Annotated in this window: 45 protein-coding genes and 1 tRNA gene (2 of these 46 cut by a window edge); 20 read left to right on the forward strand and 26 right to left on the reverse strand. The window is 42.8% G+C overall.

Annotated features, from left to right (window positions below):
• Positions 1-719 carry the 3' portion of a metallophosphoesterase family protein gene (locus D7322_RS20605; RefSeq protein WP_121126123.1) on the forward strand. Its footprint begins 16 nt before the window's first position, so 719 of the gene's 735 nt are visible here — the last part of the coding sequence; its start codon lies beyond the left edge, outside the window; the stop codon is at positions 717-719.
• Positions 720-746: 27 nt separating this feature from the next.
• On the opposite strand, the gene D7322_RS20610 is transcribed toward D7322_RS20605, so the two are convergent.
• Complete coding sequence (locus D7322_RS20610) at positions 747-1250, reverse strand: hypothetical protein (protein ID WP_121126124.1); 504 nt, start codon at positions 1248-1250, stop codon at positions 747-749.
• A gap of 319 nt (positions 1251-1569) precedes the next feature.
• Between D7322_RS20610 and D7322_RS20620 the strand changes: the two genes are divergently transcribed.
• Both D7322_RS20620 and D7322_RS20625 read left to right on the forward strand, forming a co-directional pair.
• Positions 1570-2109, forward strand: coding sequence for a type 1 glutamine amidotransferase domain-containing protein (locus D7322_RS20620; protein WP_121126210.1), 540 nt, complete (start codon positions 1570-1572; stop codon positions 2107-2109).
• 104 nt (positions 2110-2213) lie between these two features.
• Positions 2214-2462: a Rho termination factor N-terminal domain-containing protein gene (locus tag D7322_RS20625; protein ID WP_121126126.1), complete on the forward strand. Its 249-nt coding sequence runs from the start codon at positions 2214-2216 to the stop codon at positions 2460-2462.
• A 26-nt stretch (positions 2463-2488) separates the two neighbouring features.
• Here D7322_RS20625 and D7322_RS20630 read toward each other — a convergent pair whose 3' ends face one another.
• Positions 2489-2698, reverse strand: coding sequence for a hypothetical protein (locus D7322_RS20630; RefSeq protein ID WP_121126127.1), 210 nt, complete (start codon positions 2696-2698; stop codon positions 2489-2491).
• A gap of 13 nt (positions 2699-2711) precedes the next feature.
• On the reverse strand, positions 2712-3368 hold the full coding sequence (locus D7322_RS20635) for a response regulator transcription factor (protein WP_121126128.1): 657 nt from the start codon (positions 3366-3368) through the stop codon (positions 2712-2714).
• Between the two features lie 253 nt (positions 3369-3621).
• Here D7322_RS20635 and D7322_RS20640 point away from each other — a divergent pair, with 253 nt between their 5' ends.
• Positions 3622-3837, forward strand: coding sequence for a hypothetical protein (locus D7322_RS20640; RefSeq protein WP_121126129.1), 216 nt, complete (start codon positions 3622-3624; stop codon positions 3835-3837).
• A gap of 147 nt (positions 3838-3984) precedes the next feature.
• Here the strand turns inward: D7322_RS20640 and D7322_RS20645 are convergent, their stop codons facing one another.
• Positions 3985-4545 carry a DUF4230 domain-containing protein gene (locus tag D7322_RS20645; protein WP_121126130.1) on the reverse strand — a complete coding sequence of 187 codons (561 nt, stop codon included), beginning with the start codon at positions 4543-4545 and terminating at the stop codon, positions 3985-3987.
• Between the two features lie 201 nt (positions 4546-4746).
• On the opposite strand from D7322_RS20645, the gene D7322_RS20650 reads away from it, so the two are divergent.
• From D7322_RS20650 to D7322_RS20670, 5 genes are all read left to right on the forward strand, one after another.
• Positions 4747-4820: transfer RNA gene (locus D7322_RS20650), tRNA-His, on the forward strand.
• Between the two features lie 141 nt (positions 4821-4961).
• Positions 4962-5693, forward strand: coding sequence for a DUF72 domain-containing protein (locus D7322_RS20655; RefSeq protein ID WP_245971399.1), 732 nt, complete (start codon positions 4962-4964; stop codon positions 5691-5693).
• 88 nt (positions 5694-5781) lie between these two features.
• Positions 5782-6876, forward strand: a complete 1095-nt coding sequence (locus tag D7322_RS20660; RefSeq protein ID WP_121126132.1) for a sensor histidine kinase — start codon at positions 5782-5784, stop codon at positions 6874-6876.
• 147 nt (positions 6877-7023) lie between these two features.
• Complete coding sequence (locus D7322_RS20665; protein WP_121126133.1) at positions 7024-7542, forward strand: YciE/YciF ferroxidase family protein; 519 nt, start codon at positions 7024-7026, stop codon at positions 7540-7542.
• Positions 7543-7771: 229 nt separating this feature from the next.
• Positions 7772-8245: an ankyrin repeat domain-containing protein gene (locus tag D7322_RS20670; RefSeq protein ID WP_121126134.1), complete on the forward strand. Its 474-nt coding sequence runs from the start codon at positions 7772-7774 to the stop codon at positions 8243-8245.
• Between the two features lie 80 nt (positions 8246-8325).
• On the opposite strand, the gene D7322_RS20675 is transcribed toward D7322_RS20670, so the two are convergent.
• From D7322_RS20675 to treY, 5 genes are all read right to left on the reverse strand, one after another.
• Positions 8326-10515 (reverse strand): catalase, encoded by a 2190-nt coding sequence (locus tag D7322_RS20675; protein WP_121126135.1) that lies wholly within the window; start codon positions 10513-10515, stop codon positions 8326-8328.
• A gap of 13 nt (positions 10516-10528) precedes the next feature.
• On the reverse strand, positions 10529-11080 hold the full coding sequence (locus D7322_RS20680) for a YciE/YciF ferroxidase family protein (protein WP_121126136.1): 552 nt from the start codon (positions 11078-11080) through the stop codon (positions 10529-10531).
• A 292-nt stretch (positions 11081-11372) separates the two neighbouring features.
• Positions 11373-13193, reverse strand: a complete 1821-nt coding sequence (gene treZ, locus D7322_RS20685; RefSeq protein WP_121126137.1) for a malto-oligosyltrehalose trehalohydrolase — start codon at positions 13191-13193, stop codon at positions 11373-11375.
• A 31-nt stretch (positions 13194-13224) separates the two neighbouring features.
• The gene (glgX, locus tag D7322_RS20690; RefSeq protein ID WP_245971400.1) at positions 13225-15345 is read right to left on the reverse strand and encodes a glycogen debranching protein GlgX; all 2121 of its coding nucleotides are present in this window, start codon (positions 15343-15345) and stop codon (positions 13225-13227) included.
• Positions 15346-15348: 3 nt separating this feature from the next.
• On the reverse strand, positions 15349-19545 hold the full coding sequence (gene treY, locus D7322_RS20695) for a malto-oligosyltrehalose synthase (protein WP_121126138.1): 4197 nt from the start codon (positions 19543-19545) through the stop codon (positions 15349-15351).
• A 196-nt stretch (positions 19546-19741) separates the two neighbouring features.
• Here treY and D7322_RS20700 point away from each other — a divergent pair, with 196 nt between their 5' ends.
• From D7322_RS20700 to D7322_RS20720, 4 genes are all read left to right on the forward strand, one after another.
• Positions 19742-20230 carry an adenylyltransferase/cytidyltransferase family protein gene (locus tag D7322_RS20700; protein ID WP_121126139.1) on the forward strand — a complete coding sequence of 163 codons (489 nt, stop codon included), beginning with the start codon at positions 19742-19744 and terminating at the stop codon, positions 20228-20230.
• A gap of 18 nt (positions 20231-20248) precedes the next feature.
• Complete coding sequence (locus D7322_RS20705; protein ID WP_121126140.1) at positions 20249-20746, forward strand: adenylyltransferase/cytidyltransferase family protein; 498 nt, start codon at positions 20249-20251, stop codon at positions 20744-20746.
• A 575-nt stretch (positions 20747-21321) separates the two neighbouring features.
• Positions 21322-23517, forward strand: coding sequence for a hypothetical protein (locus tag D7322_RS20715; RefSeq protein WP_220700140.1), 2196 nt, complete (start codon positions 21322-21324; stop codon positions 23515-23517).
• A 272-nt stretch (positions 23518-23789) separates the two neighbouring features.
• On the forward strand, positions 23790-24674 hold the full coding sequence (locus D7322_RS20720) for an SDR family oxidoreductase (RefSeq protein ID WP_121126143.1): 885 nt from the start codon (positions 23790-23792) through the stop codon (positions 24672-24674).
• Positions 24675-24882: 208 nt separating this feature from the next.
• On the opposite strand, the gene D7322_RS20725 is transcribed toward D7322_RS20720, so the two are convergent.
• A complete protein-coding gene (locus D7322_RS20725; protein ID WP_183078791.1) occupies positions 24883-25383 on the reverse strand; it encodes an RNA polymerase sigma factor in 501 nt (166 codons plus the stop codon).
• 446 nt (positions 25384-25829) lie between these two features.
• Positions 25830-26897, reverse strand: coding sequence for an alpha/beta fold hydrolase (locus D7322_RS20730; protein WP_147430506.1), 1068 nt, complete (start codon positions 26895-26897; stop codon positions 25830-25832).
• Between the two features lie 90 nt (positions 26898-26987).
• Here D7322_RS20730 and D7322_RS20735 point away from each other — a divergent pair, with 90 nt between their 5' ends.
• Positions 26988-27239 carry a sigma factor gene (locus D7322_RS20735; protein WP_121126146.1) on the forward strand — a complete coding sequence of 84 codons (252 nt, stop codon included), beginning with the start codon at positions 26988-26990 and terminating at the stop codon, positions 27237-27239.
• Positions 27240-27352: 113 nt separating this feature from the next.
• Positions 27353-28669: a hypothetical protein gene (locus D7322_RS20740; protein WP_121126147.1), complete on the forward strand. Its 1317-nt coding sequence runs from the start codon at positions 27353-27355 to the stop codon at positions 28667-28669.
• A gap of 103 nt (positions 28670-28772) precedes the next feature.
• On the opposite strand, the gene D7322_RS20745 is transcribed toward D7322_RS20740, so the two are convergent.
• Positions 28773-29231: a GNAT family N-acetyltransferase gene (locus tag D7322_RS20745; protein ID WP_121126148.1), complete on the reverse strand. Its 459-nt coding sequence runs from the start codon at positions 29229-29231 to the stop codon at positions 28773-28775.
• Between the two features lie 282 nt (positions 29232-29513).
• Here D7322_RS20745 and D7322_RS20750 point away from each other — a divergent pair, with 282 nt between their 5' ends.
• Both D7322_RS20750 and D7322_RS20755 read left to right on the forward strand, forming a co-directional pair.
• Positions 29514-31061, forward strand: coding sequence for a PAS domain-containing sensor histidine kinase (locus D7322_RS20750; protein WP_121126149.1), 1548 nt, complete (start codon positions 29514-29516; stop codon positions 31059-31061).
• Positions 31062-31069: 8 nt separating this feature from the next.
• Positions 31070-31435, forward strand: coding sequence for a response regulator (locus D7322_RS20755; RefSeq protein WP_121126212.1), 366 nt, complete (start codon positions 31070-31072; stop codon positions 31433-31435).
• Between the two features lie 91 nt (positions 31436-31526).
• Here D7322_RS20755 and D7322_RS20760 read toward each other — a convergent pair whose 3' ends face one another.
• The 7 genes from D7322_RS20760 to D7322_RS28535 all read right to left on the reverse strand — a co-directional run bounded on the left by D7322_RS20760 (position 31527) and on the right by D7322_RS28535 (position 47375).
• Positions 31527-33971, reverse strand: a complete 2445-nt coding sequence (locus D7322_RS20760) for a glycoside hydrolase family 2 TIM barrel-domain containing protein (RefSeq protein ID WP_121126150.1) — start codon at positions 33969-33971, stop codon at positions 31527-31529.
• Between the two features lie 174 nt (positions 33972-34145).
• A complete protein-coding gene (locus D7322_RS20770; protein WP_147430507.1) occupies positions 34146-35078 on the reverse strand; it encodes a hypothetical protein in 933 nt (310 codons plus the stop codon).
• A 52-nt stretch (positions 35079-35130) separates the two neighbouring features.
• Positions 35131-36759 (reverse strand): RagB/SusD family nutrient uptake outer membrane protein, encoded by a 1629-nt coding sequence (locus D7322_RS20775; RefSeq protein WP_121126153.1) that lies wholly within the window; start codon positions 36757-36759, stop codon positions 35131-35133.
• A gap of 11 nt (positions 36760-36770) precedes the next feature.
• Positions 36771-39908: a SusC/RagA family TonB-linked outer membrane protein gene (locus D7322_RS20780; protein ID WP_220700141.1), complete on the reverse strand. Its 3138-nt coding sequence runs from the start codon at positions 39906-39908 to the stop codon at positions 36771-36773.
• 28 nt (positions 39909-39936) lie between these two features.
• Positions 39937-42801, reverse strand: coding sequence for a TIM-barrel domain-containing protein (locus D7322_RS20785; RefSeq protein ID WP_220700142.1), 2865 nt, complete (start codon positions 42799-42801; stop codon positions 39937-39939).
• Between the two features lie 180 nt (positions 42802-42981).
• The gene (locus D7322_RS20790) at positions 42982-46992 is read right to left on the reverse strand and encodes a two-component regulator propeller domain-containing protein (protein ID WP_121126156.1); all 4011 of its coding nucleotides are present in this window, start codon (positions 46990-46992) and stop codon (positions 42982-42984) included.
• A 230-nt stretch (positions 46993-47222) separates the two neighbouring features.
• Positions 47223-47375 (reverse strand): hypothetical protein, encoded by a 153-nt coding sequence (locus tag D7322_RS28535; protein WP_183078793.1) that lies wholly within the window; start codon positions 47373-47375, stop codon positions 47223-47225.
• Between the two features lie 158 nt (positions 47376-47533).
• Between D7322_RS28535 and D7322_RS20795 the strand changes: the two genes are divergently transcribed.
• Positions 47534-47899, forward strand: coding sequence for a response regulator (locus tag D7322_RS20795; RefSeq protein WP_183078794.1), 366 nt, complete (start codon positions 47534-47536; stop codon positions 47897-47899).
• A gap of 8 nt (positions 47900-47907) precedes the next feature.
• Here the strand turns inward: D7322_RS20795 and D7322_RS20800 are convergent, their stop codons facing one another.
• Both D7322_RS20800 and D7322_RS20805 read right to left on the reverse strand, forming a co-directional pair.
• The gene (locus D7322_RS20800; RefSeq protein WP_121126158.1) at positions 47908-48588 is read right to left on the reverse strand and encodes a DUF421 domain-containing protein; all 681 of its coding nucleotides are present in this window, start codon (positions 48586-48588) and stop codon (positions 47908-47910) included.
• Positions 48589-48635: 47 nt separating this feature from the next.
• Entirely contained in the window at positions 48636-50810 is a 2175-nt protein-coding gene (locus D7322_RS20805) for an ATP-binding protein (RefSeq protein ID WP_121126159.1), read from the reverse strand.
• 140 nt (positions 50811-50950) lie between these two features.
• On the opposite strand from D7322_RS20805, the gene D7322_RS20810 reads away from it, so the two are divergent.
• A complete protein-coding gene (locus tag D7322_RS20810; protein ID WP_121126160.1) occupies positions 50951-51184 on the forward strand; it encodes a hypothetical protein in 234 nt (77 codons plus the stop codon).
• Positions 51185-51268: 84 nt separating this feature from the next.
• Positions 51269-51739, forward strand: coding sequence for a hypothetical protein (locus D7322_RS20815; RefSeq protein ID WP_121126161.1), 471 nt, complete (start codon positions 51269-51271; stop codon positions 51737-51739).
• An 86-nt stretch (positions 51740-51825) separates the two neighbouring features.
• On the opposite strand, the gene D7322_RS20820 is transcribed toward D7322_RS20815, so the two are convergent.
• The 5 genes from D7322_RS20820 to D7322_RS20840 form a co-directional block, all read right to left on the reverse strand.
• Positions 51826-52164, reverse strand: coding sequence for a hypothetical protein (locus tag D7322_RS20820; protein WP_121126162.1), 339 nt, complete (start codon positions 52162-52164; stop codon positions 51826-51828).
• A gap of 16 nt (positions 52165-52180) precedes the next feature.
• Entirely contained in the window at positions 52181-52897 is a 717-nt protein-coding gene (locus D7322_RS20825) for an FAD-binding oxidoreductase (RefSeq protein WP_121126213.1), read from the reverse strand.
• A 77-nt stretch (positions 52898-52974) separates the two neighbouring features.
• Positions 52975-53829: a helix-turn-helix domain-containing protein gene (locus D7322_RS20830; RefSeq protein WP_121126163.1), complete on the reverse strand. Its 855-nt coding sequence runs from the start codon at positions 53827-53829 to the stop codon at positions 52975-52977.
• Between the two features lie 220 nt (positions 53830-54049).
• Complete coding sequence (locus D7322_RS20835; RefSeq protein ID WP_121126164.1) at positions 54050-56386, reverse strand: TonB-dependent receptor; 2337 nt, start codon at positions 56384-56386, stop codon at positions 54050-54052.
• Between the two features lie 32 nt (positions 56387-56418).
• Positions 56419-57671 carry the 3' portion of a TonB-dependent receptor gene (locus tag D7322_RS20840; protein ID WP_121126165.1) on the reverse strand. Its footprint extends 1126 nt past the window's final position, so the window shows 1253 of its 2379 coding nt (coding positions 1127-2379); the start codon falls outside the window, past its right edge; it ends in the stop codon at positions 56419-56421.

Consider the following 57671-nt stretch of genomic DNA (forward strand, 5'->3'; position numbering starts at 1 on the left):
CAATTGCAGCAATAGGTGATATCCATATGAATCAGAGCCAGCATGGAAAATGGAAAACGATATTTGAGGAGATTTCACAGAAAGCCAAGGTCCTGCTCTTATGTGGCGATCTGACAGATACAGGTGATGAAGAAGAAGCCGAAATGCTTGTTACGGAATTGCAGCATTTAAAACTTCCGGTTATCGCGGTGCTGGGCAATCATGACTATGAGAAAGGCCGTCAAAAACAGATCCGTCAGATTCTAACAGACCATAAAGTCACCGTCTTGGACGGCGAGGCAATTGTGGTCGAGGATATCGGCTTTGCAGGCGTCAAAGGGTTTGGCGGTGGCTTTGATCGCTATATGCTCTCAATGTTTGGCGAGGAAGCCATGAAAAGCTTTGTTCAGGAAGCAGTTAATGAGTCTCTCCTATTGGATCGGGCTCTGGCTAGGCTGGAGCAGGAACATACGGATATAAAAAAGGTTGCACTACTTCATTATGCCCCGATTGCGGATACCGTGGCGGGCGAGCCCAAGGAGATTTATCCTTTTTTAGGTTCAACGCATCTGATGGAACCACTTCAGCGCCGGAATGTCGATGTCGCCTTCCATGGACATGCCCATGCAGGAAAATTTAAGGCGCAGTCGCCCACAGGCATCCCCATCTATAACGTGGCTGTTCCTGTGTTGAAGGCCCATCACGGAGATGAAACCAGTTTTGCCCTTATCGACATCTAGCGTGACACATAACCTTTCTGGTCCAGCTCAATTTACATCTCCTTTTGAAGCGTCTTTTCGTTTTAAGATCTGCTTCAACTGGGCATGCAAAGTGATCATATTCCCTACAAGAAGCCGTTCTTTTAATCCTGCCCGAAAACGTTTTTTCATAATGCGCTTTACCAATTGGTGACTTACCTCGCCTTTTTCCTGCACTTTCCCAAGCCAGCGGAGCGAGAAAAATGCGAGTATGGAAGCCAGCAAAAATAGAAAGTTCCATTCATGCAAATAAATCAATTTTGCGACCGACTGCAGATTAGGGCTTTTCCAGGAGATACTGATCTGTAGTTCACGCGTGGCGAAATAGTCAACCAACAAACCGCCCAATACTGGTCCCAAGGCCGTAAAAAATGAAGCGACCATATTTTTTACGGTAATATAAATAATGGCATCAGTTTTTGGTGCAAGTTTCAGCCCGATATTGGTGAGCGCCAGATTAATGCCGCCCGTAGAAATTCCCGTCATGACGTGCAATAGCACCAAAAGGATCATATTAGGCAGTGCCCGGGAAAGGCAACAAATTTGTCCACATAATCAAAGCGCTTTATGAATGGTTCCATGTGCGGAAGACCGATAAAGTATAAGGTCGACTTCGGATAATTATACTTCATTGTGGCAATAGCTGGCATAGCACAAAGCATATCACCCAATTGAAGCGTACGGAAAACAGCTATTTTATGCATCATGATTGTTTACACAATGGACATCACCTGGGGACAAAGCGTTTGCCACGAGACGGTATAAATTACTATTTATACAAACTTTCCTACGGAAAGATCCGTTCCATGTATATACACTAACATATAATTACATGGAAAAACTAAAAGACAAGAAAATTGCCATACTCGTTGCCGATGGATTTGAAGAGATCGAGTTGAGCAGTCCAAAAGAAGCATTGGAAAATGCTGGCGCCAAGACCTATATTATATCCCCCTCAAAAGATAAAGTCAGGGCTAAACAAGGTGATGAATGGTCAGGCGATTACCCCATAGATGTTAATCTGCAAGAGGCAGAGGAAAATAAATACGATGCACTGCTCTTACCAGGCGGGGTAATCAATCCGGATAAACTACGGACTAATAAATCTGCCATTGCACTGGTGAATGCATTCTGGGAACGTGACAAACCCATCGCTGCCATCTGCCATGGGCCTCAGCTGCTGATCAACGCCGATCTCGTACGGGGTAAAAAGATGACTTCGGTAGAAGCCATAAAAATGGACCTGATCAATGCAGGGGCCGATTGGGAAGACAGTGCCGTGGTTGTAGATGAGGGACTGATAACCAGCCGTACGCCAGATGATCTTCCTGAGTTCAATAAAGCAATGATTAAAGCATTCGGAAAGGTATGATCTTTGAAAAGGCGTAGAAGTACAGCATATTTACGTAATAAATCGGTCAACGTTTGAGGTCATGAAGCTGTTCAAGTAATAAGTAATACATAAATCAACATATTATGAATACGGCAAAACATACGGCCAGCAGCACGTCCAAAGGACAGGCGCAAGGCAACACCAACAAAAGTAAAAGTATGAACTCAAGTCATGCAAAAAGTTCATCTACTCCAAAGAGTGCCGAAAATGGTAGTGCTAGTAAAACAAAGGACGAACTCTTGCAAATGGCGAAAAAATTGGAGATTATCGGCCGCCATGACATGAGCAAAGATGAACTGATCAAGGCAATTGACAAGCACAAAAAGAATTAATGCATAAAAAGGTGATCTGTTAGAGGTCACCTTTTTTTACCTTTTTCGCTGGGCTGGTCCGTGGGATCATTCGGCATATCATTAAGTTGCTCTGCCTGCGGATCCACCCCCGCCTCTGCATCACCATCGTCTTTATGATTCACCTTTTTTTGCACTTCTCCTTCTACTCCGAGTTTGACCTTTTTCTTCTTTTCCATTTCCTTTCCAATCAGCCTATTTTCATTTTTTGTTGCCATAATTGTTTAATTTTTAGTGTAAAAGCATATGATGAAAGCCAAACCGAACTAGCCCGGCTGTATTTCTTGTATGTGTTTTTTCAATTAGCCGCTGCCGGTGTCCCTCCACCGTACGCTTGCTCAAAAAGATGCGGTCAGCGATTTCGGCATTGGTATAGCCTTCAGAAATCAGTTCAAGTACAGCTAGTTCCCGTTCAGAAATATCGTACTTGGCAAGGATATAGCCCTTATCGGACGTATTTGCTATGTATTGACGATAATTTTCTACGCAAGATATGCCCAACGAGACGCTGAGGTATTTTTCCCCATTTGCGATCTGGCGGATACCAAATAGTACTTCATCGGCAGAACTATCTTTAACCAGATAGCCATCTCCACCTGCGTTCAATACGTCATAGACGGTTTGTATATCATTCAACATGGATAACGCAAGGATTTTTGTTTGTGGATACTTTTCTTTGATATGTGCGATCAGTGAAATTCCATCCATTTCTTCCATCTTAACATCTGTCAGAATCAGATCCGGCCCTTGATTTCTGGTTAAAAAATCAAGGGCCATCTCACCGCTCTCGACATCAGCCAATACAGCCATATCTTTTTGAGACTCCAGAATCAGTCGAAAACCATTTCTAACTAAATGATGGTCGTCTACAAGCATTAACTGTATCATAGCTTTTTCTTTAAATGAACTTAATGTCCTATCGAAATAGGTCCTAATAAAATAGGAACATAGCTAAACTGTAAAAAGTTTTTTACAATGCGAGATAGCCTTTTAGGTGATTTAAATCTGTATATTTTTTCATCGAACAATATGTAGGTAAAATTTTAAATGGCAAACGTTTCCTGATTTACACCTGTTCCATAAAAGAACAGCTATTTTTCAACAAATGGATATAGTGTATTGAAAACAAAACCGAAAGAAAATGAATAAAATGATCAAATCAATTTTTGCGGGTGCTATTTTACTCTCCATGTTTGCCTGTAATGGCGCGCAGACGGATGATCAAAAGTCAAGGGAATTGATGCGTGACTCCGTAGCGAATGACACCACTACGATTCAATACAGGGATACAACGTCAAGCGAATCGCGGGGAGAGATTCCACCAACGCCACAACCGGATACATCAACAAAAAAATAAAACGATTTAATCCCGAGCGTTGTTTATTAACTGATTATAGCATAATTTATATGTGCTCCCCCGTCGGGAGATGGACGGAGATCGATTTATTGTAGGAAGCTAGACACGCTTGTGTCTAGCTTTTTTAATCTCATTTTTACAGCTGATCTATTCAAAAGTCAGGCTGATTTTTGAAAAGCCCAATCCCTGCAATAAAGGTTTGAAGACCGTAGTTGCGTTTGCTTTGGTCTGCTGCAGAATATCAGATTTTTTCACATCATCTGCTACTGCTTTTTCCGCGGTTTTATAGGCTTCATCAACCAATTCGGCTTCTCTAAGAAAAGCCATTTTGGTATCATAAACTTTTGAGGCTTCATGATCTATCTTAGTATAACAGATCTCTGGAGCGGGCAATTTAATGGAAACAGAGTCCCCTATCACCTTGATATCCTCAGGCGTCAGTTTTGTCAGATTGACACAGCCCACAGCATCCGCCTTTACAATGAGCAGTACACTAGCGTCCGGTAAAAATGTGTTGATATTCTTATGTTCAACAACATCACTATAACGGTATTTGACAAGTTCCAACTTACCCATGGCCTCAATACGTTCCACCAAAAGCTGATGTTTGCTTTCGACCTTAGAGCCACTATTATATTTTTGATAGACAAACCATGCTCCTACTGCCAAAATGGCTACAACAATTAAAAATTTTAAAAATTTTCCCATAAATAGTATAATACAAATAATAGACCAAGGTCCAATAATGGACATTTGAACCGAATATGTTACACGAATATTAGCTTTTATCGCCCGATGACATGTCCGGATAAAAATATACCATTTGATAGACAATCGTTTAGTCAAAAAGTTTAAAAAACATTTGGAGGATATGGGGTATAGTACTACTTTTGTGACATCAAAATCACGGTAGGTATAGCTCAGTTGGTTAGAGCACTAGATTGTGGTTCTAGGGGTCGTCGGTTCGAGCCCGATTACTTACCCGAAAGGCGGATCAAATTTGATCCGCCTTTTCTAATTTCAAGGACTTTTTTCTGCTGTCAACCATCCTTCTGCCCTGTCTTTAAAATTTGGCCAACTTTTGATCTTGTTGTGCTGTTCCATCTGTATAGCTTTTGATGATTATGATAAAAAAAGGCAAAATTTTTATAGGGACTTCTGGTTGGTATTACAAACATTGGAAAGCTGTTTTTTACCCGCCAAAACTGAAGAATGAAGACCAATTAAATTTTTATTCCAAATATTTTTCCTCCGCGGAAGTAAACAATTCCTTTTATAGATTACCTACAACGGAAATGTATGAAAACTGGTACAGTCTGGTCCCTGCTGATTTTATATTTGCAGTGAAGGGCAGCCGCTTTATTACACATTTAAAAAAACTTCGTGTTGACGAAGATATTATCGATCAATTTATTCAACGAGCATCCCCCCTGAAGGAAAAACTGGGACCTATCCTATTTCAATTGCCACCAAAATGGAAAGTTAATCTCGAACGCCTGGATCACTTTCTAAAATTATTACCAAGTGATCATCGGTTTGCGTTTGAGTTTCGCGATCATACTTGGAATATTGAAGAAGTTTATAAGGAACTTAGACAGTACAATTGTGCTTATTGTATGTATGATCTTGCCGGATATCAAAGTCCGCAAATTGTAACGGCAGATTTTGTTTATATACGTTTACACGGCCCCGGAGACAAATACGAGGGAAGCTATAATGTCGAACAACTGGAAGGTTGGGCAGATAAATGCATGACCTATCGAAACGAAGGAAAAGATGTTTACCTCTATTTTGATAATGACCAAAAAGCTTATGCAACTCAAAATGGACAGAAATTGCGCTCGCTATTAAAGTAATAAGCTTTTAATCTTTGGCACTGGCTTGATTATTGCAAAGACACATCCGAGAACGATCATCAATTTATTTTCCTTTTTGTTAACCTATATGAAAAAATATCAACAAGATACTTTTCTATTTAATGAAGCGCTCCGCGAGTTGCCTTTAGCAACAGCTATTTATGACAATCCCAACCTCAATATTGGTTTCGCAAATCCAATGATGCTAGCGATCTGGTATTGTAATCAAGATATCATAGGCAATCCTTTTTCAGAGATATTTCCAGGATTTACGCAAGATGGTTATGCAGATTTGCTCAAAAATGTCTGGGAAAGTGGAACAACTTATAACGCATTTGAAGCACCCGTAAATATCTATAATGGAGATTTAAAAATACAGCGTTATTTTAATTTCGAATATAAACCGCTTGTTGACAAAAGAGGTCAGACGTATTCCATTTTGCATACAGCCACAGACGTTACGGAAAAAGTAAAGCTGGCTGAAGTGAAGGCACAAGAACAGCTGCTCAATAATAGTTCCAAGCTGGAGATGATTTCCCGGTCACTTTCGCACGACGTTAAAAGCCCGCTCGCACTTTCTGAGTTTGCTGTTACCTTGTTGAAGGAACGCTCGAATATGCCAGTGAGACGACGCCAGGAGCTGTTTAATTTGATTGATGAATCCCTCCACGACATCAACGATATTATTGAAAGGGTCATCGAGCTGACAGTAGGGCCAATAGCTCAACTGAAAAGACAGTTTATCCATCTGGACGATGCACTTACATTGTTGTGCCGCGAAGCGAAAGTACTATTTCGTGCCCCCCACATACAATTTATTTTTGGAAATCTTTTTCCGCTCGATAGCGATCCGGCGAGCATTTATCAGATCTTTACTCACTTGATAAATAATGCTGTGAAATATTCTGCTGCCAATAAAAAAGCGCAAGTAGAGATTTATAGTGAAAAGGCAAAAAATGGCCTAATTTACTATATTAAAGATAATGGTATTGGTATTGCGCCACATGAGCTGGAGCATATTCGCTTTGGGCGGCTCCGGCGCGACAGCGCTGGACATTCCCCACACCAAGGCGTAGGACTTGCTATTGTTCAAGAGCTTATGAAAAGACTGAATGCGCAATTTATGATTTTTAGCCGAGTAGACCGAGGGACAGAAATACGTCTGTTCTTTCCGATTAACTGATTGGGCTGTAAATTATTATAAATCGGTAACAATGTATTTATCTTTTCAATATTGATCTTTTCTGGATTTTTATAGACAATAGTCGAATTTTAAAAAGAATCAAACCATCTCTTTTTGGTCGCTGTTCTTCCCATAAAAATCAAGATTATGGCAACATCAAATCAAAACAACCAAGAGATGCCCAATGCACATTTACATGAGTTATTTGTGGATGAATTAAAGGATGTTCTTGGTGCAGAAAAACAGCTGTTAAAAGGGTTAAAGAAGATGAGTAAAGCAGCAGAAAGTGAGGAGCTGAGACAGGCTTTTGACGAACATTACAGTCAAACTGAAGGTCAGATCGAACGGCTAAAAGAAGTATTTTCATCGCTTGGAAAGGCCGCCCGCGGCAAGAAATGCAAGGCGATGGAAGGCCTTTTGGAAGAAGCAGATGAGATTATTGAAAGTTTTGAGGGTGATCCGGCACTAGATGCCGCCCTAATTTCTGCTGCACAAAAGGTTGAACATTATGAGATTGCAAGTTACGGCTGCCTGGTCACGTATGCAAAACTAATGGAACATACTGAAGTTGAGGAATTGCTCCAACAAACATTGGACGAAGAGAAACAGACAGATACTTTGCTTACAGAGATAGCGATGTCAGGCGTCAATGAGTCCGCTTCTTAATAAAAAGCAAAAGCCCAAGATTCGGGCTTTTGCTTTTTGCACTAGTTGTAAAAATATTTTCGTCACCCAGCTATTTTCGACTGTTATCACTACAGCGCGATAGTTTTTCGGTTGGTGGCATATTAAGATTTTCCAAACCCTTGTTCTTTAGCTTTTGTTCCTATAATAACCTAAATACGTAATTTTTATAAACAAGTAATTTTTAGTTATAGATAAAGACAATTCCGATATGACACAGATGACAGAAGTAATTATACATGCTGCCCGGCTAGGCAATGTCGAAGTATTACAGGAGCTCATTCGACAGCAGGTAGATTTAAATAGCCGTGACACCAAAGGCTACACGCCATTAATTATCGCCTGCTATAATAATCAGTTCGCCGCGGCTAAACTCTTGCTCGAATCTGGTGCCGATGTCAACGCGCAGGATAATGGTGGCAATACCGCTTTGATGGGGGTTGCGTTCAAAGGCTATAAAGATATTGCTGAGATTCTGATTCAACATGGCGCAAACTTAAACCTACAACATGGCAACGGCGGTACAGCGCTGATGTTTGCGGCTATGTTTGGCCGAAATGAGGTGTTAAAACTGTTGCTCGACAAGGGTGCAGACCCAACGCTTCTGGATGTTCGCGGGCTTTCTGTATGTGACCTCGCGGCCCAGCAGGGCAATGAAGCTGCGATTGCCATACTGACAAACTAAATAAAGAATCGTTCGGATAAATACCATCTTAAATAGCGAAAGCCCGGCGTATTACCGGGCTTTTTTATGGTTATCTTTTTCTAAGCCGGTACCTGTTTCGGTTTTTCACGCTCCCAAAAGCGGTGCTGTGCAATTGCTTTGACAAATTTCTCAGCCAAGGCACTGGCGTCTTTTTCGAGGATCACTCCCTCTTCAAGTACAGTTTTTTCTGAAAATTCGTCGGGAAGCTTATTGAAGAAATAGGTAGCTTCCAATACTTGAATTGCATCCGCATCCGCTGCAACGGCTTTACAATGTTTAAATGCTTCATTCAGAAAATGTACTGCATTTGCCTCTGCTTCCAGAGTCGCCACACTATTTTTTCCACCAGGCACATATACAGCATCATACAGTACGGATGCCCCGGTCAGGAAGCTCTCTTCGACCGGGATTTTCGTGTTATCAGAGGCAGTGATCTCGCCCAATTTCGGGGCAATAACATGCACCACTCCACCGGCTGCCATAATCGCGTCACTTACCTTTTGCAGGGATACAGAATCGACTCCATCCGCGGCAAGTATTGCTACTTTTCGGCTTTGAATACTATCTTTTATCGTATTTTTCATACTCAATGCAGGTGAAACTTTAACCTTTCCTTCAACTTGTATAGGTTCATAGTCTTTGGGGTCAGCATCAGCAGGTAAACTGTGATTGATCGGTTTTTCGGGTTCCTGAGGCACCTTTAATCCAAGTGCAAAAGCCACTTCAGCAGCCAGGCCTTTATCCACTAAAGACAAGATACCAATCATGCGTTGTCTCACGGCGACAGTTTTTACCTTACCCAATTCGAAACTGAACGCATCAATAATATGATTTTTCTCGGGTTCTGATTGACTGTGGAAAAATAACGCCGCCTGGCTAAAGTGGTCGCGGAAACTATCACTGCGGGCACGCACTTTTTTGGCATCAATACGTTCTTGATAGCTCGTAAAACCACCTTCTGCCTCTTTCACCTGGGCAGGATCGTTACCACCGAGCGAATTTGGCCCATAGCTGGTTTTACCACGGTCAATTCTTTGGCGCATAAACCCGTCACGCTGGTTATTGTGCGATGGGCTGATCGGTCGGTTAATCGGTATTTCATGAAAATTGGGTCCGCCCAAGCGGATGAGCTGTGTATCGGTATAGGAGAATAGCCGCCCCTGCAATAAAGGGTCATTGGTAAAATCTATTCCCGGTACGACATTGCCGATGTGAAAAGCCGCCTGTTCCGTTTCCGCAAAAAAGTTATCTGGATTACGATTGAGCGTCATTTTACCAATTCGCTGCACGGGGACAAGTTCTTCAGGTATAATTTTGGTAGAGTCCAGCAGGTCAAAATCAAATTTAAACTCATCTGCTTCGGGAACGATCTGCACGCCTAGCTCCCATTCTGGGAATGCACCGCTTTCGATAGCATCCCAAAGATCGCGCCGGTGAAAATCAGGATCCTTACCCGAAATATTCTGTGCCTCATCCCAGGCGACGGAATGTATCCCCAGAAGCGGTTTCCAATGAAATTTAACAAAAGTGGCTTCTCCCTTCTTATTAATAAATCGAAATGTATGTACGCCAAATCCTTCCATCATCCGGTAGCTGCGTGGAATGGCTCGATCACTCATTAACCACATAATCATATGGGTAGATTCGGGCATCAAGGAAATAAAATCCCAAAAGGTATCATGTGCGGAAGCTGCCTGCGGAATTTCGTTGTCCGGTTCAGGTTTGACGGCATGGACCAGATCCGGAAATTTCATCGCATCCTGAATAAAAAATACCGGCATATTGTTACCTACCAGATCGAAATTCCCTTCCTGCGTATAAAATTTGACGGCAAAGCCACGTACATCACGGGCCAGATCTGTTGAGCCACGCGACCCTGCCACTGTCGAGAAACGGACAAATACTGGAGTTTCGGTGTCCGTATCGTTTAAAAATGCGGCTTTGGTCAGCTCCGCAAGCGGTTTATAAAGTTTAAAAACCCCGTGCGCGCCAGATCCCCTGGCGTGTACTACGCGCTCAGGAATACGTTCGTGATCAAAATGGGTAATCTTCTCCCGCAGGATAAAATCTTCCAGCAATGTGGCTCCACGGTCACCTGCGCGTAATGAATTTTGATCGTCGTTAATCTTTACCCCCTGATCTGTTGTCATCAGTTGGCCGGACGCATCGCTTATATGCTGACCTAATGATTTTGTTTTTTCGTTTTCAGGCTGTTGGCCCTTTTTTATTTCTGTGTCTCGCTTTTTCATGTTATTTGATGTGTTATGATTCTTCTGCGGCCGTATAGTTAATTTTATTTTCCGCCACCTCAGTGAGCAGTGCGTCAGCTGTTTGTTCCTCGCCGAGCGTCTGCTCAAGTAATACGGCTACTTCTTGCAGTCCCAGTGTCGCAGCAAGCTGGAGCAAACCACCATAGCTGGCGATTTCATAATGCTCCACTTTTTGTGACGCTAAAATAATTCCCACATCCCGGGTTGCAGTTCCTGCGCCGGTACTTTCGATGATGCCCTCCGCTTCTTTGGTCAGTCCCTCCATTGCATCACATTTTTTAGCCAGTGCTTCTTTGCCCAATAGCTTGAATATCTGCTCCAACCGCGAAACGTGCTCTTCTGTTTCCTTGAGATGATCTTCGATAGCAGTGGCCAACGCCGGTGATGTTGCTGCTTTTATCATTTTTGGCAATGATTTGACGAGATGGTTTTCGGCCCAGTAGAGGTCCATGATTTCATCCAAAAAGAGTTCCTGCAACGCCGGCTCAGCATTAGCCGTAGCCTTAGTTTTAAATTTTGGCTTAGTTCCAGTTTCTTGTTTCATAATTCAACGTTTAGAAGAGTAAATAAACTGATGTTTACTTCATGAACGGATGCCCGAAATAAATCGTTTGCTTTTTTAGGAAAAAAGCAAATAATGGACGGAAGCGTTCAAGCTATGGAGACAAAACTAGGTACAATTAAAAAAGCTAGGTTGGAAAGGTGCCTAGCTTTAAAAAAACTTTCTTCATGACTGGGACAAGCAGTCTTTAGTATAAGGACAATATAGACCGATGTTTAGTTTGTAAAAATTTTTTAAAAATCCACAGGATTTATATGTAACAGCAAAAATCTGATCAGTCCATCGATTCAAATAGCAGCCCGCTATGTGCGGGTGCCGTCAGCTCGTGAGATGATTGTGTCAGTTCACGAGTTATCCTATCTGTTGCCCCTGACAGGCTGTCAAAGATCAATAGCCATTTCTGATCATCGTCCAACAAAATGCGTTGTGCTGCTCCGGAAAAATTCATCACAGCTAAGAGCTTTGATTTTGCTTTTCCGGCCCTTAGCAGCAATACATTTTGCTCCGACAGACAATCAACGTTGATATCTTCACGGCTTAGATTCTTTAATACTGGATGCGATTTGCGCAGGGCGATAAGTGTACTGTAGTAAAGATAATGCTGGCGAAAGGGGGACTTTTCCAGTTCATTCCAGTCCAATACTGACCGCTGAAAAGTGGCTTTATCTTGGGGATTAGGTACCTCACCGCTGGTCTGGAATTCTCTGAATTCCTCTTCCCTTCCTTGCTGCACATTTTTGACCAACTGCTGGTCACTGTGGCTGACGAAATATTGAAATGGTTTTTTCGTACCCCACTCTTCACCCATAAACAACAAGGGAATATAGGGGGATAAAAAAACGGCAAAGGCCATTAAGCGAGTCGTTTCTGCGCTATAGAGGCTGCTGCTACGCTCGCCGAACATTCGGTTACCTACCTGATCATGGTTTTGACTAAATACAATAAAACGGTCACCTTCGATTCCGTCGCTGTCCGTTCCGAAGAATCTTTTGCGATGGCTAGAATAACAACCATCAAATACATACGCTTTTTCGTATGCTTTAGCAAGATGAGCGACACCCTCAAATTCTTTGTAGTACCCTTTTCTTTCTTCACCGGCAGCAACTCTTAGCGTATGGTGAAATTCATCGAGCCATTGCCCGTCCATCGCAAAACCATTTACCTCCAGGGGATCCAAAAAACGTCGGTCATTGAGATCGCATTCGACGAATAGGTAACGCTGTTTTCCGCTTTTAGCTACTACGCCATCAGCTAGCCGCCTAATATCCTGCAGGATATGTGCTGGACCGAAATCCTTGATGGCGTGTACAGCATCCATCCTTAAGCCATCGATATGAAAATCTTCAAACCACATCCGTACATTGGCCAGTACGAAATCACGAACCCCATAATTTAATTCGTCGTCGTAATTTACAGCATCCCCCCAGGGTGTATGATACTTCGCTGTAAAATAAGGGCCAAAGGTAGGTAAATAATTTCCTTCAGGGCCGAAATGGTTATAGACCACATCCAAAATAACAGCAATATCTGCCTGATGGCATGCGTCGACCAATTGTTGTAGGCCACGGGCCCCACCATAGGAATTTTGTACTGCAAAGGCATAAACACCATCATAGCCCCAATTGCGTTCCCCCGGGAACTGTCCTACGGGCATGAGTTCCAGGGCATTTACCCCCAGGGCTTTCAGGTAAGGGATTCGATCAATAACTCCGTGAAAATCATGTTTATCACTGAATGTCCCCACATGGAGCTCATAGATTATAAGCTCACGCTGTGCAGGAGCATGATAACGATGATCTGTCCAGGGGTAGTCGAGGTCAATCATCGCTGAAGGGCCATGCACCCCTTCGGGCTGGTATAATGATGCAGGGTCAGGATACGCGGTTCCATCAATAATAATTTTATACCGCTCGCCATGCCGTGGTAACTTGCTATTCGCGTACCAATATCCATACGTCTGTTTTTCAAGTGGTATGACGATCTCCCTTTCGGTTAATAGGCAATCTACTGCGGTTGCCCAGGGTGCCCATATCCGTATATGTGCCTGATTGTCTATCCAGCGCACCCCGAGTTGGGTAACTCCTGTATGTTGCATAGTTTTAACAATTAATTTGTACGACTTTAATTTAGGCGGATATAAATACCAATACAGAGCGTGGCGGAACCACCACAATTTCGTTTGCTGCAAAGGTCTTATGTTCCGTTAGGGTATCCCTATTTGTATCCAACACTTTGGACCAGCTGGAACTATAATTATGATCCGGAAGCTTATAGTCAACATCTTCCCAATAGGCATTAAAAATAAGGTAAAAATGCTGATCCGTAATCTTTTCGCCATTGTGATCAAAAGATCGAATACCCTGACCGTTTAGAAACACGGCCAGTGACCGGGCAAAGTCATTCTGCCAGTGCGAGTCGTCCATCTCGGTTGCATCCGGAAGGAACCAGACAATGTCTTCCAGTCCCGTGCCCCGGATGGGCATTCCCTGAAACCATTTACGCCGGCACAAGGATGGGTGTTCCCGTCGGAAAGCAATCAATGACTTGGTGAAGTTGAGCAGGGAAATATCCATTTTTTCCCAATCAAGCCATGAAATAGCGTTATCCTGACAATATGCATTATTATTTCCTTGCTGCGTACGGCCGAATTCATCCCCGGCCACCAGCATAGGTACCCCCTGAGAAAGAAAAAGCGTTGTCAATAGATTTCGTCTTTGTTTTGCCCGCAGGCTATTGATTTCAGCGTCATCGGTGGGACCCTCGGCACCACAGTTCCATGAGCGGTTGTGATTGTCCCCATCGTTATTATCTTCGCCATTCGCTTCGTTGTGTTTTTCATTATAGGAAACAAGGTCATTCAGCGTGAAACCATCATGGGCAGTGATAAAATTGATACTGGCTGAGGGTGTGCGATTATCCCCTCTGTACAGGTCTGAAGAGCCGGTAAGACGATTGGCAAATTCACCGATCATGCTGTCTGCGCCGATCCAGTAATCACGTATACAGTCTCGGTATTTTCCATTCCATTCGGCCCATCCCGGCGGAAACTCCCCCACCTGATAACCGCCCTCGCCAATGTCCCAGGGTTCAGCAATCAGTTTTACCTGTGAGATAACGGGATCCTGATGGATAACGTCAAAGAAAGAACTCAGTTTGTCCACATCATGTAGTTCGCGGGCCAGAGCAGAGGCCAGGTCAAACCGAAAGCCGTCGACATGCATCTCCTGGATCCAGTACCGCAGGCTGTCCATAATCATGCGCAATACATTGGGCTGGCGTGCATGGAGTGTATTTCCCGTTCCCGTAAAATCCATGTAGAATCGTTCATCCTCCGCTAAACGATAATAAGCGGCATTGTCAATTCCGCGGAAGGAAAGCGTGGGGCCCATTTCATTCCCTTCACCTGTGTGGTTATAGACTACATCCAGTATGACCTCAATTCCGGCAGCGTGCAACGATTTTACCATATTTTTAAATTCGGTTACCTGCTCACCATGTGTCCCATTGGATGAATAGCGCACATCCGGGGCAAAAAAGCCGATGGAATTGTATCCCCAATAATTGCTGAGGCCTTTATCCTGTAAATGTCGGTCGGTCAGGAAATGGTGGACAGGCAATAGCTCAATGGCTGTTATCCCCATTTCTTTTAGATAGGCGATTGCCGCTGGATGGGCCATGCCAGCATACGTGCCTCTGATTTCTTCGGGGATATCCGGGTGAAGGGCCGTGAATCCTTTGACATGGGCTTCGTAAATAACAGTTTGATGCATGGGTATACTTGGCGGCCGATCGCCTTCCCAGTCAAAGGCAGTGTCGATGACAACTGATTTGGGTACATATGGCGCACTGTCGGTATCACTGAAACTCAGATCCGAAACTGTATCGCCGATAGCATAACCAAAGAGGGCATCGTTCCATTGTACGGTACCTGATATTGCCTTTGCATAAGGATCTATCAGTAATTTATTCGGGTTAAACCGGTGCCCCTTTTGGGGCTCATAAGGCCCATGTACGCGATAACCATAGCGCTGCCCAGGTTTAAGTCCTTCCAGGTAAATATGCCATACTTGATGAGTTTTTTCTTTTAAGCTGATTTTGGCAATTTCCACCGTTTCCTCCGTGTCACCATACAAACAGAGCTCAACGTTTTCGGCATGTTCTGAAAATAGCGCAAAATTTACGCCTTTACCATCAAATGTTGCCCCTAGCGGATATGGCGATCCTGTATAAATTTTTGGTTCCATCATGAATTATCTATTGTATAGTTGTGTATAATGACGTAGTTTTTTTTTCAATTTTTTGTGAAAGGCCTGTTTTTCCATGCGCCAGAGCCAGTTGCCAGCCGTACTGGCCGGACGGTTCATGCGCGATGAACCATCCAGACCCAGCAAATCCTGCATGGGAATAATGACCGTATCGGCGATGGAGGCATATAGCATCCGGATAAAGGATACATTTATCATTGAAGTATCCATGGACATTCCTAAATAGTTGTCTATTCTCCTGCGTGTCTGCTGATCAATTTCCTGATTATACCAGGAAAGCGTAGTATTGTTGTCATGTGTACCTGTATAGGCGAAACAATGGTTTTCGTACTGGTGTGGGATATGCGGTGAACGCGCCATATCGTCACCAAAAGCAAACTGCAGCACCTTCATTCCCGGCAGTTGGTACCGGTCACGTAGCGCGTACACTGCCGCATCTATATCACCAAGATCTTCAGCGACAAAAGGCATCAACCCTAATTCGGCCTTTAGCTGATCGAAAAAATCTGTTCCCGGTCCCGCAGACCATTTTCCCGCTTGTGCCGTCTGTTCTCCGGCTGGGACCTCCCAGTAGGCCGAAAAAGCACGAAAATGATCCAATCTAACCTGGTCAAATAGTCTACAACTATGCCGCAATCGCTCGATCCACCAGTTGTATTTCACTTTTCTAAGTGCCCCCCACCGATAGACAGGCATGCCCCACAGCTGCCCCTGATCGTTGAAATAATCTGGCGGTACACCGGCAATTGAAGATAGGTTACGTTGCTCGTCCAGCGCAAAAAAATGAGGATGTGCCCATACGTCCACTGAGTCGTAATTCATATAAAAAGGCATATCGCCCAACAGGCGGATGCCGTGGTCGGTACAGTAATGACGGAGATCGTTCCACTGCTGAGAAAAAAGATATTGCCACCATTTGACCATCCGAATCTGATCAGCATGCTCATTTTCGAACAGATCCAACGCTTCCTGATTCCGCGCGCGATATTTTTCGGGCCATTGGTACCAAGGCTGGTTATGATACTGTTGTTTTAACACCATAAACAAGGCAAAATCCGATAACCAACTGGCTTCATCGTTACAGAAATCATCAAATGCGCTACTGTAGACAGAAAACCTTGTATAAGCTTTTTCCAACAACTGATACTTTATTTCGCTGACGGTCTGAAAATTAATCATACCTGCATCTGATACCTTGGCTATACTTAACTCCTTTTTTGTCAGCCATTGCTGTTTAACCAATGCATCCAGATCAATAAAAAGCGGGTTACCGGCCCAGGCACTGAGCGTGCTATAGGGAGAATGCCCCTGCGCTTCTGCTGTTGGCCCCAAAGGTAGCATCTGCCACCAAGACTGACCACTTGCCTGCAGCCGATCGACAAAACGACGAGCTTCGGATCCCATGTCACCGATACCATAGGCTCCGGGCAGTGAACTGAGGTGCATCAAGACGCCGGCACTTCTTTTTTTCGGTTTTTCTTTATATTGCATAATTGCCAGGGGTATATTCTTCAGTATTTTTCCGACAGCGATCTCCGTTTCCTCCCCTTCTACCGCCGCCAGCCAATGCTTCCACTTCAATGGATGTGTTGTCGGCAGCTGTACGGTAGTGTCCAGCCAGTCAAAGGCGCCCGAAATAAAGTGCGATGCTTTACCGATCGCTGCCAAGTGTAACGGAACAACTATTATCAGCCAATCATCGCCATATTTACGCGCAAAGGCCAATATATTTTTTTTATACGCACCCACGACCTTCAGTTTTATATAACTGCTTTGGGCAGATAATGCTGGGCAGCTTTTACGAAGCTCGGTCAGTTTACTAATCAGGGCTAGTTTAATGGCGCCATTCTGCCGTTCGCACCAGAGTGATTCCAGCCTACGATTTTTAGGGAGTGTATCAAGGTCATTCAGTAATTTTTGGCGGCATGCATAGTCAACAGGTCTTCGGTTGTCAGGGTCGACAAAACTGTGATTCCATAATTCAGCCCCCTGATAGATATCAGGCACACCTGGGGCGGTAAATTTTAGTACCTGCAAGACAAGGGAATTTATAATTCCATAATCTATGATCTCCTGCATAAACTGACAAAAATTGGTAAAAAAAGGCCGTTCTTTGTCCAGCAGAAAACGCGCGAAATCGCTCACAAGAGCTTCATAGGATTCATTGGGTTTTTCCCAGCTTGATCGTTCTTTGCCTTCACGCAGGTATTTAACCAGATAATCCAAAAATCGTTTTTCAAATGCTTCTTCCGGTTCTGCCTGAGGTACACCAAAAGGATAGGAGCTCACTAAAGTCTGGTAAATAAAATATTCGTCATTGGGATGCGGAAGATCACGACGATATGCATTCCAGGCCATGTCCTGCCAGATCTGCACCTGCTTGGTCCACTTACTGGCCATGGCCGTGAGTACCGAAAGCCGACAGCGCGCATCCTCCCCCCTCTTTGTATCGTGTGTTGAGCTGGCATTCAATGAAAGCGGCCAGTATTTTTGGCGTTTTTCCATCGCTTTATGGAATTGGCCGATGCTGATTCCAAAGTTACCTGGGTTGTCTCCGACTTCATTGTGACCAATAAAGCGGTTGTACGTGTACATCAACGTATCTTCGATACCTTTAGCCATGACCGGACCGGTAAATTGCATGCAACGTAACAAAAATTGCGTTATCTGAGCTCTATAAGCCGGGTTATCACTCTCCTGGGCAATCTTGAAAAGGGCCCAGGTTCGGGCTAAAGTACGCGGGTCCAAATTAGAATCAGCACTCAGCCTTTTAAAAATTTTGGCGATTATCCGATAGCTCTGCCGCGATAATGGAAAACGATCATCATATATGCGATAAACTGGAAAATTAGCCAAAAATGCCTGTACGATAGCTCTTAGACGCTTTCTGTTCAGCTCAGATTTATCGTCAAGCAAATCTGCCAACAAATTCACGAGATTGGCTACATCCCCCTGCATATACTCCGAAAGGATCAACTTTTTCTTTTCCAGCCGTTGCAGTTTCAGGGGCTTTTGTTCAATAAGAAGTTGCTTATAGTAGGAATTTAGTTTCTTCTTGCCTTTCGCACAGGTCAGGAGATTATTGCATGCGGATAAAAACTCATAGCCAGTTGTCCCCTGTATGGGCCATATCTGCGGTAGAACCTCATCCCGTTCCAGTATTTTTTCGACGACAATATAACATCCAGCACCCAGCCATGCGCGTAGGTCTGTCAGATACTGGGTTGGGTTATACAATCCATCCATATGGTCAATACGTACACCGTCAATTAAACCTTCCCGAACAAGTTGCCGCACCAATTGGTGCGTCTGCTCAAACACATTCGGCTCATGTACATTCAGGCAAATCAGTCCATTGATGGTAAAAAAACGACGATAATTGATACGTTGTTGCGTGTCCCACCAAGGGCAAAGTTCATAAAATTGAGCATCTGCCAGTTCCTGTAAGCTTTCAGGTGAATTATTGATAGCTTCAAGGCATCGGTCAAGCACAGGGTTCGGAACATGCGAAAATATTATTCCGCGCAGCTCCGACCATTCTTCCTGATTTCCATTTGCCTGTGCAGTATTAACTCGAATCAGAAATCCATTGAAGTCATTATGCACTGTTTTCAGGTGATCTGCAAAAATGCTGCAATACGATTCAGGACTAAGGGGGTAGCGATCATCTCCGTACCGCAGGTATAATTTAGCATCATGCTGCACTAAAGCCAGCTCACCTTCCACAATCGCCTGCCTTAGCTCCATTGTCAAGACCGGAACCATTAATTTGCCCGGGGCAAACATATGACCATGATAACAAGTATCGAAATAGCTACTGTAGCTTGAGGCCTTACCAAATTCAAGTATATCCATTAACCAGGTATTCTCAGTATGAAAGGCCATGTGGTTGGGCACAATATCCTGGAGCCATTTGATCCCATATTGATCGAGTTTTTTGCGGATACGCTGCAGGTCTGCAAGTGTGCCTAGTTCAGGATTTAACTGGTTCATGTCCGTACCGTCGTAACCATGACCACTCCCAGGCGTAGATGTCAAGATCGGTGAGGCATAAATCATCGTTACACCCAGCTGCTGAAGATACGGAAGGATGTTCTCGAGATGGGTAAAATTAAAATTTTTATGAAATTGGATCCGATAGGTCGTATGCGGGTAAGTAGATTCTAGTCCTTTTGCATGCATGGCTTCGCTTGATTTTTAATTTACATCAGAACGCTTCCCGTTGAAATTAGTTCGATTTATCCATTAAAAAACATCTGTTAGTATCTTAACTACTGAATGTCAAATTGTTAAAAAAATAATTTAAAATTAAAACGATTCCAATTTATGCGGCGTTCTTCTCCTACAACAACATAGATTTTAAAACTTTAAGAGCAATATGATGATGAAAAAGATAGGAATTACATTTTCTGCTTTTGACCTTTTACATGCAGGTCATATTAAAATGCTAGAGGATGCCAAAGAGCAGTGTGATTTTCTGATATGTGGCCTACAAACGGATCCCACATTGGACCGCCCAGAGAAAAACAAACCGACACAGACGGTTTTTGAACGCTATATGCAACTTAAGGCCTGTAAACACGTCGATATGATTATCCCTTACGCCACCGAGCAAGATCTGGAGGACGTACTGCGTTCCTACAAAATCCATGTGCGTATACTGGGAGATGAGTATATGGACAAAGCGTTTACTGGACGCCAATACTGCGAGGAGAAAGGCATTGAATTATATTTTAATAGGCGCGAAAACCGGTTTTCAAGTTCGTCGCTCCGCAAGATTATTGCTACGAAGCAAGAGCATGTGCAAGGTGCTGTGGTCAAGCTGAATGACACAGGCAATTATCCGCTACAAAGAAGAAATGCTTAATAAATTAAATAATAGGAAATGATTATAGGAATAATATTTGGTGTATTTGACATGCTGCATGTCGGCCATATCGTCGCACTGCAAGAAGCAAAGCGTCAATGCGATTATTTAATCGTAGGACTTAAAACGGATGTTAAGAAAGAAGATACAACTGGCTATGTGGCTGCACAGACCATGGTCGAACGATTTATCAAATTGGAAGGCTGTCAATTTGTGGATGAGATCATTCCTTACGAGTCCGACGATGATATTTCAGATATGCTACAGTCTCTTCCGATCCACAGAATATTTGTCAGTGAAGATTATAAGACACGTGATTTTGAAGGTCGGGATTATTGCGTTGCGGAAGGAATCGAAATCGTTTATACGAAACGCAAAAATCGTTTTTCTAGTCAGTCCCTGCGCGAGATCGTCAGTGAAAAAGAACGGACAAAAGCTAAAAAAATTTTCTCGGTAGATCAGTATGAACCCGTCCACCCAGATTTAGTAAATAAGGTGACCGCCGCCCCCAGATGAGCCGCTTTAACAGTAATACAATCAATCAGAAAGTAAATACTTTACTGCTATGGAAAAGATCAATACTGCCCTTATTTCCAGTGTACGTAAGCTGCGATGCGCCTACCGCATACTTTTGAACATGATCCACAAAGCCCTGCAAGGATTGTACTTGAAGGGCCTTCTATTGAAACGGTTGGCAGCAGATTGTTTTATCCGCCAGATATAGCGTTATTATTTTTAGATTACCGCATTGTTTACAAAGATAGCGGCCTATTTTTTGCGTTAACCCGTACCTATTTCCCTTCTATACCGATTATTTTGCTGGTTGACAATCAGCAATTTTCACCCTCACAGCACTGCAGAGATTCTGTAAGCGCTCTTTTTTCGGTGGACTCAGATCCATCGACGTTGTTTTCATTGATTAGAGATATGGCATATTTCCCGCCCCTTATCCAAATTACTTGATGACGCTTATAATACCACCATTTCGCATAGTAAAAATTAAAAGCTTTTGCCATGCCGATAGGCATAATTACATCGCTAATTTACAGTGCGTGTTATAAAAACTGAAGTAGTGTATTAATTTATAAATTATGATACATCCAGTAACACCATGGACAGCAACCGTCCAGTCCGATATCGCCAGCAGCAAGCCTATCTTCGAACTCATGCTGCATGCATACACGCTGACACTATTCAATACCGGAGATTCACTCTGGCTGGTTGTGAGCTGGCCAAAGGGTGGGCGTATCGCTTTTAGACTCGCTTTTGGCATGAATAGTGATTTTGAAAAAATCACCGTTAGCAAAGCTATTGATGAAGTTCTGGTGACTGCAGCCACGAGATTAGGTTACTACCGGATTATTATATCTCTTCCGGAGAGCGAGGAAGCGGTGTTTCGTTATACGACCAGTTTTCAGGGTAAATTTCCCCTACTGATCCCCTTTTGGCCGCGTGATATCGTGCCCCTTACCGAAAATGGTCGAATAGAAAATACAGCCGGTACAATTCACACCCATCAGGTGGGCGCCCGATCCGGGGAGCTTTATTTCAGTATGACAAAACCAGCTGTGGGTTCGGTTTATTATTTTCAGAATCTTACAGCGATGTCGCCATACTGTCAGGCGACGGAAGTTTCACTCCGTGAAACAGTCGGCGGGAGCTGGCCCGAACTCGGGTTTCAGTTTCCTGTCAATGCGGAGAAACCGCTTCCTTCGGAGACCGAATACATCATATCAGATGCATTTGTGCTATTGACGCAGGAAACTCCGGAAAAGGAGACTGAGGTTGCCACACAATACCTCAGTTATTTATCAACCATCTACACGCTACTACCCCGGCCCGAACCGCTTACCCATGACTGGATCGCTACGTCAAAAAGAGTGCTGGACGATCTGTATACAAACAAAGGTTGCTGGACACAGACCAATGGAGTTCCTTATCTTAATGCCTATGTAGGCGATTATAAAACTCCTTCCGAGATCATGGTTCAGCTAGCCGTCTTATTGCCGCTACAGGAATACCTGACCTGGAGTGGCGATACCCATCCTCTTTTGGACGACCTTGAGTGTGGACTGGGTGTATTTTACGACGATCGGATCAAAAGCATCGTACGCTGGCACCCGGCACTTGAAGATGATCTCGATAAATCCGAAGAACAGAAGCGGGAGATGGTCATGGATTCCTGGTATCTGCATCATCCATTGTTAAATCTTTCACGATTGGCGCTGCGCGGAGACAACACCGCAAAGCGATTGTTTCTGGACTCCGTCGATTATGCTATTAAGGTGGCAAAACACTTTGACTATGATTGGCCCGTTTTTTATAAGATGACCACATTAGAGGTATTAAAAGCCGAAACTGCTCCAGGTAAAGGAGGCGAGAAAGATGTACCGGGATCCTATGCACATATCATGCTTATGGCTTGGAAGCTGACCGGAGAAAAACGCTTTATCCGTGAAGCTAAGAAGGCATTGGAAAGCTTGGATGGCTTAGTTTTTGATATTTTTTATCAAGCCAATAATACTGCTTTTGCCGCCGCGGCCTTAGTAGAGATGTACAAGGAAACCGGCGAGCCGAAGTACCTCGGATTAAGTTACCGCTGCCTCGCCGGCGTTTTCAAAAACTGCCAGATCTGGGACTGCGATTATGGCTACGGAAAAAGTTTTCCTTACTTCTTTGCCGTTTTCCCCTTAAATGATGCACCCTATACCGCTGCCTATGAGGAACTGGAGGTTTTTGCTGCATTACACCATTACCTCGAGGCCAGCAGTAGAATTGAAATTCTGCCAGCATTAAGGATACTTATTCCCGAGTTTATTAAATATGCCATTGGGCGATTGGCCTGTTATTTTCCGCCTCTATTAACTGTTGACATGATTTCCGAAAAAGTGAAAACCGGAGAAATTCAAAGAGATTTATGGATCCCGCTCGAAGATATCCACGACGGTTGGGAAAAAAGCGGCACAGTTGGTCAGGAAGTGTACGGAGCGGGCCTTGCCTTTGCACTAGTTCCGAGACAATATTTTAAAATACCGGAGCTGGATGCTATCGTGTTTGTTGATTATCCAATAACGAATTTTCGAAGAGGTAAAAATTCAGCTACCTTTCTTCTTGCGGGAAGCGAGGTGCTAAAGGCCGAGCTGCGGCTCCTTGGGCTGCCCGGGAACCGCCTTCCTTCCATTCAGATAGCACAGAAAGTTAAATCTACTTATCATCCTGCAAAAGAGAAAGCACCCGGACAATTCGAGCTCTCTGGTACCGGTATGGTACGGATAACCTGGAAATAGGCTCAAAGTTGTGGCAGTGGCGCCAATAAAGATAGCACAGAGACAGCTGACAGTATCAATGAGGCATAGGCACCAGAAAATATGGGTGACAATCAAGCAGTCGCTACGCCTGTGGCCGTAGAGGAATCAACAATTATCTGTTGAGTTTTTGTCCCATTATACCAAACCTATGGTTGACACGCCATAATTTGAGAATCTTTTATTTTATTGAACTATTCAGGTTTTCTACGGGTTCTTATAACGAAATAAATGTTACACGAAGAATCAATATTATGACACTATTTAAGAATCCACACACGAAATATCCCACTCCTCCCTTTCCAAAACAAGAACAGGAAGTACCGGGAACCGAATCAAAAATGAAACCACAAGCCGATCATGGCGAGGAAAGCTTCAGAGGTAGCGGGCGATTAAAAGATGCTAAAGCGCTTATTACCGGCGCCGACTCGGGAATTGGTCGAGCCATCGCCATTGCTTATGCGCGGGAAGGTGCCGATGTGGTTATTAATTACGGCTACGACATCGAAGATGGAGATGCAGCTGAAACTGCTAGACTCGTGGAAAAGGAAGGTCGCCGGGCTTTGCTTTCAAAAGGAGATCTGCGAAAAGAAAATTATTGTCAGGAGTTAATTGATTTATGTGTCCGTGAATTAGGGGGAATCGATATACTGGTCAACAATGCTGCGTATCAGATGGCGCATAAAACGCTGGAAGAGCTGACTGCTGAAGAATGGGATCGTACTTTTGAAACGAATATTAGGAGCATGTTCTATCTATGTAAAGCTGCTGTGCCTTTCATGAAACCGGGCAGTTCTATTATTAATACCGCATCGGTCAATTCTTATCATCCAAATGCCGTTTTATTAGATTATGCCGCTACCAAAGGGGCTATTCAAAATTTTACAGCCAACCTAGCTCAAATGCTGCTCGAACAAGATAAAGGTATCCGTGTTAACGCTGTTGCTCCCGGACCTGTCTGGACACCATTAATTCCGTCCACCATGCCCGAACCTGAGAATTTTGGCAAGGATAGTCCAATTAAAAGGCCCGCTCAACCCGCGGAAATTGCGCCCGCGTATGTGTTCTTGGCATCAGAGGACAGTAGCTATATCGCCGGAGCCACAATCGCGGTAACAGGGGGTAAAATTGCAATTTAAACTTTTCTTTTTCAATCGGAAGATTTGAGCAGATAATTTCCAGGATTGGGAATCGTATTGTATGTACCTCATGAGATCATTACTAATCATGGTGGAACGCTTTGGGTGGAAAGCGAACCCGGCGAAGCAGCAGCCATTTGCCAACGAAATAAACTGAAGCCAAACGTCAATACGTTTGGCTTCAGTTTATTAAAAAGGAGCAGTTTTTTTAATTCAATTTATAAAGCTTAAGCTGTTTCTGTAACTTCTTTCGGGACATGTGAATCCGTGTTTTTATGGTGCCTTCCGGCATATTAAAGTAACTCGCTATTTCATGGTATTTATAGCCCTCCAAAAACAGCCGGAAGATTTCATAGTTTTCCGGGGTTAGGCTGCACATTGCTTTTTCAATGTCTTCAGCCATAAATTTATTGACCCCATTGTTATGCACCACATTATTTGCTCCCTCCAAACCAATATACGTATCCTGAATCTCACTTACCCGTTTGGCCTTACGGTATTTATTGATATACGTGTGTTTCATGATCACATACAGCCAGCTCATTAATTTAGGGTGTTGTACAAAATTGTCAAGGGATTTTAGTGCCCTAATCCAGGTCTCCTGAATAAGGTCTTCCTTTTCATCTGGGTCATTTGTGAATTTGGCTGCAAAATGGTTTAATAATCCTCGCTTTTCCTTGATCAGCACATTTAAATTGAAATCGTTCATAACTTTTCCTCTCTTGTTTATAATGTCATTGTTAAAGGTTGATCCTGCCATTTCGTATCAATAAGAGTGCTAGTATCCCGACCCCTTTTTGTAAAATATACTTCTACTGTGACAAAACGTAGAAATACGTTTTACAGGTAAACTGCGGCATTTAAGTCGGTACTGATTATATTTTGAAACAATTTTCTTATATATTATCTATAAATTAACTAATTAGGATAAAAGATAATTAGGTAGTAAATCATGTCGAAATGCTAAAAGTACGTGGCAGGAAAGAAATCAGCGGAGTTCTTTTTCGTGTGTTATGTTAAAAAAAAGGACAGTGTGTCCATGAGGTTGTCGTGGATATATAATGTAACCGTTGAAATAAAGCAAACTTTTTGTCGGTATGCAGCGCGCTCTTCAGAAGGATAATTATCGAGGTATTTTGATTTTTTGGTATGCTATTAAAGCGTCGCCAGAAAAGCTTGCAGCGCTTTCAGAAAATCTCCCGGGCAGGCAAAGTGGACGTTATGATCAGCACAGTCAAACAGTCGGTGCTGTACCAGTTCGGGGTGCATGGATTTTAACTGTTGATTTTCGGCCCGTGTATCAAATGCATCACCTTTACCAACAGCGTCAATGATTAACATCGGGACACGCAACGAGCGATAGCTTTTTATTGGATCTACACGCATTATGGAAGAAGCGTATCCGCTCACTTCAAAGGGCCTCTCTAACAACTGTACATACTGAACACTGTCCTGCATATGCATATAGGCGTTGAGTCCTTTATATAGTAGGCTATTTCCATCCTGATGTTTGATAAATCCAAAGATTTGCCATTGCTGCGCTGAGCCATCCAGCTGCGCGATATTACGATAGATTTCAAAATCAGATTTATAGACATCAAATAGTAGTTTTTTGACTTCTGCCGGCGGTTCCACCGATCTGAAAAACGCTTCTTTTTGAGCGATATTCATCCTCTTGAACAACGATTTAAATGGGACTGAACCGCCATCCTCCAGCACGAGGGCCCGCACCCGATCCGGATAGCGGTCATGGAAAGCTGTTGCGATATAGCCGCCTCTGGAAAATCCGCCGATAACAGCATTTTTAATGTGCAGATCATCCATGACCGCAGCAAGGTCGTCCGCAAAATCCCAGAAATCCAAATCTTGCTCGGGTATTTTCGTCAGCCCATGACCATAATGATCAATGGACAGTACGCAATATCCCGCTTTAACCAAGTTTTCTGCAAATGGATAAAAATCATAGGCCGACAAAAGGCTTCCTGGTAACCAAATAAACACCTTGTCGGTTTGTTGTCCCCACTTCAGGTATGCAATCCGGTGGTTGGCTGTTTGAACAAACCGCCGATGACCGTTTTCAAATGTCTCGAAAGTATTTCTGTCACGTATATATTTTTTATGGAGAAAGGAATCTGACTCTTGCGCATACACGATGGAAATACAAAGCAGGTAACCGATAATGAAATGACAGACACGAATCATGGACAAATTAGGATGTATCAAAAATAAAACTTTCTGCTAAAGTTAACGAAATTATTGCGTTTTACATGATTTGCTACTGTCAGGCTAAGATATAGCCGTTTAGGACAGCGCATTGTTGAAATAAAACATAAATTGGGCGACATAGTACAGGAGATCTTTACAAATCTTTGGGACAGAATGGACCGACTGGAAATCCAGCATTCTTATCAAACTTTTCTCTTTGCCTCGGTACGCAATCTTGTCATCAGCCGTATCCTTGATGGCGAAGGGACGATTCGTTTTCGTAAGGTCGGATTTGAAGGCGAAAAATTAGTGCAGAGTTTGGATGCGATGATCGAATACCTCAAAGAGCGGGAGCGATAAATAGCATTGGCTATTAAATCCCTGTTTTCATGGATTTTTCCATGTGGATATTTGTCGTAGTTTTAGGCCATTGATCCAACATAAATAGATAGTTAATTCAAAAAGGACTTACGATGAAAGAATATACATTCAAATACCAGAATAACAGTGGACTTCTCTATCTGCTACTTGTTCTCATTGGAATACCATTCGGACTCATTTTCCTGACGGTATGGCTCATGGAGTATGTACAATGGATCTTTTGGCCCAATATTGTTCTGATGCTTAGCCTGATGGTATTCGGTGTCTGGCGTTTTGTCAAAAAATCGAAAGCGATAGATACCATTACCCTGGATAAGGAAGGATTTACATCCTTAAGTTATGGACGGGTTCTTTATAAGGACATCCACAGTATACCGCCCTATGGTCCTCTTCAAGCCCCTCCGCCCTCCATGCGGATCAAACTCAACAATGGAAAAAAGCTCGTTTGGTTATTCAATCCGGATCATCCCCAATCCGCCGTTGAGGCCATTACCTTTGCCGCATTCAGGGAAGAGCTTCTGCATCATCTGGAACAACAGGCTCTAGCTCCTCAGGGCGGAAATCCCGGAGAAAATACCGCAACAAGCCTCGTCTCCCAGATCGAAGAATCTAAAAAACGCGATTACAGATATATTGCCATTCCGATATCGGCGGTATTTGCACTCGTGATGCTTTTTCGTACTTGCGGTGCTGATTTTATTAAGCAACAGCGGGATAAAGAAACGGCGGGTTTTCGAGACGCGATCCTCGATATGGAAAAGACCTATGAAACTAATGTGTTAAAAGCCAAAGATGTTGCTGCAGTGTATGGCCTTACTTTTGGACCGGTATTTTTATGGACCAACGACCCCCGCGCTACGGTGGTGTTTAGACCCGATATTCCCCGGGATCCTTACGGTGCCGAAATCAATGTGATCGGCCTGCGCCATGCCGAAGATAATAAACTGTTGGAACAGTATATTCAACACCCCGATAGTGTAAACTATGATCTGACGATTGTCAATACTGCGGAAAAATTTTATGCCGTGATGAATAAAAGTATATTCAGCCGGGAGGATAGTTTGACCGTACCGATTTACCTCACGGTATATAACCCCAAAGAATCCCTGCCTTCTCCATTTAGCCAGAAAGTCGTGGATTCGACTTTTAGACCGATCAGGTACAGTACTTCCATTGCAATACCGCGTGCCGGAGAACCGAAATCAGAAATCCTCGATCATATGGACTTTGCCTCCGTTCGCTCAATACTTAAAAAATACCGCGGGACCTATTTTTATATGGTTGCAAAAGAACAGGATGGGATATCGGCGCAACAGTTCGAAAAAATAAAAATACTGGTATTAAAGAATTTCGAAGAACACAAAGTTGATACAGAACAATTTGAAAGCAGACGTTGTAATAGCGAATAGCGATTTATTGCTGAATACCTTATCCGGGCGGTGGATTGCATGGATCTGATCACAATCGCAATTGAAGCAACAGTGGCGGCCGCACTTCCTGCACGTGGAATCTCTAAATTTCTATTCTCATCTCCAGTAAATTGGGCTTAAACCCGACTTTACTATAGGCGATTATCGCACTGTCGTTCTGATCATAAACCTGAAGTCTCACCTCCGAGATATTTTTTCCTTTTGCCCAGCTTAACAATGCTTCCAGAATCAATTTATTGATCCCCTGTCCGCGGTGATCTGGTTTTACATACATAAATCCCAAATGCACATATCGGGCAAACTTTTGATACGGCTTGGCATCAACTATTTTCGCATAACCAGATCCGACAAGTTCACTGCCGACCACAGCGACCAATACTTCTGCTTCTGGTGATTTTATGAGTTCCAGCAGGTCGTAGTAGTGAATTTCACCTTCTTCCAATGTATCGTCAAACGGGCGTTCTGCTGCCACGATTCCCTGTTCAAATTCCAATAATACATCTATTTCATGTTCCTGTGCCTGTCTAATTTTTAATTTCATTCCTGATGTCTTTTTTCTAACGTGCAATGATATCTGCGTAAATTTGGGGTAATAGCGGATAACGCAATATACAAAAATCAGCAACCCAATGAACGGCACAAATGTCAGCTGTCTGTAAATTACCCTGAATTGTATATTCTGTTACAGAACATGTCTTGGGGATAAATACCTGTTTTGTTTATATAAAATACGGTCGATAAAAAAAGGGCATATGGTTTGCATTTAATTTCCAAATTAAAAATTGAATTGTACGACATTAATTCGTTAGGGTCTTAAACGTATATGGAAGAAAAAAACACATATATTGATAAATCGAAACATACCATTTATAATTCGAGCGATGATCTCGATCTCTATCTTAAAGCCTTGAATTCTGCCTATTCAGGCATTATTATTACAGATAATATGCAACACGATAATCCGATTATCTATTGCAACAAAGCATTTGAAACTATCAGTGGCTATTCGCACAATGAGATTATTGGGCATAATTGCCGTTTTTTGCAGGCTCAGGATCGTTCACAGCACCAACGCCAACTTTTAAAAGAAAGTATTCAGCGGGGTGAAGAATGTAAAGTCGAAATTCGTAATTACCGCAAGGACGGTACACTTTTTTGGAATGAGCTTTTTATATCTCCTGTTAAAAACGAAGCGGGACAGGTCACCCATTTTATAGGCGTACAAAATGATATTACGGCGCGCAAGAAAGCCGAGTACGACCTTAGGGAAGAGAAAGCACATGTTGAACTTAAAATACAGGAACGAACAAAAGAATTACAGGAAAAGGAAATTTTTCTCTCCAGTATCATTGAGACTGTCCGGGAGAGTTTATTGGTATTAGATGCCAATTATATCGTGTTGAGTGCGAATAAACATTTTTTAAATTCTTTTAAGGTTTCCTCCGAAGAAACGTTAGGAAAACCTCTCTTTGAACTTGGGATGCAACAGTGGAATATCAATTCTTTGAAAGAGCTCCTGACCCAGATCCTACCGACCAACAATCCTGTTATTGATTACGAGGTTGACAATGTATTTCCCCATATAGGCCGTAAAGTGATGCTATTAAATGCTTATCGCATTGAATTTGAGGGGCATTACAAAGATCGGATATTGATAGCTTTCGAAGACATTACGGAGAAAAAAGAGCAAGACCAGCGAAAAGACGATTTTTTGTCCATTGCTAGCCATGAGCTCAAGACGCCTCTCACGACGATTAAAGGTCTGGTTCAAATTTTACAACGTATGAGCCCAGATCATTCGAATGACAAGTTTGTGAGCACGCTCGATAAGATGTCGGCCTATGTCGATCGCTTGAATCTGTTGATCACTAAACTGTTGGATACCTCAAAAATACAGTCTGGTCATATCGAATTGCATATGGAGCCATTTAATATTGATCAAACAATCCGCGAGGCAATTGAAAATATTACGCTCGCTGTGCCCGGTTATGAGATCCAGCTATCGGGCACCACAGGCGCTATTGTCCAAGGGGACGAGCTTCAGATCATCCAAGTACTCAATAACCTATTATCCAATGCTATTAAATATTCACCCGATTCAAATAAGGTGGAAGTAAGCATGCACAAAGTTGCCAATTTTGTAAAAATCTCCATAAGAGATTACGGCATGGGCATCAATTATCAGGACAGACTGAAAATATTCGAACGATTCTTCAGGGCCAGCCATATACAGAAAAAATTTCCCGGATTAGGGATCGGGCTCTATGTGTCACATGAGATTATTGCCAATCATAATGGAACGCTATGGGTAGAAAGTGAACCCGGAGAAGGGGCTACATTTAATTTCACATTACCAATCACAAATAAATGACGAAAGCTATGGAGCGTAGAAAAATAATGATCTGTGATGACGACCAAGGAATAGTAGAGATGCTTGAACTATTTCTCGAATTAGAAGGATTTAATGTGATATGCGAGATCAACAGTACCAATCTGATTAAACAGCTCATGACGCACCGGCCAGATATCTTGTTATTGGACTTATGGATGCCTCTATTATCGGGTGATCAGGTCCTAAAAATTATCCGAAATACGCCCGAAGTGAAAGACTTGCCAGTGGTTATACTTTCGGCGAGTGTCGATGGAGCGGCCATTGCAGACGATTTAGGTGCCAATGGATTTATTGCCAAACCTTTTGATCTGGTTGACATTACTTCCAAAATTAATACAATATTAAGTCATTAACAGGATTATTCGAATGGACAAGTGGGGCAATGCTTTGCTTCGTAAGATAACAAGGCATTGCCAATAGCCCCACAAAATAGAGCTAATTCCCTTATTCAACTTTGATGTGAACCTCTCCTGAAATAAGCCCCTTACTTTTCGCTTTTACGACAATTTGGCCTTTATTTTTACTTGACACAATAACCAACACTTTACCATGAAATGCTCGTCGTGATGTCGACTGGAAACGCGTATGATCTGTTGTATTCCCATTATCCGTCGCCAAAATTTTTGCCCCATCTCCCTCCACCTCAAAATCAATATTATTTGCTGCATCGGGAACAAGAGTGCCAAACTCGTCCACAACATAGGCATGTACAAAAGAAAGTTCATTCATCGCGGCACTAACTGAGTCGTCTTCTGCAATCAGAGCTATGCGCTGTTCCTTTTTTGCTGTACGGATTGTTTTACTTAACACTCTTTTGTCCTGCTGATAAGAGATAACCTCAAGCGTACCAGGTTCGAATGCTATGCCCTTAAAAACGACTTCGTAACGGTCGGAATCTTTTTTCTGATCGCCTATCTTTTTGCCATTGTGATAAAGTTCTACCCGGTCTGCTTGGTTAAAGTAAACCACCACATCTATTATATCCCCTTTTTTCCAATTCCAATGAGGCAATACATGTAGGACAGGCTTCGCTGTCCATACGCTTTGGTACAAATAATATACATCCTTCGGGAAGCCTGCTAAATCCATAATTCCAAAGTACGAGCTTCTTGCCGGCCAAGTATAAGGTGTGGGTTCACCAAGGTAATCAAATCCCGTCCATACATACATGCCCGCGATATGATCGTACTTTTCCATTAACCTCAAACTCGTCTGATGGTCTGATCCCCAAGGCGTAAATACATGGTCATAAGCCGATATACTCTTATCCTTGTTGCCTCCATCGAAAGGTATATCCCATCTTTCGGGCCACATGCGAACAGAATCATAAGGAATCAAATCATACTGTCCACGACTTTCCAATGCAGAAGTACTTTCCGTTACGATGAACTTTCTGCCGGGATGATCCTTTGGAAAACTAGCCCATTTTTTATGGTTGTAGTTATAGCCTATCAGATCCACTGCTGCACTCATCAGCACTGGATTCGCTTTGGAAAGTTCATTGTTTGCAATGGTAGTCAGACGTGTTCCATCCAAGCTGTCTACGATTGAGGCCAAAGCGATTGGAATAGCTATTCCATCCGGTTTTGAATGCCACTGCTCCTGAACTTCATTACCCAGGCACCAGATAAACAGCGACGGATGATTACGGTCGCGTTTGACATGGTCTACAAAATCCCGTCTGTACCATTGATCCCAATATAAATGATAGTCATACGGGTTTTTGTGCCCTTTCCAAACATCAAATGTTTCACTCATCACCACAAAGCCCAAGCTGTCACATAGATCCAAAAATCCAGGTGCTGCAGGGTTGTGCGATGTACGGATCCCATTGACGCCCATTTCTTTCATGGATCGTAGTTGACGTAATGCTGCAGACCGGTTGAATGCCATACCCAGTGCGCCGAGATCACTGTGCAGACACACGCCTCGGATTTTAAGACGCTTCCCGTTTAGCGTAAAACCCTGTTCTGGATCAAAATTAAAATTACGTAAACCAAATTTGCTGTTTTGTTCATCCAGCACCTGGCCATCTGCAATCAACTGTACGCGCGCCATATACTGCTGCGGCGTTTCAATACTCCATAAAAGAGGATCGTCAATGGATATCTGCTGCTGGATATGATGAAGCCCTGTCTTGAATTTTGCCAAGACTGTATGTTCACTTGCAATAGGCAGGCCGTCGGGCGAAAGCAATTGCGTCAGTACCGTGATCGTTTTTGCTTCCTTAAGGGTCTGTTCAATTTCCAGTGACAGGTTTACGACGGCGTGCTTTTCATTGAGCTGGGTGGCTCTTATAAAAGTACTGTTGCTGGTTAAGCTGATTGGATTACGAATGATTAGTTTTGTATCCCGATAGATCCCCGATCCAGAATAGAAACGTGAGTTTGGCTGGTTCTTGTTATTTACTTTAACTGAAAGCAGGTTGTCTCTACCGTCCCAGTATAGATAGCGGGACATTTCATATTCGAATCCGATATAACCGTTGGGCCTTTTTCCTAAAAAATGCCCGTTGATCCACACCTCGCTGTTTTCATATATCCCTTCAAATGCAATAAATATCCTTTGTCCGCTGTCAGCTTTAGCCAGCTTAAATGATTTTTGGTACCAGCCGATTCCACCATCAAGGTAGGCTCCTCCGCTAGCTGCAGGACTGTTTGCGCTGAATGGCATTTCGATGCTCCAGTCGTGCGGTAGGTCGAGGCGGCGCCAGCCCTCTCCTCTTTGTTCATCGATATATTGCTGGCTACTGTCCAGTTTAAACCACCAGTCCGGATTAAAATTAATAACCTGTCTGGATTGCCCAATGGAAGAGCCTGTCGTTGCCAACAATAGCAACAACAGGCTCATTACCCGGCTATATCCTGTATGAAATAGTCGTTTCAACATAAATTTATCTCCAAGCGTAAGCGCTAAACTTGATCAATGATATAGCGATTTGTTTCATTCACATTTACTTGCAAGGATATATCATGATTGAAATGGATCGCATAAGTACTGTCTTTAGCTAATAATTTGCGTATATATAAATAAGTTTTGCTTAAATAGTCAGGATCAATTATCTTATTTATCGTTATTGGTTTCCGCCTCATTTTCAATCAAACTTTCCTTATAGTCTTTACTGATAAAATTGAAGGTCAGCATGGCAGCACTGTCATTCGACAGCACCGGATCCCGTAATACCGCCAGTTGCATGGTGTTTTTCGTCAGTGACATAATGCGTATATCCCCCCAGTCGACCACCATCCCATCTTGCGGCTTACCGTGCAAAGGTGAAGCCCCTGTCATGCGCATGGTTTTCTTTTCGGTATCAATATTAAAAGTCCCTTTTTGAACTTTATCCAACATCGTGTGTATCACATTGACGTTTGCCCCGCCTTTCAGGTCGAAAGTCATGCTACCGTAGTCACCTGCGGGCATTAGCCAGCTATTGCTTTTCCAATCGGGCTGCCAGCTCCAGCTGTCACTATTGAGCGGCTCACCAGTTTTGTTTATCGTTCCCCACCAGTCCCCAGTGCCGTAAAAATACACTGGGCCTTTAAAGTAGCGGGATATGCCATCTGCGTCCAGATCCAGATACCATGTTTTCTCCTCCCCTGCGCCCCCCGTCAGCAAAGTCCAGGTCTCGTCGCTGATAAATTCGGCATACATCTGATCGATTTTAAACGTTACCGGCTCTCCGTAGACAATTCCCCCACGGGTTTCGACGCCAAATTTGATCGTGTATTCCCCCGGAAATGGCATTTTCAGCGTTACCTTTTTTTCCTGGCTGCGTCCCTGTGGATGTTCCCATAAAGGCGTATATTTGGGATCCATCAAACTGGTCAAATAAACAATATTTGGATTATTGACGTCATGCTCAACGGTATAGGCCTTTCCTTCTGCCAATTCTGCCGATGTGACATCGATGTCACCCAGTGAATAGTTCTCCGGGGTGCAGCTCCCAAAGAATATCATCCCTGCAAAGAACATGATAACTGTTCGTATCTTTTTCATTTTTATCAATTTATTATAGTTAAACCAATAGTCCATTGTACGGTGTTTAGGCTTAATTCCATCCCGGATTCTGTTTCAATATACCGTTGGATAGTGTAATCTGCTTGTTTGGAATTTGCATAAAGCCTCTTGTTGTCAAAAAACGCTCTCTGTTTACAATAACTTTCTCAGGCACCGAACCACTAAGCACATCTTCTGATGTTTGGAGCGTGGTCGCTGCCATATCCAGGCCTTGTCTCAGCACGTCCCAATAGCGGATACCTTCAAATGCAAACTCAAATTTTCTTTCCTTTAGAATATTGTTTTTTGATACGGGCAGCGCTACAAAATTGGTTTTATAGGCTCTTTTACGCACCTCGTCAAAATATTTTTGTGCATTGACGGAACCCAGTTCGGCTGCCATCAACAAGACGTCGGCATAGCGGATCACAAAATAATCCTGATCCTGTGATAATTGCATATCCTTATCCCCTCCCGTATTCGTGGTGCCATCCGGCAATGCGGTTGGTGCATATTTTTTTACAGCGTATCCCGTGTATTCGCGCTGATCTTTGAGGTCAAAACCCGTTATTTTTTCGCCCTCGATATCAATGATAGAGGCCGTCTTGCGTGTGTCGTTGTTGTCAAGCTCATTGAAGAAGTTTTTACTTACTGTGCATACACCCCATCCCTGTCCATAGGGCGACCAATTTTTGCCCCGTAGGCCTAGAAATACTACCCAGCGATTACCATCGACATAACCGCTGTAGTTAGAGGTATTGTTAAATTTCTGCGCAAATACCACTTCAGAATTTCCCTTGCCGGCATATTTGGAAATATCTAGTGTATTGTTGCTGGCATTTGGGGTATAACTTGCCGCGGGCCATAGATTCTTAAAATCTGCCACCAAGGTAAACTGTCCGCTGCTGATCACGTCTTCCAACCCCGCCAGTGCTTCTGCTTTGGATACGTCGATGTCCTCGCTGCCATAGTATCCTGAATAAAAGAGATAAACACGGGCCAACAGCGCTTTTGCAGCAAATGTTGTAGCCCGACCGTCATTGGTGGCGGCAGCCGATTTCGGATAAGCTGTCTCCGGAATGTTCGCAGCCGCAAATTTGAGATCCGAAACTATCAATTGGTAAATCGCTTTAGGATCCGACTGTGGAATATTCTCGTTGGTCGGACTCGTTAACAAAGGTATTCTTTCGAAAAGGCGTACAAGATCAAAGTACATTAAGGCGCGTAGGAATCTGGTTTCACCTTCAATTCGCGCGCGTGCGGCTGTGCTTCCCGAGAAGTCGGTGCCATCCAATTTCCCCAGTAGCGTATTGCATCTAAAAATACCGGCATAGTAATCTGACCAGGTGCCGTCAAAGATGTTATTGTCCGATTGGGATTGTGCAATATCAAAACGGTCTATTGCTTGAAATCCTCGGCCGTCTGTTGTTCCTCCACCGCCAAAACAGTTGTCCGAGGCGATCTCAGATGTGATATAAAAGGCTTGGCTGCCGTTGGACGTCGTCCTTTGATAACCGTCATAGCAGCCGACCAAAGCCATTTCAGCATCAGCCACTGTTTTATAAAAATTGCTCTCCAAAACGCTTGTCATCGGTTCGACATCTAAAAAATTGGATGAACATGACCCTAATAGTAAGGATCCCAATAACATGGAATGATAGATATAGCTCGTTTTTTTCATGATTTCTTGATTTAGAATTTAACATTTAGGCCAAATAGAACTGTCCGGGGTCTTGGGTAATAGCCCAGATCAATGCCCGATACCCAGCCGTCCGTACCATAGCCAATCTCGGGATCCATACCGTCGTATTTGGTGAACGTGAACAGATTTTGTCCTTGTACATAGAAGCGGATCTGATTGCCATATTTCCACTTGATAAGTTTAGAAAGATCATAGCCTAAGGTAACATTGCTGATCCGCAGAAAATCCCCGTCCTGAACATAAAGATCTGAAAACTGCCAGTTGACGTTCGTTTCAGTGACGCGCGGGATGTTGTTGGAAGTACCTTCCCCGGTCCATCTATCTAGTATTCTCGTTGTGTAGTTTGCCTGTTTATTGGTATGATTACGGTAGGACTGTACAATCTTGTTTCCGAGGGAACCATAGGCGTTCACCGATAAATCAAAACCTTTATAATCTAGACCAATATTAAAGCCATAGGTAAAATCAGGCATGCCCACTCCCAGATTTGTTTTGTCCGAGGCATTGATAATGCCATCGTTGTTCTGGTCCACATATTTTACGTCGCCAGGCTTTACATCCGCTTGCAGGATACCTTTTCCAGCTGCTCGCCAAGCATCAATTTCGGATTGATTTTGGAATAGGCCGTCGGTCTTATACCCCCAGAAGTAACCAATGGGCAGGCCATTTGCAGCGCGGTAGAATTCCTCTGAATTATCGTACAACATGGCCGTCTGTCCGTGGATAATGCCGTCTTCGGTAGGGATCTGGCCAACTTTATTTTTGTTGTAGGCACCGTTTATCCCCACCCGGTATTTGAGTTCGTTGATCTTGTCAGCCCAATTTAGCCCAAGCTCCACACCTGTATTCTTTACATCACCCCCATTAATAAATGGTGGTAGTGTTCCTGTCGTTGCCAAGACTGGAGCTGTAACCAGCCAATTTTTGGTCTTTTTGACATAAAAGTCGGCAACCACATCCAGACGGTTGCTTGCAAACTTGGCGTCAAATCCAATATTGGTCTGTTCAGACGTTTCCCATGTCAAATTGGGATTGGACAAACGGCTCGGATAAGCGCCAGCAATATTGTTGTTGCTTGTTCCGAAGACATAATGCGCTCCGGGATTGGAAGAGGTAATACCTGTTGAGGTGCTTATCGGTGCAGCGTATTGGAAATCTGCAATGTCCTGGTTACCTACTTGTCCCCATGAAGCTCGCAGTTTGAAAAAGTTTACGCCAGCTAAATTCTCCTTAAAGAAATCTTCTGAAGAAATGACCCAGCCAGCGGACACGGAAGGGAAATATCCCCAGCGGTTGCTACGCGAAAATTTGGAAGAGCCATCTGCCCGCAGTGTCGCGTTCAGCAGATACTTTTCTTTATAATTGTAACCCAATCTTCCAAAATAAGAAACCCGTCGAGTGACATTTTCAGGTCTCCCCGAGACTGTCCTGGTCTCCACCACATTACCCTTTTCATCCAAATGTGCCTGTCCCGTTGTATTATCTAGGTAAGCGTGCGCAAAATCGTTAAACTGGGAAAGCAAGTTCCAGTTAGACCCCGAAAGAAAGGTTCCTTGGTAACGTAACGATTCCATTCCCAGCATAGCCGAAAAGCGATGATCTGTGTTGATATCAAAGTCGTAGGACGCGGTATTCGTCCAGGTTAGCGTATGTCCCTTACTCATGTTCTGGGAGGTAGTCGTATGATCCTGGTTATAGGTATAAATCGAGAAGCGGTACAAGGGTGTAAAACTTCTATATTCCGATGCATAATAGTTGAACCCCAGTAAAGAGCGCACTTTCAACCCTTTCATTGGTTCGATCTCTGCAAAGATATCGGCCAGCAATTTTTGTCCATCGTTGTTATTATTTGAATTGGTCATCATGACTCCATAAGGATTGCTATCGCCATTATACCAGGGCGAGGTGGAGGTGTCGTTGAAAGGGCTGCCGTACAGGCCATTGTCCGAATACACCGGTGACAAAGGCGACGTGGCAAATGCACCGCGTAGCGTGTTGTTGTATTGATTCCCTACACCAATACCCCGATTTTTTATATAATTAAAATTGAGATGCTGACCGATTTTTACAAAATTGTCAAAGAGTTTATGTTCCGAGTTTGTTCGGAAACCATAACGCTGGTAATTGGATACATCTTTACCACCTACTATTCCTTCTTGGCCAATGTAGTTCATCGACAAGGCGTAAGTAGATTTTTCCGAACCGCCTGTAAGTGCAACATTGTAATTGTCCATTTTTGCATTATCCTTGAACATGTAATCCAGCCAGTCTGTATTAGCTAAGCCCTCCATAGCATCAAAATTGATTGGCGAGGCACCCGAATTCAGCGATTGTTCGTTCATAATCAGCTTATATTGAGTTGCGTCCAATAATTTCGCTTTGCGCGAAACGTTTTGAATTCCTGTATAACCGTCAAAGGAAAGCACATTTTTACCTGCGGCTCCCATCTTTGTGGTGACGAGGACGACCCCATTTGCCGCCTGCGAGCCATATATGGCAGCCGAAGCAGCATCTTTTAAAACATCAATGGATTGGATATCGGCAGCATTCAAGACCGAGATGTCACCACCCGGGACACCGTCAATGACATATAGTGGCCCAGAGCTACCTATTGTTCCCAATCCGCGGACGACGACTTTCATATCTGCCCCCGGCTGTCCTGAGGTAGATGTGATCGCTACACCCGGTGCTTGTCCCTGGAGCGATTGCAGCGGGTTCAATTGATTCCGTTTTTGCAATTCTTCACCTTCAACCTTCAGATTGGCACCTGTGTTCAATTTTTTCTTTTGCACACCATAGCCTATCACAACAACTTCTTCTAAATCGGAAGATTGTGGCTGTAGCCGAATTACCATTTTGGGGCCGGTTACTGTAATTTCCTCCGTTTTATACCCCACATAAGAGACCGTTAAAATTGTTCCAGTACCGACTGTCAATGAAAATTTACCCGATTCGTCACTGCTAGTTGATATCTTCTGATTCTTTACTTTGATACTTGCTCCCCCGATTGGCAAGCCCGAATCAGCCGAAACAACCGATCCCGTAAAGGATTGTGCCCAGACCAAAGAGGTCACGCTGGTCATGACCATGACGGCCACGCTCCTGCTCAACAATTGTTTGCTTATCATACGTATTGATTTATAAGTTGGTTTTTATTTATTTTAATTTGATCTGTACAGCTTTACCTGTATAGGATACTGCTGTTGATCTTTTTGATGGTACATCCAGCCCGACTACATTCTTGTCGCTGACAAAAATGATATTAAACTCCCTTTTGGTCAGCATTCCGTCGAAATCACCTCTACGTTCGCGCAGGGACAGCGTTTTTGTCGTATTGTCATAGTTGAAATCTATGCGGCTATATTTCCCTTTTTCATAATTATAATTGTTTCCTTCGTCTTCATAAAGTGAAAAATGACCATCTGCTCCATCATAGACATAGAGGTCCAGTATATCCTGCTTTTTCTCTGTTGTGTATTGCAATACTGGTCCGATTGGTAGAATCGCTCCGGCCTTTACATATACCGGGATACGTTCGTAAGGTGCATCAACAAGCAGGTCCTGACCACCCTGCACTTTCTTGCCACTGTATAGATCATACCAGTCTATTCCTTTTGGGAAGTGCATTTTGCGCGAGGTCGCACCTTTTTCAGTAACGGGATTGACCAACAGGGACGGCCCCCACAGATACTGATCGTTGCTATCAAATCCGTTCTTATCCTTCGGAAAATCCATGGCCAATGCGCGGATCATCGAATAATCTTCAAAAAATGTCTTTGCTGCAAGGCTGTAATTGTACGCAAGTAATTTATAACGCAGATTGATAACATAAGTCATGCTTTTATATGCAGGGTGGCCGTCGGGAGCGATATTATAAGGCTCGCGATAGGGAAATTGTCCATGCGCTCTAAACAGCGGCAAGAAAGCACCATATTGGTACCAGCGGCTATTCAGTTCACGCCATTCCTCTAGGTCGGTTGCATTAGGCTTATGAAATCTGTTTTCAACCAAGAAGCCCCCGGCATCCATTGTCCAATACGGTGTACCAGACATCGAGAAGTTAACTCCCCCGGCAATCTGATCTTTCATATCATGCCACCTGGAGGCAATATCCCCACTCCAAGCGGCAGCAGCGTAACGCTGTTGGCCCGCAAAAAAGGACCGTGTCAAGATAAAAACCCGTTTGTTGGGATCAGTTGCACGCTGGCCCTCATAAATACCTTTTGCATTTTGTAGTGGAAAAGCGTTATAATAACGAACCGAAGAACCGATACTCGGTTGAAAAACCGATTTGCGTTCATCCAGGTCGATATTGGAATGGATGTCCGGCTCACTGGCATCCATCCACCAGGCATCAATTCCTATTTTAAACAAGTTTTTGTCCAACAGTTTCCAAAATCCGTCCCGGGCACCTTGATTAAATGGATCATAAAAGGTGGATGTATAACCCTTTCCGATCCAATCTTTGCGACCGTCATAAATATTGCGCGGATAGATCCATTTGTTGTTTTTAAATTCATTGTATACAGTCGACTCCTCATTAATTTTTGGCCATGCTGAAATCATGATATTCAAATGTTGATCATGTAGTTTCTGCACCATCGCTTTTGGATCCGGGAAACGTTTTAGATCAAATTTTTGGCCTCCCCAGTCGTGTTCAGACCAGTAAGACCAATCTTGAACAATATTATCAATCGGAATCTTACGCCTTCTAAATTCAGTAGCAACCTGCTCAATTTCTTCTTGTGTCTTGTAACGCTCCCTGCTCTGCCAAAACCCGAAACTCCATAGCGGCATAATGGGCGCCTTACCCGATAGTTTCCGATAACCCGCGATGACGTCATCCATGGATGATCCATGAATAAAGTAATAATCAACTGCATCTCCAGCTTCGGAATTAAATGAAAATAAGTTTTTACGGGTTTCGGGCACGGGGCTTTGCCAATTCAATGTAAAATAAGATTCACTCCCATCTGGTATCCATTCCATACGGATTTTGTGAGACTGATCTTTTCCCATTTCTTTCTCGAGTTCAAAGGTCCCTGCATTCCAGGATTGCCGCCAACGATCAGCCACCAGCTCACCGTCTATCCAGACCTTCATATAACCCGAATATTTAAAGTGCAGCACATGTTTGCCCGCATATGGCGAGGCAAGGCTTCCCTCATAGATTACTTTAGTATCCGCAAGCTTCACTTCTTTGGGAAACTTGTGCTGATCGCTTAAATAACCATAATCGATAATGGATTCAGGCCGGGATAGATAGACCTCGTTTATATTGTTCCGGTTCACATAGGTAGCTGTAAGCCAGCCTTCTTCACCTTCTTTTGAGGAGAGCTTAAGGGCATTGAGAGGCAATAAGGGCCGTACATCTCCAGCTTTGGTAATGGAGTAATTGTGCCATAGCAATCCATAGTTATTCGTAGATAATAAAAAAGGGATTCCGATTTCTGTATTGTACTGCAACAGCGATACCTGTTTGCCGCGATTATAATTCATGACCGCATTTTGATGTTGTCCTAAGCCATAAATCCCTTCTTCGGGATTGACGATAAAGTCTTGGTTGATGTGATAAAATGCATCGCCATTATAGCTATTCGCTGTAAAAGAGCTTGAATTTCGTTTCGCTTCTTTTACGATAACTTGGCCATTTGAATCAAAAAAATCAACTTTACCAGTCTTCAACGAGACGATCGCCTGTATAGCGGCTGTTTGTACATTTACGGTAGAATCAGTAGATTTTACAGCCAGCGACTTGAGCTGTCGGTGCAGTGAATCGACGACCACCAAACTCGTTTGCTTGGGAAAGGCGGCGCCGGCCGGAACAGCCGTGACACGTACGATCTTGTCCGTTACAACATCCAAATAGACATCCTGATCGATTGATGTGTCCGAATTTTTGAAGCTTACCTTGACACCAGTTGGCGTTTTTTCATAATGTGCTTTGTTGGTCTGTCCGAATCCTTGCTGTACCATTGCGAAGAGCATCAAACTACTTAAAGCATACGTTAAGTTGCGCATTTAAATAAGATTTATTGGTTACTATATTCCCTTGGTTATTATTAGTCCTTCCTATTGAAAGAACAATTCAAATATAGAATGCAACCGGTTGTATAATGGTGCCGATTTGTTAACTTTTGGGGGCTGTTTTGTTAACACTTAGTAATTATTTTAAGATTGGATTTATGGCAATTCGCTGTTTTAAAGATTTTTACGGTAAAAGGAGGGTAAATTACCAAATGCGGATTTAAAATATTTGCTGAATTGTTTCGGGTTTCCGAATCCCACTTCGTAAGCAATTTCTGCCATCGATAATTTCGAATTTTGAACGAGGTGCATTGCACGTTTAAGACGAATATGACGGATGTATTCCATCGGAGAATAGCCTGTAATAGCGAGTACCTTCTTATAGAGACCTACCCGTGTAATATTCATTCTTTTAGCAAGTAATTCCACTGAAAGCGAAGAGTCGTTAAGATCCCGTTCAATTTCTTGGACAAGCGATCGGATAAACTGTTCATCGGCAGATTCAATATCAGGCTGCACTAGATTGACATTGATCTGTTTTTTGTAGCGTTTTACCAAGTTTTGTTGCTGATGGAGTATTTGAGCCAATTTAGAGCGCAGCAGACTGATGTTAAAGGGTTTGTTTATGTAATCTGTTGCACCAGCTTGAAGTGCTTCCACTTCGATTTTCGGATTGACAACTGCGGTCACAATAAGTACTGGAATGTGAGCCAACTTTGCCTGACCCTTTATATAGCGACAAAAATCCAATCCGCTTTCGCCCGGCAGACTGAGATCTGTCATAATTAAATCAATCTGTTGCTTGCTTAGGATTATTTTAGCATCAGATACCGTTTTGGCAGAAGTAACTACATATTCCAAGTTCAATGTTCGCTCCATATACAGCAGGAAATCCACATCATCCTCCACCAATAAAATACAAGGCTTACCCGGGAGGGCATTTTCGTTCACTTCCGTGTTAGTCTCGATCGTATGTAAGGGCAGCTTTACATCAAATGTTGTGTATTCTTGATTACTGTTTAGTCTGATATTGCCACCCAAAAAATCCACATATTCCTTAACGATTGAAAGCCCGATCCCTGTACCCTGATTCAGTTTACCATTTGGAACTTCCAGCTGAAAATAGCGTTCAAATATACGAGATTGAAGAGCTTCGGGAATGGCAGCACCAGTGTTCTTTATGGTTATGTTTAACACTTTCTCTTTGTCTCCTACCTCAATGTTAGCAATAAAATCTACTATGCCCGCAGCTGGACTAAATTTTATCGCATTGGAAACCAAGTTAAAGATAATGCTTTCAAGTTTATTCTTGTCAAACCATGCAGCGCTAGCCTGTGGGGCGACATTAACTTGGAGCATGACCTGATTACTCTGGGCAAGCACGTTAAATGCATCGAGCTGCTCACGTATAAATCCCATTAGATCACCATATTCCTCATTCAGTTCCAGTTCACTTTTCTCCAGCTTTCTGAAGTCCAATAATTGATTGACCAATCTCAGCAGGCGATCCGCATTTTTCTTGATCAAATTGAGATCCGCTTTTTTATCAGGATGCTGTTCTTCATCCAACAATTGTTGTGTCGGCGTTAGAATTAAACTGATTGGTGTCCGAAATTCGTGGCTTATATTAGTAAAGAAGCGAGTTTTCAAGGCATCCAGTTCTTTGGCTTGTGAGGCTTGCTCCTGCGCGAGATAGAGTTGATTGCGTGTCTTGACACGCAGTTTGGTCACATAAAAATAAGCCCAGAGTATGGCCAGAACCAATCCTGTATATAAAACAAAGGCCCAAGCCGAACGCCAAAATGGCGGTTGTACATCAATTTTCAGCAATAGCACTCCTTCGGACCAGCTGTTCGAATCGATCGCATGCCGTATGTACAATTTATAGGTCCGGCTATCCAGGTTGGTAAAATTGGCACGCGTCGTTCCCGGTTCAAAGTCAAACCATTCATCACTTAAACCCCCAAGCTTATATTGGTAGAGTCCGTTATGCTGTTGCAGATAATCAAAGGTGGACAGTTCCAGGGAGAGAGCATTGAGGTTGTGTGGGAGTTTCAATTCCTTCAGGTTATTCAGCGACTGATTGTAAATAACATGACCTGAAAATTCCTCACCTACCGCTATCCGCTTATTGAAGAGATAAAGATTTGATAAAATGGGTAAAATCAGCTCGCTTTCCCCCCTGACTTTCGCTGGATCAATAAAATTAAAACCTTTTGGCCCGCCAAAGACAAGCCTTCCATCCCGCAATTTTAAGGCAGCGTTCTCGTTAAATACATCCCCCTGCAGTCCTAATTCCCGCGTAAAATTGCGGATGATGTACTTCTGTCCTTCGCCTTTGCCGACGATTTCTGAAAGCCCTTTGTTAGTTGAAGCCCAGATGTTCCCCTCATTATCCACCAATAAGGCCACTACAGCATCGTCGCTCAGACCATCCTGCTGTGTCAGATAGCTTATTTTTTTGTCACCAATGATATGTAAGCCCTCCTGTGTGGCCACCCAGATGCGACCATTTGTATCCTCCTTTATATCATAAATCAGATTATTTTTAAGTTTCCTTGGCGAACTATCCGTATCAATATACGTAATCTTATCATCCGGCTCCAGTATCGCCAAGCCGGTTGCAGTGCCAATCCATAGTCGTTTTTTCGAATCTTCAAACAAGGCCGAGATATAAGTGTTCTTTAGGATTTCATTATTTCGTGTATACGTTTTTGAAAACTGCTCATTTTTTTTATCGAACAGATACAGACCGCTGCTAAGGGTTCCTACCCAAAAACGATGCTGGCTATCTTCATATATTTCCCATACGCTGTCATCATTCAGTTTTCCAGGTCCGGTATCACGGTGGAAAACTTTAAAATTTTTGCCGTCGAATCGGCACATGCCACCACGATAAGTACCTATCCACAGCTGGTTCATCTCATCCAGTAAAAGCGAAACGATCACATTGCTGCTCAAACTATTTGGATTGCCCGGATCATGTAGGTATTGCATGAAGGTCTTTTTATCGATATCATAATATAACAATCCGCCACCATTTGTGCCAATCCAAAGGTTACCCTTGCGGTCTTGCACAAACTTATTAACATCATCGTAGGGAAGCGATTTCGGCAGTCCGGGATAATTTTTGATTAGTGAGAACAATAATAAATTGGGATGATAATAACTGATTCCCCCCTTGTACGTCCCGGCCCAGATAATACCGGATTTATCTCGATATAGCGATGTAATGCTATTGTAAGGTAGGCTCCGTAAATCATATTTATCACTGCCAATGAGCTGGATACTGTTATTCTTCTTGTCATAGACGTTGATGCCACCATGATCGGTCCCCAGCCAAAGCTGTCCTTTGTCGTCTTGCACGATATTACCCACAAAGGGATTGGACAGTTCTTTTTGAAGATGATGAATTTGCCAGTCTTTGGGATCAAGCCAGTAGACGCCAATGGGGATATCTTTTGAGAAGATCCAGATTGCGCCATCCCTGTCAGCAAAAAGATTATAATTTACCTGTTTATTTGCGATCGGGAGCATGAATCGCCTAGTACTTCGCAGCGACTCTGTATCGATCTGGCCGAACATACCATTTTCGTAGATGGCCCAGATCGTTTGCCCTTGACCGGTAATTATATCGGTAATTCTACTGTCCTTGGTCAGCTGAGGCACCCTGCGATACGTTTTCTTTAGGCTATTGTACAAAATCAGCGAACGATCGCTATACAAAAGGGCAAAGTTATGGTCATCCAATGGTCTGATGGAATAGACATCCTTGACTGGGACCTTCAGGGTAGCCAGTATAGAATCGATCTGTTGAATGATAACTCCAGATCGCTGATCGTAAACATTCATCCGGTTGGCTGCACGAATCCATACATTCCCTTCGGGTCCTTCAAAGATTGCCGAAATGACATTGCCACTCAATCCTGAGCGTTTACTGGCAGTGTACCTAAAATTTGTGAACTGTACACCATCAAATCGGCTCAATCCAGCTTCTGTACCAAACCAGAGGTAGTTGTATTTATCCCTAAAAGCACAATTTACATGATTATGGACCAGTCCCTGGTCAGATGTTAAGGTCTTAAACGCATAAGTACTGACCTGGCTTAAAGCCGTTGACTGTCCTAGCAAGAGGAAAAGAAATAATTGTAGATACGCGTATAAAAAGGGCTTGAGCTGCTGCATTGGTTATGATATCCCCAATGATACAAAAATTGCGTAAATACAGCAAATCTCCCTTCTTTTTTTATCTGGCGCTAAAGAATATCATACAGCCCGATTGACCTTTTCTCATTGTAGGATAGCGAATGTTGAAACGCATAGATACTGATTAAAATTAAAAAAGCCTATATCCATTCTTTTTAGTAGGAATGACACCTTTTTCGTCGCTCAGAAAATATTTCCCATGGTGCATATCAGTTTCTTTTCTTCTTTTCTTTCACAATAGCCTTGGACAAAGGTCGCGTATCCGGGGTATTTGCAAAAGCGTTTCCTTCTTTTTTTAATTCTTTTTCTTCTTTCTTTGCGTCGTCTAAGCTTTTCTTAGGTCCATTGTCATTTATATTCATAATTTTACGCTTGATGTTTAGTGTTTTATATGCCGTGCCGATCACTTTTATACATAACAACAGCAAAGTTAAAATCGTTGATATTCCAACTAAAAAGAGCCCTAAAAATTCACATAAAACAAGCGTTCTTATTTTCTATATTTGAACAAATTTTTAAAATGAAGAAGAAGAAAAAAAAGATTGTGCTTATTCAGGATAATGAAGATATTCTCAATATAATGGACGAAGTGCTGGAAGATGAAGGATTTGATGTCACTTCATCTTTGACCACTGAACCCATAGAGAAAATTGATGAGATTGATCCCAATCTTGTCATAGTTGATGAGCATATCAAGGGGACTAAAAAAGGATCCAAGGTGATTGAAGAACTGAAGTCCGACCCCGAAACCGAGGATATTTCGGCGGTATTAACTTCTACAGCTGTTGATTTACCGGCCAAAGCAAACGCCTGCAAAGCAGATGATTTTATCGAAAAACCTTTTGATCTCGATCATATGGTTGATGTCGTGAAGAAAAATTCATGATCATCCCGCTAGACGCGTTTGCTGTTCATTGCCTTGGCCCATTTTGTCCGTTTACAGCGTGGGCAATGCGGCATACCATCGATTATTTGAGTTAAGACATTGCCGCAATGCATGCAGGCGAAAGGCCCTTCATTCATATTGATATCCACTTCCTTATAGGAAGAAGGGAAAAGAGGGAGCCCGTATTTGGTTTCTTCGTCCGGGTAAAACAGCACACTCATGGTTCCATCGACCTCTAGCACGCCCTCCTTAACCTGACCTAAGTGCTCGACATTCAGATTTCGTAGTTCCGAAAAAAACTCCATGCGTGAAAAGGTATTGTCATTCTCATGCTTGATATCAAAAACACCGTCTTTAACCACCGGCAGTACCTTCCCCTCCAGCATCTGGGCTACTTTTTCTGATTTTGATGTAATCCAAGTGATCATTTTATAAATGGCTATTACACAGATAAAGACAACGACAGCATAAAAAATCGGAATATCTTCCTGAAACATAGGGTCGCCCGCTGCGGATCCCAGCCCAATGATAATCGCTACCTCAAAAAGTGTTAACTGTCGCACCCCTCTCCTTCCGGACAGTCGTAATATCGTTAATATAAGCAGAAACATGATAGCCGAACGAAGGCCTATTTCGAGCAAAAATGATGTATCTATGCCATCCGCAAAAATTTTTTCCAAGTTGATCATAACTCAAGAACAAGCAATTGATCCATTCGTTTTGCGTTAGTACACTATTATGCGATAAATCTTACGCAGAAGGTCGTGCCTACATTCAATTCACTTTCGACGGTAACTTTAGCAGCAAGGCGATCAGCAATGCGCTTTACGATGGAAAGACCGATTCCAGACCCTTCAAAACCCTGGGAGTTAGGCATACGTTTAAAAATCTCGAAGATGTTGGCCCCATCCCGGATGTCTATGCCTATTCCGTTGTCTTTAATATAATAGCAGACCGAGTTACCCTGTTGTTGGCTATAAACCTCCACTCGTGGTTGATCTTTCTTGCTGCTATACTTAATCGCGTTTCCGATCAGGTTTAGGAACAACTGGTACAATAAAGTCCGCTCAGCCTGTATGGGTAACGTTTGACCCAAAACAAATTCCAGATGCGGCACATCAAACTGCTGCTTGCAACTTTCCAGGATATTCAAAATTTTTAATTTGGGATCTATTAGCTCCGTTTTGAAGGCCACGGAATTGGACTGTGTCAATTGGTAGACCTTATCCATCATTTCGCTGATCAGTGTTGTGGCATCCATGATATTGTTTGCCATTTTACGCAGTAAATCTTTGGGCAGATCATCCTTTAAAAGCATCATCTGTGCCGCAAGTTTAATGGATGACAATGGATTTTTAAGATCGTGTGTCAATGTATATCCGAATGTATCCAAAGCGTTATTTGAGCGCATTAGTTCCTTATTGAGTTGCGCAATCTCACCTCCTCTCTGTGCGATAGCTTGTTGAGTTATTTGTGCAACTTTTTCTATAAAAGCAATTTCGGACTTACTCCACTTGGTGGATTTACCTTTCATAATTTCACGCCATGCTTCAAAGGAGGTCCGCGGTGACGGGAATTCTACCTTCCTTTCGGAATCATACTGATAGATCTTCTCCGGTTTGCCTGCCCAAACATCCTCGTATACATGTTCTTTTCGGAAAAGATAAATGTACCAGGTATTGCTGGGCAAAATATTTATTCGAATAATCCCCGGGAATATGGTAGATTCCATCGCTTCATCTACATCATAAACAAAATTTGATGTGGCAAATAGCTCATTGTCTCCCAGTTGATCCAGATGGCGATCAATTTGCTGTTGAAATTGCTCCGTTGGAACATCGCCCCAAGTTTTGAAACCACCGTCATGTTTTATCATCAGTCCATCGGCTACCGCGAGTTCCATGATCTGCGGAGCAAAGCGCTCCAGGACCACTGCTATATCGTGATTTACGAGTAATTCAGATTTTAGATCGCGCTCCATGACGCCCATTATCGTTTGTGCAACAAGATTTTCTCTCTGATGTTCTGAAAGGTAATAATTTATTGCATATTGTGTCAAAAATGCGCATAAATGTCGTTGGGCTAGGTCCACATTAAGCGGTTTACGATTCTGGCAAGCTACTAATCCCCAAAGTTTTCCTTCAATAACGATGGAAAAACTTGCGCTGGCAAGTACTCCCGAATTGCGTAAATATTGCAAATGTACCGGCGATAGTGCCCTTAGGCTACAGCGGGTTAGGTCAATCTCGGTCGCATCACGTCCCTGTACAGATATTGTGGGAGCATCGATATCCGCTACATGCCGCGCAAGAAACTTGGTGTAGAGTGCCCTTGCCTGTGCCGGGATGTCAAATTCCGGATAGCGATAACCTATCAGTGAGTCCATATCGTCGGCCAACGATTCGGCGATAACCTGGCCGCTATTGTCCTCCTGAAAACGATAGACCATCACGCGGTCAAAACCAATGATCTGCCGGATCAGCACCGTTAATGACTGCCAAGCATTGCCATGCTGCTCTTCTAAATATTTGGCATAATAAAATAAACGGGTTGCTTTTAAATGATCCTCATTACATATTTCGATTTCAAGATATGTTTTCCTGTCATATCGATAGATACTGAGGTAATAATCCACTTCCTGGACACGTATCCGCTCCACAAAACGAACGAATATCTCACCATTGATCTGCTTGTCAATCTCCACGAGATTCCATTCCACCTCCGTCGACAATAGCGGGAGTACCCGGCTCATTGGCAATCCCAAAATATTCTTCATTGGTGTCCCTAGGAGTTCAACTAGATTTTCACTTGCCGCGATACATCCACTGTCATCAAAAATAAATAAGAAACCAAAAAACTGAATCTTACCACATAGATGAATCTCCTCTTCATGGCATTCTATCTGCCGCATACTGCTAATTTTTAGTAATTAAATCTGCTCATAATAGGAATTCTTCCAAGAGATATTTTGCCACAAATAGTTAAATCCTGCACCCCTCTTCAAACAAATCATATTGATCGCTAAATATATCAAAAAAATATTTATCTGAGTTGAATCAAACGATTGTTTTAAATCCTATTATTTTTCAGAATCTTGCTTTTCCTGTTCCAATAGTCATGCTCACTAGCTTTCAAACTGAAAAAAGCCAAGTTGGAAAGGAGCCTAGCTTTAAAAAAATCTTCATGAATGGACAAGCATTTCCGCTAATAACTAACAATACTCAGCTAAAACTGTTTGAAATAATTTCATTTGGTTCAAAAATTGCCAAAAGAGCAGAAGAATAAGTTGGATAATTAAAAAACAAATTATAACAAACGAATTCTCGAAATAACTTGTTATTTAATTAGTTTCACTAAACAAATAGATATATGAATTTGAACAAAACATTTTTCGCATCATTAGCGACCGCAGCAATCTTATTTTCATGTAACAATCAAACACCACAGGAAAAAGCAGCCGACAGCATGGAACAAGCAGAGGACAAAGCTGCTGATGCGAATGAAGAAGCGATGAAAACTTCAGAAGATGCAGCGACTAAAGATGCTGAAGCTGTCGTTTATTCAAATAAGGCTGCGGCCAACGCTGCAATAGCGGCCGTGCCTGCCCCTACACTATCCAATGATAAAGCAAAAGAGCTATATACAAAATTAGGTAAAACTTGGGTAGACCGTATCAATGCTGATACGCACGAGAAAGCAGTAGATAAAGAAAAATCATTGTTGGATATTAAAAATGAGATCGAGAAAGACGCGGTGGAAGGAAAAATAACAGCTACGGACAAAGATAATATCATGAAATATCAGTCCGATTGTTTGGCTGCAATTAAAGCGGCGCTTTGATAACTCAAACCACACTAGACAGCCTTAGAAAGGATATGGAGAATCTTACTATAAAATCTCCATATCCTTTTTTTTAAAACGTCTTTTTACTTTTTAAAGAGATTCAGACGAGTACACCAGGAAAAAAATGCTGTGAGTGTACGCTCATTCAGACCCTTAAATTCAAATATCTTGTATGGATGAGGAATAAGGTTTGAGTAAACACCGTCATGGCAGAAATGTATAAGCGGTTTTGTTGTTAAGATGTCCTGCTCCGAGAAGCTGTTGTTGTCCAATGAAATAATACAATCTGCACTTCGGTAGTTGTGATCCGTCGGTGTATATGAACTCTGAATTGAAACTTCATTTCCGTTGTCCCAGAAAAAGCCTGCGATATCATAGGTCAATTCCTCCTGTTGTTTATTTTCTATTACTAAATAATGCATGGTTTACTATTTCATGTTAAAGCCCCTTTTTTCCCTGCAGCCAATAGCCGTGGTGCTTGATACGCGCATTGGTCTGTGTTTTTATTACCCTTCTAAGGTTTTGCACTGAACTTACATTTCCGGTAAGCACAAAGTAAGCGTCGGACCAATCTTCATTTTTGAAAAGCGGTAAATCCTTAATCTGATCCGGATGTGCAAACACGCTTGATTTAGGAAAGACTATGCAGTTATCTAGACCAAGGTACTCCGGAACAGCGTTGTTTTCGGCGTCCAGTTCAAAAAGAAACAGGTAACTCTTTTTTTGCGCTTGCATAACCGGCAAGAAAGAACAGGCCAATGCCAGTGACGTTTCGTCGCCAAAGAATACGATTTTCTCCGCCGAATGGTCATAATACTTTTGTTCAGTCCGCGGTTTGTTGAGTGCGATGCGATCACCTATCTCCAGCTGATCCATAAAATCACTACCACAACCATGACCATGTATATGTGCAATTAATTTTAAGTTGTCTTTTTCGCTGTTTATCTCAGCGATTGTATATCTTCGAGCATCGGTATCTGAAACACGTATGTCAAAAAAAGCACCGACCGAAAACTGCAATTTTTCAAAGTTCCCCTGTAGGCTAATACGTTTGACCGAAGTAGACAAGTGTTCAATATGACTTACCTGAACATCGGGAATTTGAGCTATGAAAAGATTCAGGGTATCAAAAACCCATTTTGGAGCGCTTGGCATAATCATCTGTTTTTATTCAATACAAAGAAAGCCAGCGAGGTCAGCATAAAAAAGAATGGATAGCTGTATTGATTGGACTAATCGCGGTTTTTGCTACGGAACGTTTTGGCACTCATACCACAAATTTTGGTAAATAAGCGGGAAAAATAAGGGTAATCTTCATAACCCAATTCAAAAGCAATCTCTTTGACTGATTTGTCGGAGTGATAAAGCAATCGTTTGGCTTCTAGGATTACGCGTTGCTGTATATGGTAGGAAACGGAAAAGCCGCTCACGTTTTTCACACATTCGTTAAGATAGGAAACAGAGATATTAAGTTTGGCAGCATATTCAGCAGGCCGCTTCAAGTTCTGAAAGTTCTGTTCTAAGGATAGGAAAAAGGCCCTATTGATCCGTTCAAACCGTGATAGTGATTCTGCTGTTTTGCTATATTTCAAGTACATGGAAATCATAAGCGCAATCAGCGCATTGCAGCTGTCCCGCAGTGAGGAAGAATATAATTTGTCTGTTGTCCGCCCATAAAATTCAATGCAGAGTTTATAGCTCTTCTCAATAATATCAAGATCTTCCAATCCAATTTCCAACGGCTCTAAAGGCGAGATGCTCTGCAAAATATTGAGGTAGTCGGCCGGAATATTTTCGTTGCTCATGATCAGCATAAACATTTCGATATTTTCCACTTTCAAGGCGCGATGCACCTGGTTGGGAGATTGATAGAGAATGGTAGGTTTATCTGTGCGGTACTGCTTGAAATCTATTTCCATGACTGTGATACCACTCTTCTGTAAAACAAAGAAATGATAATCGTGCCGATGTGCCTGCGTCGTTTCTTCATCCTCCCAAAAAGTGTCGGGTGAGACTTTTGCAATAGCAATACCATTCCCAAATTCTTTGGGCAGCGTCCTAACAGGAATGTCTTTTTTGTGTTGCATTCTTCAATTTAACAAGCGAAAAGCACGCTAACTTTTAAACAGCTTAAAAGTATTAAATTTACTTATTATAACATGCCATAGAATAGCAAATTTTTGGAATAGCAAAGATGAATCTATTGTCGGGCGAACCTGAATGCAAAATTATCCTTCGAAGTTGCTCCGAATTGCGCATTTTTAGCCAACCCACCGCATCGAACTACAGCCAGAGGAGAACGTTTTATTAAAATGAATGCGAAAGACTAATGTTTATGCGGGCACCATTTCCTTTTACATAATTCATATTGTTAGATTGCCATTGCGAGATTACTGTAAAATAGTCTTTATTAAAAAGATTCTCCACCCCCATTCGAAGCAGCGTCCTGCGATTAATTTCATAGCTTGATGATAGATTAATGATGGTGAAAGATTTTAAAGGACCGGTACCATAACTGTACAAACCATTGACGGGCTCAAAACGATTCCGTCCTGTTGTACTGACCATCTGAGTTGTCACTGACCATTTAGATATTGGATTGATCGTAGCAAAGGCTGTAATCTTTGGTGGATTGATACGATCTCCGCCAAGATATATTTTAGTGCCCTCTGTCAGCTCACGCTTTCCCTCAGTGTAGGAATAACTAGCCCCGAGATCAATCATCGGATGTATGCGATAGTTGGCTGACAATTCAAAACCATATATTTTCTCCGGAGATCGGGCTATCTGCGGATTTCCGTCTACAAACACATAGGATGCGCCCAATGTAGAGTTGCTATAATAAGCTGCCGCTTCATAAGAAAAACGGCCTATATCACCTGAAACCCCAGCTTCGTAATTATTCGCTTTTACGGCCTTGATGGATGTATTACTTACTGTATTTTCTTTTGCAGCGCGTAAGACGAGTCCTAAGTCAGCTACACTAAAACTTTGTGAAAAGCTAACGAATGGCTTGAACGCCTGTATTTTAGTGTAACGAAGCCCTGCATTGAGCATTAATGCCGTAAAATTCAGTTGACCGGCATTGACCTTTGTTCCCCCACCGACATAATTTCCATTCACCGAATTTAAAATTCCAATAGTGGTATAGGTGGGTACATCGATATGGACATTTTCCAGTCTACTGCCCGCTTTAAAAATGAGGTATTGTCCGAATGTTGTTTTGACCTGAAAATAAGGGGCCAGATTACGCATATTCATATCAGGGATTACGGTACGGCCGTCCGTAAGTATTGTATTTGTTTTATCCGACAAGACGTCTACGCCATAGGTAAGCTGGCTCATGACCTGATCAGACCAATGATAAGGGGTATTAAAATTCAGACGCAGGCCCAATTTCTTGCTGCTGATACTTGGTTGTCCATTATCTTCAAAGAAATTGCTATAATTAATCAAAGTCTTATAATCCTGAAAATAAACATTGGCTTCCAGATCTGTTTTTCCAATTAATTCCTGTGCTGTATATTTTAAGCTCGCATTATGATTATATGGGGTTCCTTCCGGCGCCCCTGGTCTATCGCCCGGAATGCCAATTGTAGGCGAATTGGGATCGCCATATTTACCGGCCTTTGCAATATAGTCTGTATATTGCGTGCTCTTATAAAAATTGTACATCATCTCCAACCGGCTATCGGAATTGATATTATAACCAATTTTGGTAAATGCATTCCAATTTTTCAGGTCGTTCATTCCGTATTCTGGCGATAATGCATGGCCGTCAGCATCCTTGTACAAACCCGTTTGCTCAAACCTGCCACTCACGACATAGTCCCAATGGCCCTGATGTCCACTAAAAAGTTGGCCGAGATTATAACCACCTGTCTGTCCGGGCTTAACAAGGGAAAAGTTGGTACCTATTTCTGTGCTTCCACTAAATGCTCTGTCCGGTCGCGCTTTCTTTGTGATATAATTGATCAAACCACCGTCGGCCCCATTGCCGTAGATTGCTGTGGCCCCTTTTATGACCTCGACACGCTCAATCACACTGGGATCCAATGCGCGGATATCGCGAGCGCCATCACGCAGCGGGGTTGATTGCGGAATACCGTCAATCATAACCAGCACGCGTCTGCCGCGAAGCGTTTGCCCCAAATTTTGGGTACGATTGGTCGAGAAACCAAGTCCAGGTACAGTGGAGGCCAATATATCACTAAGATTGCTGCTGACACTACGCTGTGCATCCAACTGTTTCTGTGAAAGAATTGTCACTGATGACGGCACCTCATTCAATGACTCGACTCGTCTCGATGCAGACACCACGACTTCATTGATCCTGCTATTCCCCTGCAAAGTAAACGATATAGGATAATTTTCCTTGGGTTGAACTGTAATCAAGGTATCGAGTGTCTGATAACCTATTAAACTCAATTGGAGGCGATAAGAGCCAGCCGGTAACGCTGCCGAAAATTTGCCAGACAAGTCCGATTGAAGTTTACTTTGCCCAGCTATCCGAACAGTAACGTGTGCTAATGCATCTCCATTTTGTGCGCGTACCGAGCCCGTTAAGTAACCTTCCTGAGCATGAAGTATAGCGGTAGACAATAATAAGATCAAGAAAGTCGAATAAAGTGGTTTCTGAAGCATAGTAGTGTGGTTTTCTGATATGGATTTAAAGCTTACAGATCAAATTGTATACCCAGATTTGCCATTGTTCCCGTTCCCTTGATGTAGTAGCGGCCTTCATTGGTCGCGCCACGTACCTCGGCATGGATGGGGTAATAATCCGCATTGAATAGATTATTTATAGAAAATAAAAAGGTGAACTTTTGATATTTGTATCTGGTTTGTACGTCGACAAGGTCATAACCCGAAATTGGGTATTTTCCATAGTTATAAGCTTCAGCCGGAAAAACATCCCTTCCACCCAAATGCAAGTATTGCAGATATACATTCCATTGTTCTGTCAACTTCACATCAGCATTTAAATTGATTTTGAACGGCGAAATAATTGAGTTGTCCAGCTTGTCTTTATAATTGCCCTCATTTTTCAAATCCTGGCGGCCATCCATATAGCCCAGTACTGTACCCAGGGACAACCATTTTACAGGTTTTACATTGGCGACAAACTCCAGCCCATAAATACGTTGCGGCACCTGAGAAAGTTCATAATTACCCGGTGTTGAAGTCTCGGCGAATGTAGTACCTTTCTTAGAAGTACTATAATAACCAGTCAGCTGATAGTCCCAAATGTCCAGCTTACCATTGAAACCCAATTCGAAATTATTAACGACAACGGGCTTGGGGTCGATCTGGCTCAACGGCACACCATTGCGCAGGATAAGGCCGACATCACCAATGGAATATCCCTGCGAAAATGAGGCAAAAGGCTGGGCGTAGTTATATTTATTATACCGGGTCGAAATGTTAAACACAAAGGCATCTGAATTATTATTTTCACCCGGAGTCAGTTTGCCATTTTTGGTCAGATCCCCGACTTTGAACCTTATATTTTCATAGCGTACCCCGCCTTTTAGAATCCAGTCAGTACCGATGTTTATTTTGCTCTGAAGGTAAAAGGCCAGGTTGTTCATGTTCATATCAGGCGTCACTAGCTCATCTTTCAGTGTTTTCTGTACCGTATGGTCTTTTAATAGATCCATGCCATAGATTAGGGACATTTTGGAGGATGCGTCCAGTTGAAATGGAGTGTTGAAATTTAGCCTTGCTCCTTTGTGATCCGAATAGTTTTGATTATAGGTTTCAAAGACCGTATTCATGTCTTCATAATACAGGCTCAAATTTGCAGCTGTCTTACCATATTGACCATCATACTTTACATGCAATGCTTTGTTGTAGGGTGTACCGCCATTGATGACTGTATCGGATGGAATACCGATTGCCGGCGATTCACCAAATTTACCTGTCGTGC

This window comes from Sphingobacterium puteale (assembly GCF_003627955.1).
GTDB lineage: Bacteria > Bacteroidota > Bacteroidia > Sphingobacteriales > Sphingobacteriaceae > Sphingobacterium > Sphingobacterium puteale.

What these genes read in the sequence shown, in the direction of transcription:
- D7322_RS20610 (WP_121126124.1), bottom strand. Translation starts at nt 1,250, where the DNA reads ATGATCCTTTTGGTGCTATTGCACGTCATGACGGGAATTTCTACGGGC.
- D7322_RS20620 (WP_121126210.1), top strand. Translation starts at nt 1,570, where the DNA reads ATGGAAAAACTAAAAGACAAGAAAATTGCCATACTCGTTGCCGATGGA.
- D7322_RS20625 (WP_121126126.1), top strand. Translation starts at nt 2,214, where the DNA reads ATGAATACGGCAAAACATACGGCCAGCAGCACGTCCAAAGGACAGGCG.
- D7322_RS20630 (WP_121126127.1), bottom strand. Translation starts at nt 2,698, where the DNA reads ATGGCAACAAAAAATGAAAATAGGCTGATTGGAAAGGAAATGGAAAAG.
- D7322_RS20635 (WP_121126128.1), bottom strand. Translation starts at nt 3,368, where the DNA reads ATGATACAGTTAATGCTTGTAGACGACCATCATTTAGTTAGAAATGGT.
- D7322_RS20640 (WP_121126129.1), top strand. Translation starts at nt 3,622, where the DNA reads ATGAATAAAATGATCAAATCAATTTTTGCGGGTGCTATTTTACTCTCC.
- D7322_RS20645 (WP_121126130.1), bottom strand. Translation starts at nt 4,545, where the DNA reads ATGGGAAAATTTTTAAAATTTTTAATTGTTGTAGCCATTTTGGCAGTA.
- D7322_RS20655 (WP_245971399.1), top strand. Translation starts at nt 4,962, where the DNA reads ATGATAAAAAAAGGCAAAATTTTTATAGGGACTTCTGGTTGGTATTAC.
- D7322_RS20660 (WP_121126132.1), top strand. Translation starts at nt 5,782, where the DNA reads ATGAAAAAATATCAACAAGATACTTTTCTATTTAATGAAGCGCTCCGC.
- D7322_RS20665 (WP_121126133.1), top strand. Translation starts at nt 7,024, where the DNA reads ATGGCAACATCAAATCAAAACAACCAAGAGATGCCCAATGCACATTTA.
- D7322_RS20670 (WP_121126134.1), top strand. Translation starts at nt 7,772, where the DNA reads ATGACACAGATGACAGAAGTAATTATACATGCTGCCCGGCTAGGCAAT.
- D7322_RS20675 (WP_121126135.1), bottom strand. Translation starts at nt 10,515, where the DNA reads ATGAAAAAGCGAGACACAGAAATAAAAAAGGGCCAACAGCCTGAAAAC.
- D7322_RS20680 (WP_121126136.1), bottom strand. Translation starts at nt 11,080, where the DNA reads ATGAAACAAGAAACTGGAACTAAGCCAAAATTTAAAACTAAGGCTACG.
- treZ (WP_121126137.1), bottom strand. Translation starts at nt 13,193, where the DNA reads ATGCAACATACAGGAGTTACCCAACTCGGGGTGCGCTGGATAGACAAT.
- glgX (WP_245971400.1), bottom strand. Translation starts at nt 15,345, where the DNA reads ATGATGGAACCAAAAATTTATACAGGATCGCCATATCCGCTAGGGGCA.
- treY (WP_121126138.1), bottom strand. Translation starts at nt 19,545, where the DNA reads ATGCATGCAAAAGGACTAGAATCTACTTACCCGCATACGACCTATCGG.
- D7322_RS20700 (WP_121126139.1), top strand. Translation starts at nt 19,742, where the DNA reads ATGATGATGAAAAAGATAGGAATTACATTTTCTGCTTTTGACCTTTTA.
- D7322_RS20705 (WP_121126140.1), top strand. Translation starts at nt 20,249, where the DNA reads ATGATTATAGGAATAATATTTGGTGTATTTGACATGCTGCATGTCGGC.
- D7322_RS20715 (WP_220700140.1), top strand. Translation starts at nt 21,322, where the DNA reads ATGATACATCCAGTAACACCATGGACAGCAACCGTCCAGTCCGATATC.
- D7322_RS20720 (WP_121126143.1), top strand. Translation starts at nt 23,790, where the DNA reads ATGACACTATTTAAGAATCCACACACGAAATATCCCACTCCTCCCTTT.
- D7322_RS20725 (WP_183078791.1), bottom strand. Translation starts at nt 25,383, where the DNA reads ATGAACGATTTCAATTTAAATGTGCTGATCAAGGAAAAGCGAGGATTA.
- D7322_RS20740 (WP_121126147.1), top strand. Translation starts at nt 27,353, where the DNA reads ATGAAAGAATATACATTCAAATACCAGAATAACAGTGGACTTCTCTAT.
- D7322_RS20745 (WP_121126148.1), bottom strand. Translation starts at nt 29,231, where the DNA reads ATGAAATTAAAAATTAGACAGGCACAGGAACATGAAATAGATGTATTA.
- D7322_RS20750 (WP_121126149.1), top strand. Translation starts at nt 29,514, where the DNA reads ATGGAAGAAAAAAACACATATATTGATAAATCGAAACATACCATTTAT.
- D7322_RS20755 (WP_121126212.1), top strand. Translation starts at nt 31,070, where the DNA reads ATGGAGCGTAGAAAAATAATGATCTGTGATGACGACCAAGGAATAGTA.
- D7322_RS20760 (WP_121126150.1), bottom strand. Translation starts at nt 33,971, where the DNA reads ATGTTGAAACGACTATTTCATACAGGATATAGCCGGGTAATGAGCCTG.
- D7322_RS20770 (WP_147430507.1), bottom strand. Translation starts at nt 35,078, where the DNA reads ATGAAAAAGATACGAACAGTTATCATGTTCTTTGCAGGGATGATATTC.
- D7322_RS20775 (WP_121126153.1), bottom strand. Translation starts at nt 36,759, where the DNA reads ATGAAAAAAACGAGCTATATCTATCATTCCATGTTATTGGGATCCTTA.
- D7322_RS20780 (WP_220700141.1), bottom strand. Translation starts at nt 39,908, where the DNA reads ATGATAAGCAAACAATTGTTGAGCAGGAGCGTGGCCGTCATGGTCATG.
- D7322_RS20785 (WP_220700142.1), bottom strand. Translation starts at nt 42,801, where the DNA reads ATGCGCAACTTAACGTATGCTTTAAGTAGTTTGATGCTCTTCGCAATG.
- D7322_RS20790 (WP_121126156.1), bottom strand. Translation starts at nt 46,992, where the DNA reads ATGCAGCAGCTCAAGCCCTTTTTATACGCGTATCTACAATTATTTCTT.
- D7322_RS28535 (WP_183078793.1), bottom strand. Translation starts at nt 47,375, where the DNA reads ATGAATATAAATGACAATGGACCTAAGAAAAGCTTAGACGACGCAAAG.
- D7322_RS20795 (WP_183078794.1), top strand. Translation starts at nt 47,534, where the DNA reads ATGAAGAAGAAGAAAAAAAAGATTGTGCTTATTCAGGATAATGAAGAT.
- D7322_RS20800 (WP_121126158.1), bottom strand. Translation starts at nt 48,588, where the DNA reads ATGATCAACTTGGAAAAAATTTTTGCGGATGGCATAGATACATCATTT.
- D7322_RS20805 (WP_121126159.1), bottom strand. Translation starts at nt 50,810, where the DNA reads ATGCGGCAGATAGAATGCCATGAAGAGGAGATTCATCTATGTGGTAAG.
- D7322_RS20815 (WP_121126161.1), top strand. Translation starts at nt 51,269, where the DNA reads ATGAATTTGAACAAAACATTTTTCGCATCATTAGCGACCGCAGCAATC.
- D7322_RS20820 (WP_121126162.1), bottom strand. Translation starts at nt 52,164, where the DNA reads ATGCATTATTTAGTAATAGAAAATAAACAACAGGAGGAATTGACCTAT.
- D7322_RS20825 (WP_121126213.1), bottom strand. Translation starts at nt 52,897, where the DNA reads ATGCCAAGCGCTCCAAAATGGGTTTTTGATACCCTGAATCTTTTCATA.
- D7322_RS20830 (WP_121126163.1), bottom strand. Translation starts at nt 53,829, where the DNA reads ATGCAACACAAAAAAGACATTCCTGTTAGGACGCTGCCCAAAGAATTT.
- D7322_RS20835 (WP_121126164.1), bottom strand. Translation starts at nt 56,386, where the DNA reads ATGCTTCAGAAACCACTTTATTCGACTTTCTTGATCTTATTATTGTCT.